54 protein-coding genes (1 of these 54 running past the window's edge) are annotated in these 57,671 nt (G+C 58.7%); 40 read left to right on the top strand and 14 right to left on the bottom strand.

Features of this window, described 5'->3' with window-relative positions; genetic code table 11:
- Positions 1-253, bottom strand: partial view of a choline sulfate utilization transcriptional regulator gene (locus KW848_RS25860; protein WP_218538479.1) — the 5' portion only. It extends 698 nt beyond the left edge of the window; the window shows 253 of its 951 coding nt (coding positions 1-253); its start codon is at positions 251-253; its stop codon lies beyond the left edge, outside the window.
- Between the two features lie 114 nt (positions 254-367).
- On the opposite strand from KW848_RS25860, the gene betC reads away from it, so the two are divergent.
- The 3 genes from betC to KW848_RS25845 all read left to right on the top strand — a co-directional run bounded on the left by betC (position 368) and on the right by KW848_RS25845 (position 4,575).
- Positions 368-1,882: a choline-sulfatase gene (gene betC / locus KW848_RS25855; protein ID WP_218538478.1), complete on the top strand. Its 1,515-nt coding sequence runs from the start codon at positions 368-370 to the stop codon at positions 1,880-1,882.
- Between the two features lie 16 nt (positions 1,883-1,898).
- On the top strand, positions 1,899-2,819 hold the full coding sequence (gene choX / locus KW848_RS25850) for a choline ABC transporter substrate-binding protein (protein WP_218538477.1): 921 nt from the start codon (positions 1,899-1,901) through the stop codon (positions 2,817-2,819).
- A 187-nt stretch (positions 2,820-3,006) separates the two neighbouring features.
- Positions 3,007-4,575 carry a SulP family inorganic anion transporter gene (locus KW848_RS25845; RefSeq protein ID WP_218538476.1) on the top strand — a complete coding sequence of 523 codons (1,569 nt, stop codon included), beginning with the start codon at positions 3,007-3,009 and terminating at the stop codon, positions 4,573-4,575.
- A 91-nt stretch (positions 4,576-4,666) separates the two neighbouring features.
- Here KW848_RS25845 and aroE read toward each other — a convergent pair whose 3' ends face one another.
- Positions 4,667-5,488: a shikimate dehydrogenase gene (gene aroE / locus KW848_RS25840; protein WP_218538475.1), complete on the bottom strand. Its 822-nt coding sequence runs from the start codon at positions 5,486-5,488 to the stop codon at positions 4,667-4,669.
- 13 nt (positions 5,489-5,501) lie between these two features.
- Positions 5,502-6,416, bottom strand: coding sequence for an oxygen-dependent coproporphyrinogen oxidase (gene hemF / locus KW848_RS25835; protein ID WP_192408735.1), 915 nt, complete (start codon positions 6,414-6,416; stop codon positions 5,502-5,504).
- A 163-nt stretch (positions 6,417-6,579) separates the two neighbouring features.
- On the opposite strand from hemF, the gene KW848_RS25830 reads away from it, so the two are divergent.
- A complete protein-coding gene (locus KW848_RS25830; RefSeq protein WP_218538474.1) occupies positions 6,580-7,557 on the top strand; it encodes an NADPH:quinone reductase in 978 nt (325 codons plus the stop codon).
- A 116-nt stretch (positions 7,558-7,673) separates the two neighbouring features.
- Here the strand turns inward: KW848_RS25830 and KW848_RS25825 are convergent, their stop codons facing one another.
- The 3 genes from KW848_RS25825 to KW848_RS25815 form a co-directional block, all read right to left on the bottom strand.
- A complete protein-coding gene (locus tag KW848_RS25825; protein ID WP_008155669.1) occupies positions 7,674-8,231 on the bottom strand; it encodes an L-threonylcarbamoyladenylate synthase in 558 nt (185 codons plus the stop codon).
- Between the two features lie 54 nt (positions 8,232-8,285).
- Entirely contained in the window at positions 8,286-9,386 is a 1,101-nt protein-coding gene (dprA, locus tag KW848_RS25820) for a DNA-processing protein DprA (protein WP_218538473.1), read from the bottom strand.
- A 79-nt stretch (positions 9,387-9,465) separates the two neighbouring features.
- Entirely contained in the window at positions 9,466-10,491 is a 1,026-nt protein-coding gene (locus KW848_RS25815; RefSeq protein WP_218538472.1) for a LysM peptidoglycan-binding domain-containing protein, read from the bottom strand.
- 171 nt (positions 10,492-10,662) lie between these two features.
- On the opposite strand from KW848_RS25815, the gene def reads away from it, so the two are divergent.
- The 5 genes from def to KW848_RS25790 all read left to right on the top strand — a co-directional run bounded on the left by def (position 10,663) and on the right by KW848_RS25790 (position 15,379).
- Entirely contained in the window at positions 10,663-11,169 is a 507-nt protein-coding gene (def, locus tag KW848_RS25810; protein ID WP_008155676.1) for a peptide deformylase, read from the top strand.
- Positions 11,170-11,226: 57 nt separating this feature from the next.
- Complete coding sequence (gene fmt / locus KW848_RS25805) at positions 11,227-12,186, top strand: methionyl-tRNA formyltransferase (protein WP_192408744.1); 960 nt, start codon at positions 11,227-11,229, stop codon at positions 12,184-12,186.
- On the top strand, positions 12,183-13,493 hold the full coding sequence (gene rsmB / locus KW848_RS25800; protein ID WP_218538471.1) for a 16S rRNA (cytosine(967)-C(5))-methyltransferase RsmB: 1,311 nt from the start codon (positions 12,183-12,185) through the stop codon (positions 13,491-13,493). Before fmt ends, rsmB begins: the two co-directional genes overlap by 4 nt.
- A gap of 22 nt (positions 13,494-13,515) precedes the next feature.
- A complete protein-coding gene (gene trkA, locus KW848_RS25795; RefSeq protein WP_008155683.1) occupies positions 13,516-14,889 on the top strand; it encodes a Trk system potassium transporter TrkA in 1,374 nt (457 codons plus the stop codon).
- Between the two features lie 175 nt (positions 14,890-15,064).
- Entirely contained in the window at positions 15,065-15,379 is a 315-nt protein-coding gene (locus KW848_RS25790; protein ID WP_218538470.1) for a tetratricopeptide repeat protein, read from the top strand.
- Here the strand turns inward: KW848_RS25790 and KW848_RS25785 are convergent, their stop codons facing one another.
- The 3 genes from KW848_RS25785 to tag all read right to left on the bottom strand — a co-directional run bounded on the left by KW848_RS25785 (position 15,380) and on the right by tag (position 17,177).
- Positions 15,380-15,619 (bottom strand): PilZ domain-containing protein, encoded by a 240-nt coding sequence (locus tag KW848_RS25785; RefSeq protein WP_008155688.1) that lies wholly within the window; start codon positions 15,617-15,619, stop codon positions 15,380-15,382.
- A 72-nt stretch (positions 15,620-15,691) separates the two neighbouring features.
- Entirely contained in the window at positions 15,692-16,579 is an 888-nt protein-coding gene (locus tag KW848_RS25780; protein ID WP_008155690.1) for a lysophospholipid acyltransferase, read from the bottom strand.
- Between the two features lie 40 nt (positions 16,580-16,619).
- On the bottom strand, positions 16,620-17,177 hold the full coding sequence (gene tag / locus KW848_RS25775; protein ID WP_192408751.1) for a DNA-3-methyladenine glycosylase I: 558 nt from the start codon (positions 17,175-17,177) through the stop codon (positions 16,620-16,622).
- Between the two features lie 81 nt (positions 17,178-17,258).
- On the opposite strand from tag, the gene glyQ reads away from it, so the two are divergent.
- The 4 genes from glyQ to KW848_RS25755 all read left to right on the top strand — a co-directional run bounded on the left by glyQ (position 17,259) and on the right by KW848_RS25755 (position 21,669).
- Positions 17,259-18,212, top strand: coding sequence for a glycine--tRNA ligase subunit alpha (glyQ, locus tag KW848_RS25770; RefSeq protein ID WP_003213601.1), 954 nt, complete (start codon positions 17,259-17,261; stop codon positions 18,210-18,212).
- Positions 18,209-20,263, top strand: a complete 2,055-nt coding sequence (gene glyS / locus KW848_RS25765; protein ID WP_218538469.1) for a glycine--tRNA ligase subunit beta — start codon at positions 18,209-18,211, stop codon at positions 20,261-20,263. Before glyQ ends, glyS begins: the two co-directional genes overlap by 4 nt.
- Before the next feature lie 4 nt (positions 20,264-20,267).
- On the top strand, positions 20,268-20,807 hold the full coding sequence (gene gmhB, locus KW848_RS25760) for a D-glycero-beta-D-manno-heptose 1,7-bisphosphate 7-phosphatase (RefSeq protein ID WP_165934035.1): 540 nt from the start codon (positions 20,268-20,270) through the stop codon (positions 20,805-20,807).
- Between the two features lie 82 nt (positions 20,808-20,889).
- The gene (locus tag KW848_RS25755; protein ID WP_192408753.1) at positions 20,890-21,669 is read left to right on the top strand and encodes a 1-acyl-sn-glycerol-3-phosphate acyltransferase; all 780 of its coding nucleotides are present in this window, start codon (positions 20,890-20,892) and stop codon (positions 21,667-21,669) included.
- A gap of 287 nt (positions 21,670-21,956) precedes the next feature.
- Here the strand turns inward: KW848_RS25755 and gyrB are convergent, their stop codons facing one another.
- The 4 genes from gyrB to dnaA are packed head-to-tail and all read right to left on the bottom strand — an operon-like array spanning position 21,957 to position 28,173.
- Positions 21,957-24,380 carry a DNA topoisomerase (ATP-hydrolyzing) subunit B gene (gene gyrB / locus KW848_RS25750; RefSeq protein WP_008155700.1) on the bottom strand — a complete coding sequence of 808 codons (2,424 nt, stop codon included), beginning with the start codon at positions 24,378-24,380 and terminating at the stop codon, positions 21,957-21,959.
- A gap of 5 nt (positions 24,381-24,385) precedes the next feature.
- Positions 24,386-25,489: a DNA replication/repair protein RecF gene (gene recF / locus KW848_RS25745; protein ID WP_008155701.1), complete on the bottom strand. Its 1,104-nt coding sequence runs from the start codon at positions 25,487-25,489 to the stop codon at positions 24,386-24,388.
- 20 nt (positions 25,490-25,509) lie between these two features.
- Positions 25,510-26,613, bottom strand: coding sequence for a DNA polymerase III subunit beta (gene dnaN / locus KW848_RS25740; RefSeq protein ID WP_008155702.1), 1,104 nt, complete (start codon positions 26,611-26,613; stop codon positions 25,510-25,512).
- A gap of 39 nt (positions 26,614-26,652) precedes the next feature.
- Complete coding sequence (gene dnaA / locus KW848_RS25735) at positions 26,653-28,173, bottom strand: chromosomal replication initiator protein DnaA (protein WP_008155703.1); 1,521 nt, start codon at positions 28,171-28,173, stop codon at positions 26,653-26,655.
- A 567-nt stretch (positions 28,174-28,740) separates the two neighbouring features.
- Here dnaA and rpmH point away from each other — a divergent pair.
- The 26 genes from rpmH to KW848_RS25605 all read left to right on the top strand — a co-directional run bounded on the left by rpmH (position 28,741) and on the right by KW848_RS25605 (position 56,276).
- A complete protein-coding gene (gene rpmH / locus KW848_RS25730) occupies positions 28,741-28,875 on the top strand; it encodes a 50S ribosomal protein L34 (protein ID WP_003213577.1) in 135 nt (44 codons plus the stop codon).
- Between the two features lie 16 nt (positions 28,876-28,891).
- On the top strand, positions 28,892-29,293 hold the full coding sequence (gene rnpA / locus KW848_RS25725; RefSeq protein WP_031319201.1) for a ribonuclease P protein component: 402 nt from the start codon (positions 28,892-28,894) through the stop codon (positions 29,291-29,293).
- Positions 29,286-29,531: a membrane protein insertion efficiency factor YidD gene (gene yidD, locus KW848_RS25720; RefSeq protein WP_074872215.1), complete on the top strand. Its 246-nt coding sequence runs from the start codon at positions 29,286-29,288 to the stop codon at positions 29,529-29,531. Before rnpA ends, yidD begins: the two co-directional genes overlap by 8 nt.
- A 2-nt stretch (positions 29,532-29,533) precedes the next feature.
- Complete coding sequence (gene yidC / locus KW848_RS25715; protein WP_134098305.1) at positions 29,534-31,219, top strand: membrane protein insertase YidC; 1,686 nt, start codon at positions 29,534-29,536, stop codon at positions 31,217-31,219.
- 79 nt (positions 31,220-31,298) lie between these two features.
- Complete coding sequence (gene mnmE, locus KW848_RS25710; protein ID WP_111448177.1) at positions 31,299-32,669, top strand: tRNA uridine-5-carboxymethylaminomethyl(34) synthesis GTPase MnmE; 1,371 nt, start codon at positions 31,299-31,301, stop codon at positions 32,667-32,669.
- A gap of 551 nt (positions 32,670-33,220) precedes the next feature.
- The gene (gene mnmG, locus KW848_RS25705) at positions 33,221-35,119 is read left to right on the top strand and encodes a tRNA uridine-5-carboxymethylaminomethyl(34) synthesis enzyme MnmG (RefSeq protein ID WP_218538468.1); all 1,899 of its coding nucleotides are present in this window, start codon (positions 33,221-33,223) and stop codon (positions 35,117-35,119) included.
- On the top strand, positions 35,116-35,760 hold the full coding sequence (gene rsmG, locus KW848_RS25700; protein WP_008155708.1) for a 16S rRNA (guanine(527)-N(7))-methyltransferase RsmG: 645 nt from the start codon (positions 35,116-35,118) through the stop codon (positions 35,758-35,760). The genes mnmG and rsmG overlap by 4 nt, the downstream gene beginning before the upstream one ends.
- 18 nt (positions 35,761-35,778) lie before the next feature.
- Complete coding sequence (locus tag KW848_RS25695) at positions 35,779-36,576, top strand: ParA family protein (RefSeq protein WP_008155709.1); 798 nt, start codon at positions 35,779-35,781, stop codon at positions 36,574-36,576.
- A gap of 9 nt (positions 36,577-36,585) precedes the next feature.
- Positions 36,586-37,458, top strand: coding sequence for a ParB/RepB/Spo0J family partition protein (locus tag KW848_RS25690; protein ID WP_008027541.1), 873 nt, complete (start codon positions 36,586-36,588; stop codon positions 37,456-37,458).
- 148 nt (positions 37,459-37,606) lie between these two features.
- The gene (locus tag KW848_RS25685; RefSeq protein WP_007948092.1) at positions 37,607-38,014 is read left to right on the top strand and encodes a F0F1 ATP synthase subunit I; all 408 of its coding nucleotides are present in this window, start codon (positions 37,607-37,609) and stop codon (positions 38,012-38,014) included.
- Positions 38,015-38,030: 16 nt separating this feature from the next.
- A complete protein-coding gene (atpB, locus tag KW848_RS25680; protein ID WP_090177604.1) occupies positions 38,031-38,900 on the top strand; it encodes a F0F1 ATP synthase subunit A in 870 nt (289 codons plus the stop codon).
- Between the two features lie 133 nt (positions 38,901-39,033).
- The gene (gene atpE / locus KW848_RS25675; protein ID WP_002555987.1) at positions 39,034-39,291 is read left to right on the top strand and encodes a F0F1 ATP synthase subunit C; all 258 of its coding nucleotides are present in this window, start codon (positions 39,034-39,036) and stop codon (positions 39,289-39,291) included.
- 56 nt (positions 39,292-39,347) lie between these two features.
- Positions 39,348-39,818: a F0F1 ATP synthase subunit B gene (locus tag KW848_RS25670; RefSeq protein WP_008155711.1), complete on the top strand. Its 471-nt coding sequence runs from the start codon at positions 39,348-39,350 to the stop codon at positions 39,816-39,818.
- 12 nt (positions 39,819-39,830) lie between these two features.
- Positions 39,831-40,367: a F0F1 ATP synthase subunit delta gene (locus tag KW848_RS25665; protein ID WP_008155712.1), complete on the top strand. Its 537-nt coding sequence runs from the start codon at positions 39,831-39,833 to the stop codon at positions 40,365-40,367.
- 21 nt (positions 40,368-40,388) lie between these two features.
- Positions 40,389-41,933: a F0F1 ATP synthase subunit alpha gene (gene atpA / locus KW848_RS25660; RefSeq protein ID WP_008155713.1), complete on the top strand. Its 1,545-nt coding sequence runs from the start codon at positions 40,389-40,391 to the stop codon at positions 41,931-41,933.
- A gap of 50 nt (positions 41,934-41,983) precedes the next feature.
- Complete coding sequence (gene atpG / locus KW848_RS25655; RefSeq protein ID WP_008155714.1) at positions 41,984-42,844, top strand: F0F1 ATP synthase subunit gamma; 861 nt, start codon at positions 41,984-41,986, stop codon at positions 42,842-42,844.
- Between the two features lie 27 nt (positions 42,845-42,871).
- The gene (gene atpD, locus KW848_RS25650) at positions 42,872-44,251 is read left to right on the top strand and encodes a F0F1 ATP synthase subunit beta (protein ID WP_033059678.1); all 1,380 of its coding nucleotides are present in this window, start codon (positions 42,872-42,874) and stop codon (positions 44,249-44,251) included.
- Positions 44,252-44,296: 45 nt separating this feature from the next.
- Entirely contained in the window at positions 44,297-44,722 is a 426-nt protein-coding gene (locus KW848_RS25645) for a F0F1 ATP synthase subunit epsilon (protein WP_008155716.1), read from the top strand.
- 116 nt (positions 44,723-44,838) lie between these two features.
- Positions 44,839-46,206 carry a bifunctional UDP-N-acetylglucosamine diphosphorylase/glucosamine-1-phosphate N-acetyltransferase GlmU gene (gene glmU / locus KW848_RS25640; RefSeq protein WP_111448180.1) on the top strand — a complete coding sequence of 456 codons (1,368 nt, stop codon included), beginning with the start codon at positions 44,839-44,841 and terminating at the stop codon, positions 46,204-46,206.
- 217 nt (positions 46,207-46,423) lie between these two features.
- Positions 46,424-47,200, top strand: coding sequence for a DeoR family transcriptional regulator (locus KW848_RS25635; protein WP_111448181.1), 777 nt, complete (start codon positions 46,424-46,426; stop codon positions 47,198-47,200).
- A gap of 1 nt (position 47,201) precedes the next feature.
- Positions 47,202-49,034 (top strand): glutamine--fructose-6-phosphate transaminase (isomerizing), encoded by a 1,833-nt coding sequence (gene glmS / locus KW848_RS25630; protein WP_218538467.1) that lies wholly within the window; start codon positions 47,202-47,204, stop codon positions 49,032-49,034.
- Between the two features lie 78 nt (positions 49,035-49,112).
- Positions 49,113-50,015 (top strand): LysR family transcriptional regulator, encoded by a 903-nt coding sequence (locus KW848_RS25625; protein ID WP_218538466.1) that lies wholly within the window; start codon positions 49,113-49,115, stop codon positions 50,013-50,015.
- Positions 50,016-50,146: 131 nt separating this feature from the next.
- Entirely contained in the window at positions 50,147-50,773 is a 627-nt protein-coding gene (locus tag KW848_RS25620; protein WP_192408762.1) for a glutathione S-transferase family protein, read from the top strand.
- A 63-nt stretch (positions 50,774-50,836) separates the two neighbouring features.
- Positions 50,837-52,867, top strand: a complete 2,031-nt coding sequence (locus KW848_RS25615; RefSeq protein WP_218538465.1) for a pyridoxamine 5'-phosphate oxidase family protein — start codon at positions 50,837-50,839, stop codon at positions 52,865-52,867.
- Positions 52,868-52,978: 111 nt separating this feature from the next.
- Positions 52,979-54,175, top strand: a complete 1,197-nt coding sequence (locus tag KW848_RS25610; protein ID WP_218538464.1) for a DUF3142 domain-containing protein — start codon at positions 52,979-52,981, stop codon at positions 54,173-54,175.
- Positions 54,162-56,276, top strand: coding sequence for a hypothetical protein (locus tag KW848_RS25605; RefSeq protein WP_218538463.1), 2,115 nt, complete (start codon positions 54,162-54,164; stop codon positions 56,274-56,276). The genes KW848_RS25610 and KW848_RS25605 overlap by 14 nt, the downstream gene beginning before the upstream one ends.
- A gap of 3 nt (positions 56,277-56,279) precedes the next feature.
- Here KW848_RS25605 and KW848_RS25600 read toward each other — a convergent pair whose 3' ends face one another.
- The gene (locus KW848_RS25600; RefSeq protein ID WP_111448581.1) at positions 56,280-56,909 is read right to left on the bottom strand and encodes a LysE family translocator; all 630 of its coding nucleotides are present in this window, start codon (positions 56,907-56,909) and stop codon (positions 56,280-56,282) included.
- A 145-nt stretch (positions 56,910-57,054) separates the two neighbouring features.
- On the opposite strand from KW848_RS25600, the gene KW848_RS25595 reads away from it, so the two are divergent.
- Positions 57,055-57,528, top strand: a complete 474-nt coding sequence (locus KW848_RS25595) for an Lrp/AsnC family transcriptional regulator (protein WP_008155731.1) — start codon at positions 57,055-57,057, stop codon at positions 57,526-57,528.
- Positions 57,529-57,671 lie beyond the last annotated feature (143 nt).

Genomic DNA, 57,671 nt, shown 5'->3' with positions numbered 1-57,671 from the left:
CTGCGTCGATATTCTGCAATCCGAGCTGAACCTGCTCAAACAGGATCGTCCCGGCCTCGGTCAGTTCGATGCCGCGATAGATCCGGTCGAACAGCCGCGTCCCGAGTTGTTCTTCCAACCGTTTGATCTGCTGGCTGATGGCCGGTTGCGTGGTGCCAAGCTCCACGGCGGCCGCGGTGAAGCTGCGCTGACGGGCCGCCGTTTCAAAGGCGCGAAGCAAATCCAGAGACAAATCACCAAGGGCGTCATACATAAGCTGTGCTTATCCTAGTCATTGCCGCGCATGGGCTTTACCACAAATTGCATGGGCTACATGCTCAATCACAGCACTCTCGCATAAATATTCACTATGGAATGCCGCGATCACATGAAGCGCAAAAATATTCTTTTCATCATGGCCGATCAAATGGCCGCGCCAATGTTGCCGTTCTACGGCCCTTCGCCCATCAAACTGCCTAATCTCAGCCGCCTCGCCGCCGAAGGCGTGGTGTTCGACGCCGCTTATTGCAACAGCCCATTGTGCGCGCCGTCGCGTTTTACCCTGGTCAGCGGTCAGTTGCCGAGCAAGATCGGCGCCTACGACAACGCGGCCGATTTCCCCGCCGACGTACCGACTTATGCCCACTACCTGCGTCGACTCGGCTACCGCACCGCGCTGTCGGGCAAGATGCATTTCTGTGGCCCGGATCAGCTGCATGGTTATGAAGAACGCCTGACCAGCGACATCTACCCGGCCGATTACGGCTGGTCTGTGAACTGGGACGAGCCAGACGTGCGTCCAACCTGGTTTCACAATATGTCGTCGGTGCTGCAGGCCGGGCCGTGCGTACGCACCAATCAGCTGGATTTCGACGAAGAAGTGGTGTTCAAGGCTCAACAGTACTTGTTCGATCACATCCGCGAGGATGGCGATCAGCCGTTCTGCCTGACCGTTTCGATGACTCACCCACACGACCCGTACACCATCCCCAAGGCCTTCTGGGATATGTACGACGACGCCGACATCCCGTTGCCTGAAACCCCGGCGCAGACCGAACTGGATCCGCATTCCCAGCGTTTACTCAAAGTTTACGACCTGTGGGACAAACCACTGCCTGTGGATAAGATTCGCGATGCACGCCGTGCGTACTTCGGTGCGTGCAGCTATATCGACAGCAACGTCGGCAAACTCCTGCAAACACTCGAGGAAACCGGCCTGATCGACGACACCATCATTGTGTTCTCCGGCGACCACGGCGACATGCTCGGCGAGCGTGGGCTCTGGTACAAAATGCACTGGTACGAAATGGCCGCCCGCGTACCGCTGTTGATCAGTGCGCCGGGGCAATTCGGGGCTGGCCGGGTCAGCGCGGCGGTGTCCACTGCCGATCTGTTGCCGACCTTCGTCGAACTGGCCGGCGGCTCGCTGGAGCCGGGGCTGCCGCTGGACGGCCGCTCACTGGTCTCGCACCTGCAAGGACAGGGCGGTCATGACGAAGTCTTCGGCGAGTACATGGCTGAAGGCACTATCAGCCCGCTGATGATGATTCGCCGTGGCGCCTACAAATTCATCTACAGCGAAGACGACCCTTGCCTACTCTTCGACGTACACAACGACCCGCGCGAACTGGAAGAACTCAGCCAGTCGCCGCAACATCAGTCGCTTTTCGATGAATTTCTCGCCGAAGCCCGGGCCAAATGGGATATCCCGGCGATCCACCAACAGGTGCTCGCCAGCCAACGACGCCGACGTTTCGTCGCCAAGGCATTAACCATCGGCAAGTTGAAGAGCTGGGATCACCAGCCGCTGGTGGACGCCAGTCAGCAGTACATGCGCAACCACATCGACCTCGACGATCTGGAGCGTAAAGCACGTTATCCACAACCCTGCCAAAACCAATAATGTTAAGGGGAATGCCATGCGTAGGTTATCCACAGCAATGACGGTCGGGCTTCTGGCTCTGGGCAGTGCATCGGCGTATGCCGATCAGAGTTGCGAGACGGTGAAAATGGCCGACCCTGGCTGGAGCGACATTGCCGCCACTAATGCCATCACCGGGTTTCTGCTGGACGGCATGGGCTACAAGGCCAAGGTCGACACGCTTGCAGTGCCGATCACCTTTGGCGGCTTGAAAGATGGCCAGGTCGACGTGTTTCTCGGTAACTGGATGCCGGCGCAACAGGGCTTCTACGACAAATTCGTGGCCACCGGCGATGTCACGCAACTGGCGAAAAACCTCGACGGCACCGAATTCACCCTCGCGGTCCCGGATTACGTCTGGGACGCGGGTGTGCATAACTTTTCCGACCTGAACAAATACGCCGACAAGTTCGACAAGAAGATCTACGGGATCGGCTCCGGCGCTCCCGCCAACATCTCGTTGCAGGAAATCATCAAGAAGAACGACTTCGACATGGGCCAGTGGAAACTGGTCGAGTCCAGCGAGCAGGCGATGCTGGCCGAAGTGTCTCGCGCGGTGAAAAAACAGAAGTTCGTGACCTTCCTCGGCTGGACCCCGCACCCAATGAACGTGCAACTGAAAATGCATTACCTCAAGGGCGGCGAGAAGTACTTCGGCGACACCGGCAGCGTTTATACGCTGACCCGCAAAGGTTATGCACAGGCCTGCCCGAACGTCGGCAAACTGCTCACCAACCTGAGTTTCACCCAGGAAATGGAGAACAGCATCATGGCCGAGGTGGTGAACAAGAAGGTCAGCAATGCTGATGCGGCGAAGGCGTGGATCAAGGCGAATCCGGCGGTGCTGGATAAATGGCTGGATGGGGTGAAGACAGTGGATGGGAAGGATGCGTTGGGGGCGGTGAAAGCCAAACTCTGATTTCCCAGCCCCTCAATACAGTTCACCCACTTGTGGCGAGGGGATTTATCCCCGTTGGGCTGCGAAGCGGCCCCAAACACCTGCAATCGATAAACGACTGCTGCGCAGCCGAACGGGGATAAATCCCCTCGCCACAATGATCGCGTCGTCCTGCTACCCTTGCGCAAAATCTCACCCGAGAGGACCCATGGCCTTTCCAAGCCGCCATTCGCTCTTCCCCTTCCTCAGCTGGATGCCTCGGCAAACCCGCGCCAGCGTCGGTCGTGACCTGATTGTCGGTCTCAGCGGCGCGATTCTCGCGTTGCCGCAATCCATTGCCTACGCGCTGATCGCCGGTCTCCCACCTGAATACGGCCTGTACGCGGCGATTATCCCGGTGCTGATCGCCTGTCTCTGGGGTTCTTCGTGGCATTTGATCTGCGGTCCTACGGCGGCGATTTCTATCGTCTTGTACGCCAGCGTCAGTCCTCTGGCCGTTCCGGCGTCAGAGGACTACGTCACCCTGATCCTGTTGCTGACGCTGCTTGCCGGCATTTTCCAGTGGCTGCTCGGTTTGCTGCGCTTCGGCGCCTTGGTGAATTTCGTCTCGCACTCGGTGGTGCTGGGTTTCACCCTCGGCGCGGCGGTGGTGATTGCCATCGGCCAACTGCCGAATTTGTTGGGGCTGGATTTGCCCAACCAGGCAACAGCGCTGAACAGCTTGATGATGCTCTTCAGTCACCTAGGCCAAGTGGATAAACCGTCGCTGATGCTGGGCCTGGCGACCGTCGTCGTGGGCGTGATCCTCAAATTGTTCCTGCCACGCTGGCCGACGCTATTGATCACCCTGGTGCTGAGCGGATTGCTGGTCTGGATCTGGCCATCGATGTTTGGCCATGTGACGTTGGTCAGCGCGTTTGTCGGACGGCTGCCGCCCTTCAGCCCGCTGCCGCTGGATCTGGACCTGATTCTGCGCTTGCTACCCAGTGCGGTGGCGGTGGGCATGCTCGGGCTGGTCACCAGCCTGTCGATTGCCCGATCCTTGTCGGCCCGCTCCCAGCAGTTGCTCGACGCCAACCAAGAGGTCCGCGCCCAGGGTTTATCAAACATGGTCGGTGCGTTTTTTTCCGGATCGCTGTCAGCCGGTTCCTTCACCCGCTCGGGCCTGAGCTACGAAGCGGGCGCCTGCTCGCCGATGGCCGGCGTTTTTTCGGCGGTGTGGGTGGCGTTGTTCGCCATCTTCGGCGCGAATTTGATCGCGCACATTCCGATCCCGGCCATGGCCGGCAGCATTCTGTTGATCGCCTGGGGGCTGGTGGATCATCGCGGCATTCGCGCGTTGTTGCGGGTCAGCCGCGCCGAGTTCCTGGTCATGGCGCTGACCTGTGTCGCCACGCTGCTGCTGGAATTGCAGACCGCGATCTACGCCGGAGTGCTGGCTTCGCTGTTCTTCTACCTCAAACGCACCTCGCAACCGCGGGTCCAGCATTGGCAGGATGGGGATGAAGACATTCTGCGGGTTGGCGGTTCGATCTTTTTCGGCGCCAGCCATTACCTGCAAGTACGCCTGCAGCGGATGCACGGCGCACGCGTGGTGATCGAAGCGCAGCAGATCAACTTCATCGATTATTCAGGTGTGGAGATGCTGCACCAGGAAGCGCGGCGGCTGCTGCGGCAGGATCGCAGCCTGACTTTGCGGCGCGCGCGGCCGCAGGTGGTGGAAGAATTGAGGAAGCTGGAAGGGGCGGAGAAATGCCCGATCCGGTTTGAGGACTGATCTGAAATCGGTGTCGCGGCCATTCGCGAGCAAGCCCGCTCCCACAGGTTTTCGGTGATTCCCTGTGGGAGCGAGCCTGCTCGCGATGCTTTTAAAGGGCCAACTGCCGACGCAACTCGGCCAGCACCGGCGCCGTGTCCGGGCGCACACCGCGCCACAGGAAGAACGCTTCTGCCGCTTGTTCCGCGAGCATCCCCAAGCCATCCATCGATACCGCCGCGCCATGTTCACTGGCCCAACGGCAGAACGAGGTCGGCTCCTTGCCGTACATCATGTCGTAGCACACCGTCTTGCCCGGCTCGATCAAACTACTGGCAATCGGCGGTACATCCCCTGACAGACTGGCGGACGTCGCGTTAATGATCAGGTCCACCGACTCCTTCAACCAATCAAAACCACTGGCCGACACCGGCCCCAGGTCCGCGAACAATTCCGCCAACAGTTCGGCTTTTTCCACCGTGCGGTTGGCGATGATCACCGAGGCGGGTTGCTCGGCCAGCAACGGCTCCAGCGCGCCGCGCACCGCACCGCCGGCACCGAGCAGCAGGATGCGTTTGCCCTTGAGGCTGAAACCGGCGTTGACCGTCAGGTCCCGCACCAGCCCGGCGCCATCGGTGTTGTCGCCCAGCAGGCTGCCATCGGCCAGTTTGCTCAGGGTGTTCACCGCACCGGCGCGTTGCGCCCGCGCCGTCAGACTGTTCGCCAGACGATAGGCTTCTTCCTTGAACGGCACCGTCACATTCGCCCCGAGACCTTCGAGGAAAAACGTCCGGGCGCAGGTGGAAAAATCGTCGAGGGGCGCCAGCAACGTGCTGTAGTCCAGTTTTTGAGCCGTCTGCTCGGCGAACAGACGGTGGATCAACGGCGACTTGCTGTGGCCAATCGGGTTACCGAATACGACGTAACGGTCCATCAGAATTCCTCGTTCAGGCCTTGGCCAACCAATCGCGGTCTTGCAGGAAGTACTCGGTCAGCCGTGCTTCTTCGCTGCCCGGCTCGGCTTTCCAATCGTAACTCCAGCGAACTTGCGGCGGCAGGGACATCAGGATCGACTCGGTACGCCCGCCCGATTGCAAACCGAACAACGTGCCGCGATCGTAGACCAGGTTGAACTCAACGTAGCGCCCACGGCGGAATTCCTGGAATTCACGCTGTTTGGCGGTAAACGCATCGTTTTTGCGGCGCTGCACGATCGGCAGGTAAGCGTCGATGAACGCGTCACCGATGGCACGCATGAAGGCGAAACAGGTGTCGAAGTCCCACTCGTTCAAGTCATCAAAGAACAAGCCGCCGATGCCGCGCGGCTCGTGGCGATGCTTGATGTGGAAGTAGCTGTCGCACCAGGCCTTGTAGCGCGAGTAAACGTCCGGACCGAACGGCGCGCAGGCCTGCTCGGCGACGCGGTGCCAATGCACGCAGTCTTCTTCATTGCCGTAGTAAGGGGTCAGGTCGAAGCCACCGCCGAACCACCAGACTGGTTCTTCGCCTTCTTTTTCAGCAATGAAAAAGCGCACGTTGGCGTGGGACGTCGGCACATGCGGGTTGTGCGGGTGAATGACCAAAGAGACGCCAAGGGCTTCGAAGCCACGGCCGGCCAACTCTGGCCGATGGGCGCTGGCGGACGGTGGAAGGCCGCTGCCGAAGACGTGGGAAAAGTTGACGCCGCCCTTTTCGATGACAGCACCATTTTCGATCACCCGGGTGCGACCGCCACCACCGGCAGGCCGGGTCCAGGCGTCTTCGACGAACTGCGTGCCGCCGTCTTCAGCTTCGAGGGCCGCGCAAATGCGGTCTTGCAGGTCGAGCAGGTAGGCTTTTACGGCCTCGGTGCGGGTCGTCATGTCATCACCTTGAATCGGGCAAAGCTACGCGGCGCTCCATGGGAGCAGGGCCGGCGCAAATGGGCGCGTAGCATAACATCGCAGATGGGCCTGCCGCAGTTGACGAAGATCATGGTTAGGAGTCCGATAGGGAGCTTCGCAAGACGACCTAAGGAGAGTTCTGATGGCAAAGCGTATCCAGTTCCGCGCCCATGGCGGCCCCGAAGTGCTCGAGTATGTTGACTACCAACCCGCCGAGCCCGGCCCGCAGCAGGTTCGCGTCACCAATAAGGCCATCGGCCTGAATTTCATCGACACCTATTACCGCAGCGGTCTCTATGCACCGCCAGCCCTGCCATCGGGCCTGGGCTCGGAAGGTGCGGGCGTGGTCGAAGCGGTGGGCAGTGAAGTCACCCGGTTCAAAGTGGGTGATCGCGTGGCGTACGGCAGCGGTCCGTTGGGCGCTTACAGCGACGTTCACGTGTTGCCGGAGGCCAATCTGGTGCATCTGCCGGACGCGATCAGCTTCGAACAGGCCGCCGGCGTAATGCTCAAGGGCCTGACCGTGCAGTACCTGTTGCGTCAGACCTATGAACTCAAGGGTGGCGAAACCATCCTGTTTCACGCTGCCGCGGGTGGCGTCGGCTCCCTGGCTTGCCAATGGGCCAAGGCCTTGGGCGTGAAGTTGATCGGCACGGTCAGCTCACCGGAGAAAGCTGCGCTGGCCAAGGCCAACGGCGCTTGGGCAACCATCGATTACAGTCATGAAAACGTCGCACAGCGCGTACTGGAATTGACTGACGGGAAAAAAGTCCCGGTGGTGTATGACGGCGTGGGCAAGGACACTTGGCTGACTTCGCTGGATAGCGCGGCGCCTCGCGGTCTGGTGGTGAGCTTCGGAAATGCGTCGGGCGCGGTAGACGGGGTGAACCTGGGGATTCTGTCGGCGAAGGGTTCGTTGTACGTGACCCGGCCAACCCTGGCGACTTACGCCAACAACGCTGAAAACCTGCAGCGTATGGCGGATGAACTGTTCGAGATGATCATCAGCGGCAAGCTGAAAGTGGCCATTAGCCAGAAGTATCCGTTGGTCGAAGCGGCGAAGGCGCAGACCGAGTTGTCGGCACGACGTACGACTGGTTCGACTGTTTTGTTGCCTTGAGGGCCTCTTCGCGAGCAAGCCCGCTCCCACAGTGGATCGTTGTCGAACACAAATTCTGTGTTCACTGAAGATCTAATGTGGGAGCGAGCCTGCTCGCGATTGGCTGCGCCGCGGTGTCAGTCCGGGCGGATGACGTTGCCCGTCGCCAGATCCCGAATCACGCTCGGATTCTTGCGCCCACCCAGATTCCCACCCAACACGTAATCCACCTGCCCACGGAAATACTGCTCGACGCGAATCCGCGTGCGCGCCGCCGGTTGGCCCTGCGGGTTGGCCGACGTTGAAACCAACGGCCCGACCACCGCGCACAAATCCCGCACCAACGGGTGATCGCTGACCCGCAGCGCCACCGTTTCATGCACGCCGGTAATCCACTGCGGCAACATATTCTGATGCGGCACCAGCCAGGTGTTCGGCCCTGGCCAGGTGCTGGCCATGCGATCCATCCACAATTCAGGAAAGTCTTCGAAGAGGAAGTCGAACTGGCGAATGTTGTCGGCCACCAGAATCAACCCTTTTTCCACCGACCGCCCCTTGATCGCCAGCAGACGATAGACCGCCTCTTCGTCCCACGGGTCGCACCCCAGACCCCAGACCGCCTCGGTTGGGTAGGCAATCACCGCGCCTGCGCGAATGGCTCGTGCGGCTTGTTGCACACGCCAACTGTTGACCATGAAAAACTCTCCGGAATAAGGCTCTGCGCAGTTTACCGATCTTCCTTGTAAAACCTAGCTCACCCGCGCAAACCAGCGCCCGCTTTCGCAGACCGCCCGGCCGTCCATTTCCAGCTCCGTCAGCGCTGCCAGCACTTTGGGCAATGCCCAGCCGCTGGAGGCGCACAACGCTTCACTGGTGTGGGGCGCGGCATGCAGCAGCATGAGCAACGGATGTGTCACCGCTGGTGTCGCTGTGGATAACGGCAACTGCTGCCAGCCGCGCAACGCTTCAAGGATATGCTCGATGGTTTCCACCAGCACCGCTCCGTCGCGGATCAGCTGATGACAACCCTTTGCGCCCGGGTGATGAATCGACCCGGGAATCGCATACACCTCGCGCCCTTGTTCCGCCGCCAGCCTCGCGGTGATCAACGAACCGCTGGCGACACTCGCCTCGACCACCAGCACGCCGAGGGATAAACCGCTGATGATCCGATTGCGCCGGGGGAAGTTACTGGCGGTCGGTCCGGCGTCCAGCGGGAACTCCGAAAGCACTGCGCTGCCCGAGGCAATCATCGCGTCTGCCAGCCGTCGATTGCGCTGTGGATAAAACTTTTCAAGTCCCGTGCCAAGTACACCGACCGTTCGCCCGCCCACGTCCAAAGCGGCTTGATGGGCGGCAGCATCGATGCCCAGCGCCAGACCGCTGGTAATGACAAACCCGGCGCCGGCCAGACTGCGGGAAAAGGCGGCGGCGGTGTCCATGCCCGGCCGCGAAGCGCGACGGCTACCGACCATCGCCAGTTGCGGTTTTTCCAGAATGCCGGGGTCGCCCGCCACGAATAACAGCGGCGGCGCATCACTGATTTCCGCCAACAGTGCCGGGTAGTCCGGTTGGTCCCACATCAGTAAATGCTGGCCCGGACGCTCTAACCAGGCCAATGCATGGCTCGCGCCATCGCGGATTTCACTGGAGCGCCTGGCCTGCGCACAAGCGAGGGGCAAACCCAACGAACGCCAGGCACTGGCCGGCGCGCTGATAGCCTTGGACGCCGAGCCGAAGGCCTCAAGCAATTTCTTGAATCGCACAGGACCGAGTTCCGGCAGGCGATGCAAACGTAAACGAGCTTCCAGTTCCGCCGGGGAAACCGGTGCAAAGGCAGACAGCGGCATGGATCATCCTTGATCGTTATGAGCCCCGTTCAAACGGGAATAAGCTGTGGATAACTCTGTTGGTAACTTGTGGAGCCTGTTAAGGATTTCGCACCTTGTCCAGCACCGCCAGGGAGCGTGATGCGTAGAGCACCAGCCCGTAGCTGAGCTTGTCATAGGTGCGGAAAACCATCAGCAGACCGGCGCGCTCATCCGGGATTTTCAGTGGCTGACCGGTGATCCGGTCACGCACGGTTTCACCGGTTTTCAACACCACCAACACGTTGCCTTCGACCAAGCCATCGCGCTGGCCCTTGTTCAGGGTGACCACATCCATCGCGCCAATTTGGGTAACCCCGCGCGGCACGTCGATGATCAACCCGTTGATCTGGGTTTTTGGCGCACTGGGCATGAAGGTCGAGTTGATGGAGCGCTCTTCACCGCTGAACAAGCGGTCACCGAGGCGGACTTCCTGGGTGGTGCGTTGCAGCGCCAGGGTGGCAACGTCGCCTTCGGTGGCCACAATCTCGCCACCGCCGATGTCGTCGGCGTTGATCCCCAAAAACTCTTTACTGACAGGATCGATGTAGACCTTGCCCTGACGGAAGATGCCGTAAACCGGTTGAGCCGGGTCGAAATGGCCGCGAGCGAAGATTCGGTCACCGGTGCCACTGAGCACGCGTTCGGCATCGCCGGCAACGATGTAAGGCGCCTTGTCGAAGTCCTCGACCTTGTCGACGATGCGGTTGCTCAGCAGAAAGCTGTTGATCGATTCCAGCGGAATACTCGGGATCGCATTGGCAACCGGGCTACTGCGGACGCGTGGCGACAGCTTGATGGTGCCCCGGGAAGCGCCACGGTTGAGGGTCAGGCGTGGCTGCCCATTGACGTAGACCAGCGACAGCGAGTCGCCGGGATAGATGAGATTGGGGTTTTCGATTTGTGGATTGGCCTGCCAGAGCTCCGGCCATTTCCACGGTTCACGAAGGAATTTCCCCGATATGTCCCAGAGTGTGTCACCGGATTCCACGGTGTATTGCTGTGGAAAACCTTCCTTGAGTTGCACTTGCCCGTGCGCCAAACCGGCCGAGGCCAGAAGGAGCAAGGCGAGTAGTGATTTCCTCATGCGGTGAATCCCTTTATTATGTGCATTCGCGTAGAACGCCAGAGCCCTCGTGGCTCGCTCCTGACTCTTTACCAAAAAGAGAAGGAGCTACGTTTTACAACGGTAGCCTGCATCTTCGGACCCGCCAGGCCATCGACCCGACATTACCTCACATGTGCAGCAATTGAGCTTATGGCCATTTTAGACATCCTCGAATTCCCCGATTCGCGCCTGCGCACTATCGCCAAACCAGTGGCCGTAGTGGACGACGAAGTGCGTCAGTTGGTCGATGATATGTTTGAAACAATGTATGAAGCGCCAGGCATCGGCCTCGCCGCGACCCAGGTCAACGTGCACAAACGTATCGTCGTGATGGACCTCTCCGAAGACCGCAGCGAACCGCGGGTGTTCATCAACCCCGAGTTCGAAACCCTGACCGACGAGATGGAGCAATACCAGGAAGGCTGCCTCTCGGTGCCGGGCTTCTACGAAAACGTCGATCGCCCACAGAAGGTCAAGGTCAAGGCCCTGGACCGCGACGGCCAGCCTTACGAACTGATCGCCGAAGGCCTGCTCGCCGTGTGCATCCAGCATGAATGCGACCACCTGAATGGCAAATTGTTCGTCGACTACCTGTCCAATCTCAAACGCGACCGAATCAAGAAGAAACTGGAAAAGCTCCATCGCCAGAACGCTTGATGCCCTCCTTTCAAAGGCTTGCTGCGGCAAGCCTTTTTCTTTTGCGAGACCTTTTGAATGACTGAGCCACTGCGCATCGTCTTTGCCGGCACCCCGGAATTCGCCGCCGAACACCTCAAGGCCCTGCTCGACAGCCCTTACGAGATCGTCGCGGTCTACACCCAACCGGACCGTCCGGCGGGTCGCGGGCAAAAGTTGATGCCAAGTCCGGTCAAGCAGTTGGCTCTGGAAAACAACATCCCGGTGCTGCAACCGCCAACCCTGCGCAACGAAGACGCTCAGGCTGAACTGGCTGCGCTCAAGCCGGACTTGCTGGTGGTGGTCGCCTACGGCCTGATCCTGCCGCAAGTGGTGCTGGATATTCCGCGTTTGGGCTGCATCAACAGCCACGCCTCCTTGCTGCCACGCTGGCGCGGTGCGGCGCCGATCCAGCGCGCCGTCGAAGCGGGCGACAGCGAAAGCGGCGTGACCGTGATGCGCATGGAACTGGGCCTCGACACCGGGCCGATGCTGCTCAAAGTCACCACCCCGATCACCGGTGAAGACACCGGCGGCAGCCTCCACGACCGTCTGGCGGAAATGGGTCCGCCAGCGGTGATTCAGGCGATTGCCGGCCTCGCTGCCGGGACGCTGGAAGGCGACGTGCAGGACGACAGCCTCGCCACTTATGCTCACAAATTGAACAAAGATGAAGCGCGCATCGACTGGAGTCGTCCGGCGGTTGAGCTGGAACGCCTGGTTCGCGCCTTCAATCCGTGGCCGATTTGCCACAGCACGCTGAATGGCGAAGCATTGAAGGTGCTGGCCGCCAGCCTCGCTGAAGGGCAGGGCGCTCCCGGTGAAATCCTCAGCGCCAGCAAGGACGGTTTGATCGTCGCCTGCGGTGAGCAAGCCCTGTGTCTGACTCGTCTGCAATTGCCCGGCGGCAAGGCGCTGAACTTCAGCGACTTGTTCAACAGCCGTCGTGAGAAATTCGCCGTCGGCACCGTCCTCGGTCAAGCGGCGCACGCTCAATGAATCCACGTCTGGCCGCCGCCAAGGCACTTGCTGCTGTTCTTAACGGAAAAGCCTCACTCAACAGTTCCCTGCCGACGCAGATGGACAAGGTCGAAGACCGTGACCGCGGCTTCACCCAGGATCTGGCGTTCGGCACCGCGCGCTGGCAGCCGCGTCTGTCGGCGCTGGCGGCCAAGTTGCTGCAGAAGCCGTTCAAGGCAGCCGACGCCGATGTCGAAGCGCTGTTGCTGGTCGGTCTCTACCAGTTGCTCTACACCCGGGTTCCGGCCCATGCCGCCATCAGTGAAACCGTGGGGTGCGCCGACAAGCTGAAAAAGCCCTGGGCCAAGGCCTTGCTCAACGCCGTGTTGCGCCGCGCCCAGCGTGAAAGCGAAGCGCTGCTGGCCGAGCTGGAACACGATCCGGTGGTGCGCACTGCCCACCCGCGCTGGCTGCAAAAATCCCTCAAGGCCTTCTGGCCCGAGCAGTGGGAAGCCATTTGCGCGGCGAACAACGCGCATCCGCCGATGATCCTGCGGGTCAACCGTCGCCATCACAGCCGCGATGCTTATCTCGGGTTGCTGACCGACGCCGGCATCGCCGCCACGCCGTGTGTTTACAGTCAGGACGGCATCATTCTCGACGCCGCTGCCGACGTGCGCAGCTTGCCGGGTTTCGCCGAAGGCTGGATCAGTGTGCAGGACGAAGCCGCGCAACTGGCCGCCGATCTGCTCGACCTGGCACCGGGCCAACGGGTGCTGGACGCCTGCTGTGCACCGGGCGGCAAGACCTGCCACATCCTTGAAGCCGAGTCGGCACTCGCCGGCGTGGTGGCAGTGGACCTGGAAGCCAAGCGTCTGGTGCGAGTGCGGGAAAACCTCGCACGCCTGGGCCTGAGCGCCGAACTGATCGCCGCCGACGGCCGCGATACCGCGACCTGGTGGGACGGCAAGCCGTTCCAGCGCATTCTGCTCGACGCGCCATGCTCGGCCACTGGTGTCATCCGTCGTCACCCGGACATCAAGCTGACCCGCCAACCCGACGACATCGCCGCACTTGCGGTTCTCCAGGGCGAGCTGCTGGACGCCATGTGGATAACTCTGGAAGTCGGCGGCATCCTGCTTTACGCCACCTGCTCCACGCTGCCGACCGAGAACACCGAAGTCATCGAAGCCTTCCTCGCTCGCACGCCGGGCGCCCGTGAACTGGACCTCGCCACGACGGCCGGTATCAAGCAGCCCCATGGCCGCCAATTGCTGGCCCAGGAAGGCGGCCACGACGGGTTTTACTACGCCAAGCTGATCAAGATCGCCGCCGCGCGCGGTTAAACGGATTCAATGGAGTGACTGGATGAAAATCATCATCCTCGGCGCAGGGCAGGTCGGCGGTTCGCTGGCAGAACACTTGGCCAGCGAGGCCAACGACATCACCGTCGTCGACACTGATGGCGAACGCCTGCGCGACCTCGGCGATCGGCTGGACATCCGCACCGTGCAGGGCCGCGGCTCGCTGCCGACGGTGCTGCGTCAGGCCGGCGCGGACGACGCCGACATGCTGGTGGCGGTGACCAACAGCGACGAAACCAACATGGTGGCCTGCCAGGTTGCCCACACCCTGTTCCACACCCCGACCAAAATCGCCCGGGTTCGCGAAGCGGCCTACCTGACTCGTTCCGAGCTGTTCGATAACGAAGCGATCCCGGTAGACGTGCTGATCAGCCCGGAGCAAGTGGTCACCAATTACATCAAGCGCCTGATCCAGCATCCGGGCGCCTTGCAGGTGATCGACTTCGCCGAAGGCAAAGCCCAATTGGTGGCGGTCAAGGCGTACTACGGCGGCCCGCTGGTGGGTCAGCAACTGCGTCAGTTGCGCGAACACATGCCGAATGTAGAAACCCGTGTGGCGGCGATTTTCCGTCGTGATCGGCCGATCCTGCCGCAGGGCGATACGGTGATCGAGGCCGACGACGAAGTCTTTTTCATCGCCGCCAAGGCGAATATTCGCGCCGTGATGAGCGAAATGCGCCGTCTCGACGAGAGCTACAAACGCATCGTCATCGCCGGCGGCGGGCAGATCGGCGAACGTCTGGCCGAGGCCATCGAAAGCCGTTACCAAGTGAAGATCATCGAGATGAACCCGGCGCGCTGCCGTCATCTCTCGGACACCCTCGACAGCACTGTGGTGTTGCAGGGCAGTGCCTCCGACCGCGACTTGCTGATGGAAGAGAACATCGCCGACGCCGACCTTTTCCTGGCCCTGACCAACGACGACGAAGCCAACATCATGTCTTCGCTGCTGGCCAAGCGCCTGGGTGCGAAGAAGGTGATGACCATCATCAACAACCCGGCGTACGTCGATCTGATCCAGGGCGGCGACATCGACATCGCCATCAGCCCGCAATTGGCAACCATCGGCACCTTGCTGGCCCATGTGCGCCGCGGCGATATCGTCAGCGTGCACTCATTGCGCCGGGGCGCGGCGGAAGCCATCGAGGCGATTGCCCACGGTGATGAGAAGTCGAGTAAGGTCATCGGCAAGGCCATTGAGAACATCGGCCTGCCGCCGGGCACCACCATCGGCGCAATCATCCGCGACGAAGAGGTGATCATTGCCCACGACGACACCGTGATTGCGGCGGGCGACCATGTGATTCTGTTCCTTGTGGATAAGAAGCATATTCGGGATGTGGAAAAGCTGTTCCATGTGGGACTGAGCTTCTTCTGATCCGGCATTTGCAGTGGCTTGCCGGGCCCCTTCGCGGGCAAGCCCGCTCTCACAGTGTTTTGCAGTGAACACATATTTTGTGTACGACCGAGATTCCTGTGGGAGCGGGCTTGCCCGCGAAAGCAATCTCAAGAACGAACAGGCATCCCTGAATAACCTCAATAAGGAATCCACCATGCTCGAATCCCTGGAAAAAATGCTCGCCAAGGGTGTGGATAACTCATTGCTGCGCTTCGGCCTGGGCAAGGGTTATCTGGATCTTGGGGAATACGCCAAGGCCGCTGAGCATTTCCAGCGTTGCGTCGAATTCGATCCGAAATATTCGGCAGCCTGGAAGCTATTGGGCAAAGCCCATCTGGGGCTGGAGGATTTCGCGTCCGCACGTCAGGCGTGGGAACAGGGTCTGGAAGCCGCTCGCGCCCATGGCGACAAACAGGCTGAAAAGGAAATGACTGTGTTTCTGAAGAAGCTTGAGCGTCAGGCTCACTGATCAGAGGTATCGCAGGCCAATGCCCTCGGCATCCACCAGCACCACTTCCATACGCACCCGCGGCGCGCCTGTGGGTAAGTCTTGCACTTGACCGTAAACCACCGCGCCCTTGGGCAAGGCCGACAAGCCCGGATGCTTGACGTAGACGCCTGTCGTCGACAGGTTACGCGTCTGGCCCAGACATTCGCCGAAGCTGTGGTGGCTGATCTTGATGCGAAACGATTTGCGGTGTTCGGACATCTTCTGCGCCCTTTATTGAACGGTTGTGGATAACCCTGGCCCCTGGGTTATCCACAGATCATGCCAATCGACTCAGTACCAGCGTTCTTCACCCGGCGGCCGCTTCTTGAAGCGCTTCATGCTCCACATGTACTGGCTCGGATACGCCCGCACATAGCGCTCGACCACCTGGCTCATGGCCGCGCAGGACGTTTCGGTATCGGTGCTGTACATGGCTTCTGGCGCGGCTTCGAGGATCACTTTGTAACCCGAACCGTCCGGCAGACGTAGCGCATGCAGGAACACGCCGACCGCTTTGCCGCCGGCGAGCATGTTCGGTACGAACTTGCTGGTCAGGGCCTGGGTGGCGAAGAACGGCACGAAAATTCCGGCGGATTCGGCCGGTTCCGGGTCAGCGGGAATGCCCACTGCACCGCCTTTGCGCACTTCCTTGATGACACTGAGGATGCCTTCCTTGGTGGAAGCGGCCACCCGGTTGCCCAATTGCACCCGCTGCTTGCGCAGCAAATCATCCACAGCCTTCAGCTTTGGCGGACGATAAAAGATGATCGGTTTGCACTGGCTGCAATAGAAGTGGTTCAACACTTCCCAGTTGCCCAGGTGACTGGTGATGCCGACGACCCCTTTGCCAGAGGCGAGGGCGTCCTTTAATACGTCGAGCCCTTCGACTTCACGCACCAGGTCGATAGAACGCTGGGCCGGCCAGATCCAGGCGCAGGCGCTTTCGGTCAGGGATTTGCCGATGTCTTTCAGGCTCTGGCCTACCAGACGCTCACGCTCGGCCGGGTCCATGTCCGGGAAACACTTGGCGAGATTGATCCTCACCACGTCGCGGGAACGGTTAGGGGTTTTCCACATGACCCAGCCGATGACCGAGCCCACTGCCTGCACTGCCCGCCACGGAAGCAGGGCAAACAGCCGCAGAGCGCCTACCAGCAAGGCGCCTTTAAACTTATCCACAGGTCACTCCTGATTTTGTGCTGTGCGCGAGGCGGCTATTCTAACCGCCGTTCGCCAGCACCGCGTAGCGATCGCAATCCTGAGTGTGGTCCATGACCATGCCCGAGGCCTGCATCAGCGCGTAACAAATAGTCGGGCCGACGAAGGTGAAGCCGGCCTTTTTCAGGCCTTTGCTCATCTCCACGGCGGTCGGCGTCACGGCCGGCACTTCGCTGCGATCCTTGAAATGATTGATCACAGGCTTACCGTCGACGAAGGACCAGAGAAACTCCACCGGATCCTCCAGCACCAGCCAGGCCTGGGCATTGCGCCGGGCCGCGTTGAGTTTGAGGCGATTGCGAATGATGCCCGGATCGAGCATCAATTCATCGATTTCGGCGTCGCTCATCTGCGCCACGCGTTGTACGTCGAAGCCGAACATTACCTCGCGATAACGCTCACGTTTACGCAGCACGGTGATCCAGGAAAGGCCGGCCTGGAACCCTTCGAGCAAAAGCAACTCGAACAATCCCTGCGCATCGCGTAGCGGCGTGCCCCACTCCTGATCGTGATAAGCCATGTACAGCGGATCTTCGGAACACCAAAAGCAGCGTGGCATAAGGCTCCAGGGGGCGTGCGCAGGACCGAATCGGGTATACTCCCGCTCTTTAAATCGCAGCCCAAGAAACAGGTGAATTTCGTGAGCCAGCCTACGCCAGCCGTGCGTACCTTCCAAGACTTGATCCTCGCCCTCCAGCAATACTGGGCCGAGCAAGGTTGTGTGGTACTTCAGCCCTACGATATGGAAGTAGGCGCCGGGACTTTCCACACTGCCACGTTTCTGCGCGCCATTGGCCCGGAAACCTGGAACGCCGCTTATGTGCAGCCCAGTCGTCGCCCGACTGACGGCCGCTACGGCGAAAACCCGAACCGTCTGCAGCACTACTATCAGTTCCAGGTAGTCCTGAAGCCGAACCCGGACAACTTCCAGGAACTGTACCTGGGCTCCCTCAAGCACGTCGGTCTGGACCCATTGGTCCACGACATTCGCTTCGTTGAAGACAACTGGGAATCGCCAACGCTGGGCGCCTGGGGTCTGGGCTGGGAAGTCTGGCTCAACGGCATGGAAGTGACGCAGTTCACTTACTTCCAGCAAGCGGGCGGCATCGAGTGCTACCCGGTGACCGGCGAGATCACTTACGGCCTTGAGCGCCTGGCCATGTACCTGCAAGGCGTGGACTCGGTCTACGACCTGGTCTGGGCTGACGGTCCGTTCGGTAAGGTGACCTACGGCGACGTGTTCCACCAGAACGAAGTGGAGCAGTCGACCTACAACTTCGAACACGCCAACGTCGAGAAGCTGTTCGAACTGTTCGATTTCTACGAAAGCGAAGCCAAGCGCCTGATAGAACTCGACCAGCCGCTGCCGTTACCGAGCTACGAAATGGTGTTGAAAGCCTCCCATACCTTCAACCTGCTGGATGCTCGCCGGGCAATCTCGGTGACCGCGCGTCAGCAATACATTCTGCGTGTCCGCACTCTGGCGCGTTCCGTTGCGCAAGCTTACCTGTTGGCTCGCGCCAAGCTGGGCTTCCCGATGGCGACCCCGGACCTGCGTGACGAAGTACTGGCCAAGCTGGAGGCAGCACAATGAGTGCTCTGGATTTTCTGGTTGAACTGGGCACCGAAGAGCTGCCACCCAAAGCCCTGAACACCCTGGCCGACGCGTTTCTGGCCGGTATCGACAAGGGTCTGCAAGCCGCTGGCCTGAACTACGAGACCAAAACCGTCTACGCCGCGCCACGTCGTCTGGCTGTGCTGATCACCGATCTGGCGACTCAGCAGCCGGATCGCAGCATCAACCTCGATGGCCCGCCATGTCAGGCCGCGTTCGATGCCGAAGGCAACCCGACTCAAGCGGCATTGGGCTTCGCCAAGAAGTGTGGCGTCGACCTGAGCGAAATCGATCAAAGCGGGCCGAAACTGCGTTACAGCCAGAGCATCGCCGGCAAACCGACCGCGAGCCTGCTGGCGACCATCGTCGAAGATTCCCTGAACGACCTGCCGATTCCCAAGCGCATGCGCTGGGGTGCTCGCAAGGAAGAATTCGTTCGTCCTACCCAGTGGCTGGTGATGTTGCTCGGTGACCAGGTCATCGATTGCACCATCCTCGCCCAGAAAGCCGGTCGCGATTCCCGTGGCCACCGCTTCCATCACCCGCAAAGCGTGCGCATCACCTCGCCGGCCAGCTACCTGAGCGACCTGCGTGCCGCTTACGTACTGGCCGATGCCAATGAGCGTCGCGAGCTGATCAGCAAGCGTGTCGAAGAGCTGGCGACGATGCAGGAAGGGACGGCGATCGTGCCGCCAGCGCTGCTCGACGAAGTAGCCGCGCTGGTTGAATGGCCGGTGCCGCTGGTGTGCTCGTTCGAAGAGCGTTTCCTCGACGTGCCGCAAGAAGCCCTGATCACCACCATGCAGGACAACCAGAAGTATTTCTGCCTGCTGGATGCCGACGGCAAGTTGCTGCCACGTTTCATTACCGTGGCCAACATCGAAAGCAAAGACCCGCAGCAGATCATCGCCGGTAACGAGAAAGTGGTTCGCCCACGCCTGACCGACGCCGAGTTCTTCTTCAAGCAAGACAAGAAGCAGAAACTCGAAGACTTCAACCTGCGTCTGCAGAACGTGGTGTTCCAGGAAAAACTCGGCAGCGTCTACGACAAGGCCGAGCGCGTTTCCAAACTCGCTGCGTTCATCGCCCAACGCATTGGCGGTAACGCCGCGTGGGCTTCCCGTGCAGGCCTGCTGTCCAAGTGCGACCTGGCGACCGAGATGGTCGGTGAGTTCCCGGAGATGCAAGGTGTCGCCGGTTACTACTACGCCCTCAACGACGGCGAGCCGGAAGAAGTCGCTCTGGCGCTGAACGAGCAATACATGCCGCGCGGTGCCGGTGCTGAACTGCCGACCACCCTGACCGGTGCGGCCGTGGCCATTGCTGACAAGCTCGACACACTGGTGGGCATTTTCGGTATCGGCATGCTGCCAACCGGTAGCAAAGACCCGTATGCCCTGCGCCGTGCTGCACTTGGCGTGTTGCGCATCCTGATCGACAAGAAGCTCGACCTCGACTTGAACGATGCCGTGGCGTTCGCCGTGAACGCGTTCGGTACCAAGGTCAAGGTTGCCGGCCTCAACGATTCGGTGCTGGAGTTCATCTTCGACCGTCTGCGTGCCCGTTACGAAGACGAAGGCGTGGATGTCGGGACTTACCTGTCGGTGCGTGCCCTGAAACCGGGGTCGGCGCTGGACTTCGATCAGCGCGTACAAGCGGTAGAAGCGTTCCGCAAATTGCCGGAAGCCGCTGCCCTGGCCGCAGTGAACAAGCGCGTTTCGAACTTGCTGAGCAAGGTCGAAGGCTCTGTTCCTTCGGTCGTGGAAGCCAAGTACTTCGACAATGCCAACGAGTTCTCCCTGTATTCGGCGATCCAGCAGGCTGACCAGGCTGTCCAGCCGATGGCTGCGGCGCGTCAGTACAGCGAATCGCTGGCACGTCTGGCTGCCTTGCGCGAACCAGTGGATGCGTTCTTCGAAGCCGTGATGGTCAACGCTGAAGATGCCAAGGTCCGCGCCAACCGTTATGCGTTGCTGTCGCGTCTGCGTGGGCTGTTCCTCGGCGTCGCCGACATTTCGCTGCTGGGCTGAGGGGCTGCTGTTGAAACTGCTGATTCTCGATCGGGACGGGGTGATCAATTACGACTCCGACGCTTACATCAAGTCGGTAGAGGAGTGGATTCCGCTCCCGGGTTCGATCGAAGCCATCGCGCAGTTGAGCAAGGCCGGCTGGACGGTAGCGGTCGCTACCAACCAGTCAGGCATCGCTCGCGGCTATTACGACATCGCCACCCTGGACGCCATGCACGAGCGCTTGCGCGAGCGAGTGGCGGAGCAGGGCGGTGAAGTCGGGCTGATCGTCTATTGCCCGCACGGGCCGGACGATGGCTGCGATTGCCGCAAACCAAAACCCGGGATGTTGAAAACCATCGCCGCGCATTACAACGTATCGCTGACCAATGTTTGGTTTGTCGGCGACACCCTTGGTGACCTGGAGGCTGCCAAAGCCGTCGATTCTCAGCCAGTTTTGGTAAAGACCGGGAAAGGCGAAAAGACTTTGGGCAAGACCCTACCGGTAGGCACCTTGATTTTTGACGATCTGGCGGCGATTGCCGCAGAACTTATCCACAATTAGAGTGCTTCGATTGTCCTGACCAGGGATTGATCGGGAGTGCGCTTTATATAGACGGGCAGAGCCCGCAACGGTAAACGTCGCCATGTCGATACTGCAGGCCATCAGAACTTTCCTCTTTTATCTGTTGCTAGGCACCAGCTCCTTGCTTTGGTGCAGCCTGAGCTTTTTTATCGCGCCTTTTCTGTCGTTCAAGGCGCGCTATCGCTTCATCAACGTGTACTGGTGCCGCTGCGCGTTGTGGCTGAGCAAAGTCTTTCTGGGCATCAGCTACGAAGTAAAGGGGGCCGAGAACGTGCCCGACCAGCCCTGCGTGATTCAGTCGAACCACCAAAGCACCTGGGAGACGTTCTTTCTATCCGCCTACTTTGAGCCATTGAGCCAGGTCCTTAAGCGCGAACTGCTCTACGTTCCTTTTTTCGGCTGGGCCATGGCCATGCTGCGACCGATCGCCATCGACCGTGACAACCCGAAAGCGGCGCTCAAGCATGTGGCGAAGAAGGGCGATGAACTGCTGAAAGATGGTGTCTGGGTTCTGATCTTCCCTGAGGGAACACGCGTTCCTTACGGCACCATCGGCAAGTTCTCTCGCGGTGGTACCGCGTTAGCCGTCAACGCCGCACTTCCCGTGCTGCCGATTGCGCACAATGCTGGCAAGTTCTGGCCGAAAACCGGTTGGGCGAAGAAGCAGGGCGTCATTACCGTGATCATTGGCGCCCCCATGTATGCCGAGGGTAGCGGGCCGCGAGCGATTGCCGAGCTGAATGATCGGGTCCAGGCCTGGAACGAGCAGATGCAACGTGAAATGGGTTCGCTGCCGGCAGCCCCTGCGGCCCCTTCTGCCAATGATCAGGTGGCTGTCTGAGATTCTGTGGATAACCTGTGTACCGTTTTGTCGAAAAGTAGCATTTTTTGTTTTTAAGCTTATGATTTATATACATATTTCTTAAACACATAAAACGCCGAAAATGGTGCATAAGTTTTTTTCGGGCGCAAAAAAACCGGCTGATATAGCCGGTTTTTTTATGCCTGCGATTTGTTGGATCTCAGGTTTCGGAAAAGGCTGAAGAGGGAAGTGATCTCAGGGAATTGCAGGTAATAAAAAAGGCCAACGCTTGAGCGTTGGCCTTTTTCGTTGGCAGGTGCGCTGGATCAGAAGTCCAGGTTGGAAACCGCCAGGGCGTTGCTCTCGATGAAGTCACGACGAGGCTCGACCGCATCACCCATCAGGGTGTTGAAGATCTGGTCCGCGCCAATGGCGTCTTCGATGGTCACTTTGAGCATTCGGCGCTGACTTGGGTCCATGGTGGTTTCCCACAGCTGATCCGGGTTCATCTCACCCAGACCTTTGTATCGCTGGATGGTGTGACGCTTGGTGCTTTCGGCCATCAGCCATTCAAGGGCTTCCTTGAACTCGGTGACCGGCTTCTTGCGCTCGCCACGCTGGATGTACGCGCCGTCGTCCAGCAAGGTGCTCAGTTGAGCGCCCAGGGAAACAACAGTCTTGTAATCGTTGCTGCCGAAGAAGTCGCGGTTGAAGGTGACGTAGTTCGACAGGCCATGGGAGATCAGTTCGACCTCAGGCAACCAGACGTTACGTTCACGGTCTTCACGCAGGCTGGCTTTGTAAACCAGGCCGGACTTCTCGACGGTGCGCAGGCGAACTTCGTACTGGGCCATCCAATCCTGCATCGCTGCGTGATCGGAGAGTTGCTCCAGGCTGACGGCAGGCAGGTAGATGAAGTGCTCGGTCAGCTCCTGTGGGTACAGGCGCGACAGACGCTTGAGCGTCTTCATGACCAGACGGAAGTCATTCACCAGACGCTCGAGGGCAGGGCCGGAGATGCCCGGTGCTTCCTCGTTCAGGTGCAGGCTCGCATCTTCCAGGGCCGACTGCGTCATGTACTCTTCCATGGCGTCGTCGTCTTTGATGTATTGCTCTTGCTTGCCTTTCTTGACCTTGTACAGCGGTGGCTGGGCGATGTAGATGTAGCCGCGCTCGATCAGCTCCGGCAACTGACGGAAGAAGAAGGTCAGCAGCAGGGTACGGATGTGCGAACCGTCGACGTCAGCATCGGTCATGATGATGATGTTGTGGTAACGCAGCTTCGCGATGTTGTACTCATCGCGGCCAATGCCACAGCCCAGCGCGGTGATCAAGGTGCCCACTTCTTGCGAAGAGATCATCTTGTCGAAGCGCGCCTTCTCGACGTTGAGGATCTTGCCCTTGAGAGGCAGGATGGCTTGGGTCCGACGGTTGCGTCCCTGCTTGGCAGAGCCGCCAGCAGAGTCACCTTCCACGAGGTACAGTTCGGAAAGGGCAGGGTCTTTTTCCTGGCAGTCAGCCAGTTTGCCCGGCAGGCCGGCGATATCCAGCGCGCCTTTACGACGTGTCATCTCACGGGCTTTACGCGCCGCTTCACGAGCGCGAGCCGCATCGATCATCTTGCCGACGACCAGTTTGGCTTCGTTCGGATTTTCCAGCAGGAAATCGGAGAAGTACTTGCCCATTTCCTGTTCGACTGCGGTCTTCACTTCGGAAGAAACCAGCTTGTCTTTGGTCTGGGAGCTGAACTTCGGATCCGGCACTTTTACCGAGATGATCGCGGTCAGGCCTTCACGGGCATCGTCACCGGTGGTCGCGACTTTGTGCTTCTTCGCCAGACCTTCGGCTTCGATGTAGGTGTTCAGGTTACGCGTCAGAGCGGAACGGAAACCCACCAGGTGAGTACCGCCATCGCGCTGTGGAATGTTGTTGGTGAAGCACAACAGGTTCTCGTTGAAGCTGTCGTTCCACTGCAAGGCGATTTCCACACCGATGCCGTCTTCGCGCTGGATGTTGAAGTGGAACACCTGGTTGACCGGGGTCTTGTTGGTGTTCAGGTATTCAACGAACGCACGCAGGCCACCCTCGTACTTGAACAACTCTTCCTTGCCGCTGCGCTCATCCTTGAGGACGATGCCGACACCGGAGTTGAGGAAGGACAGTTCACGAATCCGCTTGGCCAGGATGTCCCAGCTGAAGTGGATGTTCTTGAACGTCAGGTCGGACGGTTTGAAGTGGATCTGGGTGCCGGTGGTTTCACTCTCACCGACGATTTTCATCGGTTCTTTTGGAACACCGTGAATGTAGGTCTGTTCCCAGATTTTGCCGCTGCGGCGAACGGTCAAGACCAGCTCTTCGGACAGGGCGTTCACAACCGACACACCTACACCGTGCAGGCCGCCGGATACTTTGTAGGAGTTATCGTCGAACTTACCGCCAGCGTGCAGCACGGTCATGATGACCTCGGCTGCCGAGACGCCTTCTTCTTTGTGCACGTCTACCGGGATACCACGACCATTGTCGCGAACGGTGATGGATTCATCCGGGTGGATGATGATGCTGATGTCGTCGCAGTGGCCAGCGAGCGCTTCATCGATGGAGTTGTCGACTACCTCGAAGACCATGTGGTGCAGACCGCTACCATCGTCGGTGTCACCAATGTACATACCGGGACGTTTGCGTACGGCATCCAGGCCTTTCAGCACTTTAATGCTCGTTGAGTCGTAGGTATTCGTATTTTCTTCGCTCAATGCCTTCACTCCCGATGGTCGTGGGTCTGGGTGATACGGCCCTGTTCCACGTGGAACAGAGCGACTGGCGTATCCGTCTGCCAGCCTTCCCTCAATAATTCGTGATCTACACAGGTGATAAACACCTGGCAGCGTAAGTCTTCCAGCAAGCGGCAAAGCGCACGGCGGTGGTGCTCGTCCAGTTCGGACGGCAGGTCATCCACCAGATAAATACACTGGCCCCGTCGGGCCTGGCTGACCAAGTGCCCTTGGGCAATCCGCAATGCACAGACCACCAACTTCTGCTGACCGCGAGACAAGATGTCCGCGGCGTTATGTGCGCCCAATCTAAGACGCAAATCAGCACGCTGTGGTCCGGCCTGGGTATGACCCATTTGCTGATCCCGCTGAAGGGACCCGGCGAGCACTGCACTCAGTTCTCGGTCTTTGTCCCAACCTCGGTAATAGCTGAGCGTTAAGCCCTCGAGCTCAACCAGTTCGCTCAAGGTCTGTTCAAAGACTGGTTTCAAGGCTTTGATATAAGCGCGGCGGTATTCATCAATTTCAGCGCTGGCCTGGCACAGTTCCCTGTCCCAAACCGCTTGCGAAACGGCGTCAAGTGTACCATGCCGCAGCCAAGAGTTTCTCTGGCGCAGGGCCTTCTGCAAGCGCTGCCAGGTGGACATGAATCGTGGTTCCACGTGGAACACGCCCCAGTCGAGAAACTGTCGGCGAATCTTCGGCGCCCCTTCCAGCAAGCGGAAACTGTCAGGGTTGATCAACTGCAGCGGCAGGATTTCCGCCAGTTGCGCCGCGCTCCGGGCATTCTGCCCGTCGATGCGAATCTGGAACTCCCCTTGCCGGTCTCGGGAGATCCCCAAAGCGCTGTGCCCACCCTCGGCCAACTCCACCTGACCAAACACCGTACAGGCGAGCTGCTCGTACTGGATGACCGGTAACAGGCGGGTGCTACGAAACGAACGGGCAAGCCCCAGCAGGTGAATGGCCTCCAGAACACTGGTTTTGCCGCTGCCGTTGGCGCCGTAAAGAATGTTGATTCGGGGGGAGGGGGAGAAGGTCACCGGGTGCAGATTGCGCACCGCGGTGACCGAGACGCGACTTAAGGACATCTAGCTTCTGCTGAGCATGATTACAGACGCATCGGCATGACAACGTAGGCCGAGTCGTCGTTGTCGGACTCTTGCACCAGCGCGCTGCTGTTGGAGTCGGACAGGATCAAACGAACCTGCTCAGTGGTCATCACGCCCAGTACGTCGAGCAGATAGCTCACGTTGAAGCCGATTTCCAGATTGCCGCCGTTGTACTCGACGCCCACTTCTTCTTCCGCTTCTTCCTGTTCCGGGTTGTTCGCCTGGATCTTCAGCTGACCATTGGCCAGTTGCAGACGGATGCCGCGGTACTTCTCGTTGGACAGAATCGCAGTACGGCTGAAGGCTTCACGCAGGGCCTGACGATCGCCGAGTACCAGCTTGTCGCCACCTTTTGGCAGAACACGTTCGTAGTCCGGGAATTTGCCGTCGACCAGTTTCGAGGTGAAGGTGAACTCGCCGGTGGTGGCGCGAATGTGGTGTTGACCCAGGACGATGCTGACGATGCCGTCCGGCTCAGTCAGCAAGCGCGCCAGTTCAAGGATACCTTTACGTGGCACGATGACCTGGTGGCGATCCGGCTGACCGATATCGGCCTTCATCGAGCACATGGCCAGACGGTGACCGTCGGTGGCCACGGCGCGGATGATGCCTTCGGAAACTTCCAGCAGCATACCGTTGAGGTAATAGCGCACGTCCTGCTGGGCCATGGCGAAGCTGGTGCGTTCGATCAGACGACGCAATTTGCTTTGCTCAAGGCTGCACGTCAACGAGCCTGGGCCTTCTTCCACAGTCGGGAAGTCATTGGCCGGCAGGGTCGACAGGGTGAAGCGGCTACGGCCGGCCTTCACCACGAGCTTCTGCTCGTCGACCTTGATGTCGATCAGCGCATCGTTGGGCAAGCTTTTGCAGATATCCATCAGCTTGCGCGCAGGCACAGTGATGGAACCTGGATCAGCAGGCTCTTCGAGTTGTACACGACCGACCAGCTCGACTTCCAGGTCGGTACCGGTCAGCGACAATTGCTGGCCTTCGACAACCAGCAGCACGTTGGAGAGCACCGGCAAGGTCTGTCGGCGCTCGACGACGCCTGCGACCAGTTGCAGGGGTTTCAACAGGGCTTCGCGTTGAATGGTGAAATGCATGGTCTAGTCCCTTGCCTTAATAAGCTGCGCTGGTGTTCATCAAGTGGTCAGTGTACGCAGCAGGTTCTTATAGTCCTCGCGGATGTCCGCGTCGGATTCCTTAAGTTCATTGATCTTGCGGCAGGCGTGCAAAACGGTCGTATGGTCGCGGCCGCCAAACACATCGCCGATTTCCGGCAGGCTGTGGTTAGTCAACTCTTTGGACAACGCCATGGCAACCTGACGCGGACGAGCGACCGAGCGTGAACGACGCTTGGACAGCAGGTCGGAGATCTTGATCTTGTAGTACTCGGCGACAGTGCGCTGAATGTTATCCACAGAGACCAGTTTGTCTTGCAGTGCCAACAGATCTTTCAGGGATTCGCGAATCAACTCGATGGTGATATCGCGGCCCATGAAGTGCGAGTGGGCGATCACGCGTTTGAGCGCGCCTTCCAGCTCACGGACGTTGGAACGAATACGCTGGGCAATGAAGAACGCCGCGTCATGGGGCAGATCGACTTTGGCCTGATCGGCCTTTTTCATCAGGATCGCCACGCGGGTTTCCAGCTCCGGCGGCTCGACGGCAACCGTCAGGCCCCAGCCGAAGCGGGATTTGAGGCGCTCTTCAAGGCCTTCGATTTCTTTCGGGTAGCGGTCACTGGTGAGAATGACCTGCTGGCCACCTTCAAGCAGGGCGTTGAAGGTGTGGAAAAACTCTTCCTGGGAACGTTCCTTGCGGGCGAAGAATTGAATGTCATCGATCAGCAACGCATCCACTGAACGGTAGAAGCGCTTGAACTCGTTGATAGCGTTCAGCTGCAGGGCCTTGACCATATCGGCCACGAACCGCTCGGAATGCAGGTACACAACCTTGGCATTCGGATTCTTCTTTAACAGGTGGTTACCCACAGCGTGCATCAAGTGGGTTTTACCCAAGCCGACGCCACCATAAAGGAAGAGCGGGTTGTAACCGTGCTTGGGATTGTCCGCCACTTGCCAGGCCGCAGCCCGGGCCAGTTGGTTGGACTTGCCCTCGACGAAGTTTTCGAAGGTGAAGGTGCGGTTCAGGTAGCTGGTGTGCTTGAGCGCGCCTTCGACCTGCACCGTACGCTGTTCGGCGCGAATCGGAGCTTGTTGCGAACTGGCCCCGGCCATCGGGTCGAAACTGTCGCGCGATGGCTCTTCATTAATGTCGGCAACTTTTTGCGTCGCACGCTTGGTCGGAGCGGTTACCTGGGCTGGTGCCGGGGCGCTGACGGGTGCTTGAGCAGCCTGAGCCTGTGAAGCAGCGGCAGCCAACGGAGCATTCGGGGCGGCACGTGGTGCCGAACTGCGTTTGCTGCCTATTAATAAGGACAGCGCCGGCGCCATGCCGTTGCCATGCTCATCCAGCAGTTCAAGAACGCGGCCCAGGTACTTTTCGTTGACCCAGTCGAGAACAAAACGATTCGGTGCGTAGACACGCAACTCGTCGCCTTCGGCTTCGACCTGTAGTGGACGGATCCAAGTGTTGAATTGTTGGGCAGGCAGCTCATCGCGCAAAAGCTCCACGCACTGCTGCCAAAGTTCCACTGACACGGATATCCCCTAAGTTGAAAGCCGGTGAGGCAAAAACAAGCCGCCATTGTAGCCGACCAAGCCCCGACTTATCCACACGAAGGTTGTGCACCTCCCATGAAGAATCAGTGATTTATACGAAAAAAAGACGACCAGCGGTCTGTGCATAAGCTCTGTGGATAACCGGGTCTAAGGTCGTTGCACAAGTAGGGGGGAAACTCGGTGGATAACCACCCTGTGGATAAGTACCTCTTTCACACACAGCTTATCCGACAGCGCAGCACAGGGTTACCACTGTTTTCCACTGTAGTTGTCATTCTCTGTACATCACGACTTTAAAGGTCTGATGGCAGTTATCCACAGATGATCGCCTCCCTAGCTTTTATAAGCTTTACAGAAAAGCTTTAAATACTTTCCTTCTTAATTTCTATATCTAGCCGGGGAGCTGGACAGGAAAAACGTCTGGAGATCTATTTATAAGGAAACGCTGGTTGGAAATTGACCTAGAGGCTTGCTTTCTCTAGAATCCCCGGTCTCTTAAAACGGGGGCCATTCCGGCCCGTTGTGGACGAACCAGGTAACACGACAATGAAACGTACTTTCCAACCAAGCACTATCAAACGCGCTCGTACCCACGGTTTCCGTGCTCGCATGGCTACCAAGAACGGTCGTGCCGTCCTGTCGCGTCGTCGCGCCAAAGGTCGTGCGCGTCTGGCAGTTTGATAATCCGGCACTGGAGGTGAGTCAGGACTTCAGTCGGGAAAAGCGTCTGCTTACTCCCCGGCATTTCAAGGCAGTCTTTGACTCCCCTACCGGCAAGGTTCCGGGGAAAAATCTCCTGCTCCTTGCGCGCAACAACGATCTCGATCACCCCCGTCTCGGGCTGGTTATCGGGAAAAAGAGCGTAAAGCTCTCCGTCGAGCGCAATCGCCTCAAACGTCTGATGCGCGAATCGTTCCGTCTGAACCAGGACTCACTGGCCGGCTGGGACATCGTTATCGTCGCGCGCAAAGGTTTGGGTGACGTAGAAAACCCCGAATTGATTCAGCATTTCGGCAAACTCTGGAAGCGTCTGGCACGTAGCACGCCGGTACCAGCAGTCAAAACCGAAACTGTAGGGGTAGACAGTCCCGATGCGTAAACTGGCACTCGTTCCGATCCAGTTTTATCGCTATGCCATTAGTCCTCTGATGGCCAGTCACTGTCGTTTCTACCCCAGTTGTTCCTGCTACGCGTATGAAGCCATAGAAAATCATGGCCTTCTGCGCGGTGGCTGGCTGGCCTTTCGTCGTTTAGGTCGCTGTCATCCGTGGAATCCCGGTGGTTATGACCCGGTTCCATCTATCCCTACCTCCCGTTCTTCTTCGATGGCCGAGTAATCATGGATATCAAACGCACGATCCTGATCGTCGCCCTGGCAATCGTGTCCTACGTTATGGTTCTTAAATGGAACCAGGACTATGGCCAGGCTGCCCTGCCGACTCAGAATGTTGCTTCCAGTACTACCGCACCGGGCCTACCGGATACGGCGACTGGCAATAATGCTTCTGTCAGTGACGACATTCCACGCGCCGCAAGCGATACCAGTGCAACTGCACCTGCTGAAACACCAGTAGCTGCAAGCAAAGACCTCATCCAGATCAAAACGGATGTGCTCAACCTGGCAATCGATCCACAAGGTGGTGATGTTGCGCAGTTGACGCTGCCGCTGTATCCACGTCGCCAGGACCATCCGGAAATTCCATTCCAGTTGTTCGATAACGGCAACGAGCGGACTTATCTGGCTCAAAGCGGTTTGATCGGCACCGACGGTCCGGACGCAAGTCCTGCCGGTCGTCCGGTTTACTCCTCGGAGAAGAAGATTTACCAACTGGCTGACGGTCAGGACCAATTGGTCGCAGACCTGAAGTTCAGCAAGGACGGCGTCAACTACATCAAGCGTTTCACCCTGAAACGCGGCCTGTATGACGTAACCGTTTCCTACCTGATCGATAACCAGAGTGCCAAACCCTGGTCCGGTGCAATGTTCGCGCAATTGAAGCGTGACGCCAGCTCCGATCCTTCTTCCAGCACTGCCACCGGCACCGCGACTTACCTGGGCGCCGCCCTGTGGACAAGTAACGAGCCGTACAAGAAAGTGTCCATGAAGGACATGGACAAGGCTCAGCTGAAAGAAAACGTTAACGGTGGTTGGGTTGCATGGTTGCAGCACTACTTCGTGACCGCATGGATTCCGGCGAAAGGCGAGAACAACCTCGTCCAGACCCGTAAAGACAGCAAAGGCAACTACATCATCGGCTACACCGCACCGGCAATGTCTGTCGCGCCAGGTGCAAAAGCCGAGACCAGTGCCGTTCTGTATGCCGGTCCGAAAAGCCAGGCTGTGCTGAAAGAGTTGTCCCCAGGTCTGGAACTGACCGTCGACTACGGCATTCTGTGGTTCATTGCCCAGCCAATCTTCTGGCTGCTGCAACACATCCACGCGCTGGTCGGTAACTGGGGCTGGTCGATCATCTTCCTGACCATGCTGATCAAAGGGATTTTCTTCCCGCTGTCGGCTGCCAGCTACAAATCCATGGCGCGCATGCGTGCAGTGGCACCGAAACTGGCCGCGCTGAAAGAGCAACATGGCGACGACCGGCAGAAAATGTCGCAATCCATGATGGAGCTGTACAAGAAAGAAAAGATCAATCCGCTGGGTGGTTGCTTGCCAATCCTCGTGCAGATGCCGGTTTTCCTTTCGCTGTACTGGGTTCTGCTGGAAAGCGTTGAAATGCGCCAAGCGCCGTTCATGCTGTGGATTACTGACCTGTCGATCAAGGACCCGTTCTTCATTCTGCCGATCATCATGGGTGCAACCATGTTCATCCAGCAGCAGTTGAACCCGACTCCTCCGGATCCGATGCAGGCCAAGGTGATGAAGCTGATGCCAATAATCTTCACCTTCTTCTTCCTGTGGTTCCCGGCTGGTCTGGTGCTGTACTGGGTAGTGAACAACTGCCTGTCGATCGCCCAACAGTGGTACATCACGCGTAAGATCGAAGCAGCTACCAAAGCAGCTGCCTGATTTACACTGTGGATAACCACTCAAAACGCCCCCTAGTGGGGCGTTTTGCTATCTGTCACTTTTGTCTGGATAACGGTTTATGAGCGTTCCTCGTGAAACCATCGCCGCCGTCGCCACCGCTCAAGGTCGTGGCGGTGTGGGCATCGTCCGTATTTCCGGGCCGCTGGCGAGTGTTGCGGCCAAGGCCTTCAGCGGTCGTGAACTCAAGCCAAGATTTGCCCACTACGGCCCGTTCCTCAGTGAAAACGATGAGGTGCTGGATCAAGGCATCGCCTTGTATTTTCCCGGCCCGAACTCATTCACCGGTGAAGATGTGCTGGAACTCCAGGGCCATGGCGGTCCGATAGTTCTGGATATGCTGCTCAAGCGTTGCCTGGAACTGGGCTGTCGGTTGGCCCGGCCGGGTGAATTCAGCGAGCGCGCGTTCCTCAATGACAAACTCGATCTGGCTCAGGCCGAAGCCATCGCCGACTTGATCGAAGCGAGTTCTGCACAGGCTGCACGAAATGCCCTGCGTTCCTTGCAAGGCGCATTCTCCGAGCGTGTGCATAACCTCACCGAGCAACTGATTGGCCTGCGCATCTATGTCGAAGCGGCGATCGACTTCCCGGAAGAAGAAATCGACTTCCTCGCCGATGGCCACGTACTGAGCATGCTCGACAAAGTACGTGACGAGTTATCCACCGTACTCCGAGAAGCCGGGCAGGGTGCCTTGCTGCGTGACGGGATGACCGTGGTGATCGCCGGCCGGCCGAATGCCGGTAAATCCAGCCTGTTGAATGCATTGGCCGGTCGTGAAGCCGCTATCGTCACCGAGATTGCCGGCACTACCCGGGACATTCTTCGTGAACATATCCACATCGATGGCATGCCGCTGCACGTGGTCGATACCGCAGGTCTGCGAGATACCGACGACCAGGTGGAAAAAATCGGTGTCGAACGAGCATTGAAAGCAATTGGCGAGGCTGATCGTGTGTTGTTGGTAGTCGATGCTACGGCTCCTGAGGCACTTGATCCGTTCGCGTTATGGCCTGAATTCCTGGAAATCCGCCCTGATCCGGCGAAAGTCACGCTAATCCGTAACAAGGCAGACCTCACGGGCGAAGCCATTGCCCTGGAAATCAGCGAGGATGGCCATGTCACCATCAGCCTGAGCGCCAAGTCTGCAGGCGAAGGGCTGGAATTGCTGCGCGATCACCTCAAGGCCTGCATGGGCTACGAACAAACCTCGGAAAGTAGCTTCAGCGCACGCAGGCGTCACCTTGAAGCGTTGCGTCACGCCAGTGCTTCCCTTGAGCACGGCCGTGAGCAGCTGACCCTGGCGGGTGCCGGTGAACTGTTGGCCGAGGATTTGCGCCAGGCTCAGCACGCTTTGGGTGAAATCACCGGTGCATTCAGCTCCGATGACCTGCTGGGACGGATCTTTTCCAGCTTCTGTATCGGTAAATAATCCTCCCCGTTGTCCACAGACAGGCCATTCGTGCCTGTCTGTTCCCTCCTTTTCTTCAATTCTCTTCCAGTGCTGAGCCGATTCTTTCTGCTTGAGCGGATTTTCCGTGTCCGGGATTTGCTTATTCAGCCGTTTTCTGTGGATTAAGCCCTGTGAATAACTGCCACTAAGGGCAGTTGATAACAGGGCCTCAAAACTGAAGATAACCGCCCCTGTGGATAAGCACCCCTTTCATCCACAGGCTTAAACCGGTTATCCAAGGGCCTCCTTGGCACATGACCACAGGGTTTTGAATCTCTGTACACATTGAATATAAAGGCTTGTAGAGTTCTATCCACAGAAAGATGGCTCAGTAGAAATAAACATAAAAACAAAGATTTAATAAATTTCTCTCTTTTTAATTTCTATAACCACGACTTCTCCACAGCTGGTTAAATTTTGTGCAAAGGGTTCTTTAGGAAGGGCGAAGTCCCTATACTTGCCGACCAGGTCCAAAAACCTGAGCTCAAACTATTCCTGATTACCTAACTGAAGCAGGCACGAGGTGCGTGGTGGATTTCCCTTCCCGTTTTGAAGTGATCGTCATCGGCGGCGGTCATGCCGGTACCGAGGCAGCACTGGCCTCAGCACGCATGGGTGCAAAAACCCTGTTGTTGACGCATAACGTGGAAACCCTCGGTGCCATGAGTTGCAACCCCGCTATCGGTGGGATAGGCAAAAGCCATCTGGTCAAGGAAATCGATGCCCTCGGCGGCGCGATGGCCATCGCTACCGATAAAGGTGGTATTCAATTTCGCGTATTGAACAGCCGCAAAGGCCCGGCCGTGCGGGCAACCCGCGCTCAGGCTGATCGGGTTCTGTACAAGGCCGCTGTCCGCGAAATCCTCGAAAACCAGCCGAACCTGTGGATATTTCAACAGGCTGCCGACGACCTGATCGTCGAGCAGGAACAAGTGCGCGGTGTTGTCACCCAAATGGGCCTGCGTTTCTTCGCGGACTCCGTGGTGTTGACCACTGGCACCTTCCTCGGTGGACTTATCCACATCGGAATGCAGAATTTTTCCGGTGGCCGCGCCGGTGATCCACCGTCGATCGCCCTGGCTCACCGTTTGCGTGAATTGCCATTGCGCGTCGGTCGCCTGAAAACCGGTACACCGCCGCGTATCGACGGTCGTTCTGTGGATTTCTCGGTGATGACCGAGCAAGCCGGCGATACACCGATCCCGGTGATGTCGTTCATGGGTTCCAAAGAGCAGCATCCGAAACAGGTCAGCTGCTGGATTACCCACACCAACGCCCGCACCCACGAAATCATTGCTGCCAACCTGGATCGGTCGCCGATGTATTCCGATGCCGGGTTGATCGAAGGCATCGGTCCGCGGTACTGCCCGTCGATCGAAGACAAGATCCATCGCTTTGCCGACAAGGACAGCCATCAGGTCTTTATCGAACCGGAAGGCCTGACGACCAACGAGCTGTACCCGAACGGGATATCCACATCCTTGCCGTTCGACGTGCAACTGCAGATCGTGCAATCGATCCGCGGCATGGAAAACGCGCACATCGTTCGTCCGGGTTATGCCATCGAATACGACTACTTCGACCCGCGTGACCTGAAGTACAACCTGGAAACCAAAGTCATCGGCGGTCTGTTCTTCGCCGGGCAAATCAACGGCACCACCGGTTACGAAGAAGCCGGCGCCCAGGGTTTGCTGGCCGGGGCCAACGCCGCACTGCGTGCTCAGGGCAAAGATGCCTGGTGCCCGCGTCGCGACGAGGCGTACATCGGCGTGTTGGTCGACGACCTGATTACCCTGGGTACCCAGGAACCGTATCGGATGTTCACCTCCCGCGCCGAATACCGCCTGATCTTGCGTGAAGACAACGCCGACCTGCGCTTGACCGAAAAAGGTCGCGAACTGGGTCTGGTGGATGACGCGCGTTGGGCTGCGTTCTGCACCAAACGCGAAAGCATCACGCTGGAAGAGCAACGCCTGAAAAGTACCTGGGTGCGCCCGGGCACCGAGCAAGGCGACGCGATTTCCGAGAAATTCGGCACGCCGCTGACCCACGAATACAACTTGCTCAACCTGCTGAGCCGTCCGGAAATCGACTACGCTGGTCTGATCGCCGTGACCGGTGGCGGCGCAGAAGATCCACAAGTCGCCGAGCAGGTCGAAATCAAGACCAAATACGCCGGTTACATCGATCGCCAGCAGGATGAAATCGCACGGCTGCGGGCCAGCGAAGACACAAAACTGCCTGTGGATATCGATTACACGAATATTTCCGGTCTCTCCAAAGAGATCCAGAGCAAGCTCGGGGCGACCCGTCCAGAGACTTTGGGCCAGGCGTCACGTATCCCGGGTGTGACGCCGGCAGCGATTTCGCTGTTGATGATTCATTTGAAAAAACGCGGCGCGGGCCGTCAGTTGGAGCAAAGCGCTTGAGTTCGTTGGTCACCTCGCAACACGCAGAAGAGTTATCCACAGGTGCTCGCCAGCTCGGTGTCACGCTGACAGAAACCCAGCATGCTCAGCTGCTGGGTTATCTGGCCCTGTTGATCAAATGGAACAAGGCTTACAACCTGACCGCCGTACGCGATCCGGATGAAATGGTTTCCCGTCACTTGCTCGATAGTTTGAGCGTGATGTCGTTCGTCGAAAACGGCCGCTGGCTGGACGTTGGCAGCGGTGGTGGCATGCCGGGTATTCCGCTGGCCATCCTGTTTCCGGAGTCCCAAGTGACTTGCCTGGACAGCAACGGCAAGAAAACCCGCTTCCTGACTCAGGTCAAACTCGAACTCAAACTGGATAACCTGCAAGTTATCCACAGTCGCGTCGAAGCTTTTCAACCTGCTCAGCCATTCAACGGGATCATTTCCCGGGCGTTCAGCAGCATGGAGAACTTCAGCAACTGGACTCGCCACCTCGGCGACACCGAAACACGTTGGCTGGCAATGAAGGGCGTTCATCCCGCCGATGAGCTGGTAGCATTGCCGGCAGACTTCCACCTCGATAGCGAACACGCCCTGGCCGTACCCGGTTGCCAAGGCCAACGCCATCTGCTGATACTGCGCCGCACGGCATGATTGGGAACACAAGCAAGAATGGCTAAGGTATTCGCGATAGCGAACCAAAAGGGTGGTGTGGGCAAGACCACCACCTGTATCAACCTCGCAGCTTCCCTGGTCGCTACCAAGCGTCGGGTGCTGTTGATCGATCTCGATCCACAGGGCAACGCCACCATGGGGAGCGGTGTGGATAAACACGGCCTGGAGAACTCGGTCTACGACCTGCTGATCGGCGAATGCGATCTGGCCCAGGCCATGCACTACTCCGAGCACGGTGGTTACCAACTGCTGCCGGCCAACCGCGACCTGACCGCGGCCGAAGTGGTTCTGCTGGAAATGCAGATGAAGGAAAGCCGCCTGCGCAGCGCGCTGGCGCCGATCCGTGAAAACTACGATTACATTTTGATCGACTGTCCGCCGTCGTTGTCGATGCTTACGCTGAACGCTTTGGTCGCTGCTGACGGGGTGATTATCCCCATGCAGTGCGAGTACTTCGCGCTCGAAGGTTTGAGCGACCTTGTGGATAACATCAAGCGCATCGCTGAGTTGCTGAACCCGAACCTGAAAGTCGAAGGCCTGTTGCGGACCATGTATGACCCGCGCCTGAGCCTGATGAACGATGTTTCGGCGCAGCTCAAGGAACACTTCGGCGAGCAGCTCTACGACACGGTGATTCCGCGCAACATCCGCCTGGCTGAAGCACCAAGCTATGGCATGCCGGCGCTGGCGTACGACAAATCATCGCGGGGCGCCATTGCCTATCTGGCATTGGCGGGCGAGATGGTTCGTCGTCAACGCAAAAACTCACGCACTGCCGCTGCTCAGGCAACTTAAGGAATCCCCATGGCCGTCAAGAAACGAGGTCTCGGACGTGGACTGGATGCACTGCTGAGTGGTCCGACTGTCAGCTCGCTGGAAGAACAAGCGGTGCAGGCTGATCAGCGTGAGCTGCAGCACCTGCCTCTGGACCTGATCCAGCGCGGCAAGTACCAGCCGCGCCGGGATATGGATCCCCAGGCGCTGGAAGAGCTGGCGCAGTCGATCAAGGCTCAGGGTGTGATGCAGCCGATCGTGGTTCGTCCGATTGGCAGCGGTCGCTTCGAAATCATCGCCGGTGAACGCCGCTGGCGCGCCAGCCAGCAAGCGGGCCAGGAAACCATCCCGGCAATGGTTCGTGATGTGCCGGATGAAACTGCGATCGCCATGGCGCTGATCGAGAACATCCAGCGCGAAGACCTCAACCCGATCGAAGAAGCGGTTGCGTTGCAGCGTTTGCAGCAGGAATTCCAGCTGACGCAGCAACAAGTGGCCGAAGCCGTGGGCAAATCCCGCGTGACCGTGGCCAACCTGCTACGCTTGATCGCGTTGCCGGAAGTCATCAAAACCATGCTGTCCCACGGCGACCTGGAAATGGGTCATGCCCGTGCTTTGCTCGGTTTACCGGAAAATCAACAGGTTGAAGGGGCGCGACATGTTGTCGCACGGGGGCTGACTGTACGCCAGACTGAAGCACTGGTTCGCCAGTGGTTGAGTGGTAAACAGGAACCTGCTGAACCGGTAAAGCCGGACCCGGATATCGCTCGACTCGAACAGCGTCTGGCTGAGCGCCTAGGCTCTGCGGTGCAGATTCGCCACGGGAAAAAGGGGAAGGGGCAGTTGGTGATCGGTTACAACTCCCTCGATGAGCTTCAAGGTGTACTTGCGCACATTCGCTGAAACATTTCCTCATGTAGCGTGCAGTCGGAAATCACTACCTGACAGTTGAATAGGGGCAGAACCGCCCCTATACTCTGCGCGCATTTTGTCGGCACAAATTATGCCAAGTTATTGAATTCTGGCAGCCGATCATTGGGGAGCAAAAACGATGGAGAGCCGCACGCCAAACCGCTTGCCGTTCCATCGCCTGGCAGTTTTTCCGGTCCTACTGGCTCAATTTGTCGTTTTGGTACTGGCCGCTTTGGCGCTTTGGTACTGGCATGGAGTCGTAGCCGGGTACTCAGGACTCTGCGGAGGCCTGATAGCCTTGCTACCCAATGTTTATTTCGCTCACAGGGCATTTCGGTTTTCCGGCGCCCGAGCAGCTCAAGCCATCGTCCGGTCTTTTTATGCCGGCGAGGCGGGCAAACTAATTTTGACGGCAGTGCTCTTTGCATTGACGTTTGCAGGTGTGAAGCCATTGGCGCCGCTAGCTGTATTCGGCGTCTTCGTGTTGACCCAACTGGTCAGCTGGTTCGCGCCCCTGCTGATGAGAACAAGACTTTCGAGACCTTAGGGCGTTTGAGGCAACCATGGCAGAGACAACCGCTTCGGGCTATATCCAGCACCACTTGCAGAACCTGACCTTCGGTCAGCACCCAACTGGCGGGTGGGGTTTTGCCCACACCGCAGCAGAAGCCAAAGAAATGGGCTTCTGGGCTTTCCACGTCGATACTCTCGGCTGGTCGGTCGCGTTGGGTCTGATCTTCGTTCTTCTTTTCCGCATGGCGGCAAAGAAGGCGACTTCCGGTCAGCCTGGTGCTTTGCAGAACTTCGTTGAAGTATTGGTCGAATTCGTCGATGGCAGCGTGAAAGACAGCTTCCATGGCCGTAGCCCGGTGATTGCACCGTTGGCACTGACCATCTTCGTCTGGGTCTTCCTGATGAACGCCGTCGACCTGATCCCGGTCGACTGGATTCCTCAGCTGGCCATCCTGATCACTGGCGACCATCACATTCCGTTCCGTGCGGTGTCGACCACTGACCCGAACGCGACCCTGGGCATGGCCCTGTCGGTATTCGCGTTGATCATTTTCTACAGCATCAAGGTCAAGGGCATCGGCGGCTTCATCGGCGAACTGACCCTGCACCCTTTCGGCAGCAAGAACATCTTCGTTCAAGCCCTGCTGATCCCGGTGAACTTCCTGCTGGAGTTCGTGACGCTGGTGGCCAAGCCAATCTCCCTGGCACTGCGTCTGTTCGGCAACATGTACGCCGGCGAACTGGTCTTCATTCTGATTGCTGTGATGTTCGGCAGTGGTCTGCTCTGGCTTAGCGGCCTGGGCATAGTTCTGCAGTGGGCGTGGGCTGTGTTCCACATCCTGATCATCACCCTGCAGGCGTTTATCTTCATGATGCTGACCATCGTTTACTTGTCGATGGCGCACGAAGAGAACCATTAAGACCAGTCTCGACTAGTCTGATGTCCCACTCGGTCAAACGAGTGGGTGCCCGAACAGGGCTATGAAACGATTTGTTTTACCGCTTTAAAATCTAAAAAACCTAAACCATACGACGTAAAAGTCGGGAGGAAAGATGGAAACTGTAGTTGGTCTAACCGCTATCGCTGTTGCACTGTTGATCGGCCTGGGCGCACTGGGTACCGCAATTGGTTTCGGCCTGTTGGGCGGCAAGTTCCTGGAAGGCGCAGCGCGTCAGCCAGAGATGGTTCCAATGCTGCAAGTCAAAATGTTCATCGTTGCCGGTCTGCTCGACGCCGTAACCATGATCGGTGTTGGTATCGCTCTGTTCTTCACCTTCGCGAACCCATTCGTTGGTCAACTCGCTGGCTAATTACTCGAACCTTCGAGTAATTGGTGTGATGTGCAACGAACGAGCGAGGTGTTGGCGTGAACATTAATGCAACCCTGATTGGCCAGTCCGTTGCGTTCTTCATTTTTGTACTGTTTTGCATGAAGTTCGTGTGGCCTCCGGTCATCGCGGCTTTGCACGAACGTCAGAAGAAGATCGCGGATGGACTGGATGCTGCCAGCCGAGCAGCTCGCGACCTGGAGTTGGCCCAAGAGAAAGCGGGTCATCAACTGCGCGAAGCAAAAGCTCAGGCAGCTGAAATCATTGAGCAAGCCAAGAAACGCGGTAACCAGATCGTCGAAGAGGCTGTTGAAAAAGCCCGTATCGACGCTGACCGTGTGAAGGTTCAGGCTCAGGCCGAGATCGAGCAGGAACTGAACAGTGTCAAAGACGCGCTGCGTGCCCAATTGGGTGCTCTGGCCGTTGGCGGCGCCGAGAAGATCCTGGGTGCCACAATCGATCAAAACGCGCACGCGGAGCTGGTAAACAAACTGGCTGCTGAAATTTAAGCGAGGGCGATCATGGCAGAATTGACCACGTTGGCCCGACCTTACGCTAAGGCAGCCTTCGAGCACGCCCAGGCCCACCAGCAACTGGCCTCTTGGTCAGCCATGCTCGGCCTGGCTGCAGCAGTGTCGCAAGACGACACCATGCAGCGCGTGCTCAAGGCCCCGCGACTGACGAGCGCAGACAAGGCCGCCACGTTTATTGACGTGTGCGGCGACAAGTTTGATGTGAAGGCACAGAACTTCATTAACGTCGTTGCCGAAAACGACCGTCTCCCGCTGTTGCCGGAGATCGCCGCTCTGTTTGACCTGTACAAGGCCGAACAAGAGAAATCGGTAGACGTTGAAGTCACCAGTGCTTTTGCATTGAACCAAGAACAGCAAGACAAACTCGCCAAGGTTCTCAGTGCACGACTCAACCGGGAAGTGCGCCTGCAAGTCGAGGAAGACAAATCCCTTATTGGGGGCATTGTCATCCGCGCCGGCGACCTGGTAATCGATGGCTCGGTACGCGGCAAACTCGCGAACCTTGCCGAAGCATTGAAATCTTGAGTTTGAAGGGGCAGCAGAGCAATGCAGCAACTCAATCCTTCCGAAATAAGTGAAATTATCAAGGGCCGCATCGACAAGCTCGATGTGACCTCCCAAGCCCGTAACGAAGGCACTGTCGTCAGCGTATCTGACGGTATCGTGCGGATTCACGGTCTGGCCGACGTCATGTACGGCGAGATGATCGAGTTTCCGGGCGGCGTCTTCGGTATGGCTCTCAACCTGGAGCAAGACTCCGTAGGTGCCGTTGTATTGGGCTCCTACCAGTCTCTGGCTGAAGGCATGAGCGCCAAGTGCACTGGCCGCATCCTCGAAGTTCCGGTTGGTAAGGAACTGCTGGGTCGCGTAGTCGACGCACTGGGTAACCCAGTTGACGGCAAAGGTCCGCTGAACAACACCGAGACCGATGCGGTCGAGAAAGTTGCTCCAGGCGTGATCTGGCGTAAGTCGGTAGACCAGCCTGTACAGACTGGCTACAAGGCTGTCGATGCCATGATCCCTGTCGGCCGTGGCCAGCGTGAGCTGATCATCGGTGACCGTCAGATCGGTAAAACCGCTCTGGCGATCGACGCGATCATCAACCAGAAAAACAGCGGCATTTTCTGCGTCTACGTAGCGATCGGTCAGAAACAATCGACCATCGCTAACGTGGTTCGCAAACTGGAAGAAAACGGCGCACTGGCTAACACCATCGTCGTGGCTGCGAGCGCTTCGGAATCTGCAGCACTGCAGTTCCTGGCACCGTACTCCGGTTGCACCATGGGTGAATTCTTCCGCGACCGCGGTGAAGACGCGCTGATCGTTTATGACGATCTGTCCAAGCAAGCAGTGGCTTACCGCCAGATTTCCCTGCTGCTGCGCCGTCCACCAGGCCGTGAAGCTTACCCAGGCGATGTGTTCTATCTCCACTCCCGTCTGCTGGAGCGCGCATCCCGCGTTTCGGAAGAGTACGTAGAGAAGTTCACCAACGGCGCAGTGACCGGCAAAACCGGTTCCCTGACCGCACTGCCGATCATCGAAACCCAGGCTGGCGACGTTTCCGCGTTCGTTCCGACCAACGTGATTTCCATCACTGACGGTCAGATCTTCCTGGAATCGGCCATGTTCAACTCCGGGATCCGTCCTGCTGTGAACGCCGGTGTTTCGGTATCCCGTGTGGGTGGTGCCGCTCAGACCAAGATCATCAAGAAGCTCTCCGGTGGTATCCGTACCGCTCTGGCTCAGTACCGTGAACTGGCGGCATTCGCCCAGTTCGCTTCTGACCTGGACGAAGCGACCCGTAAGCAACTTGAGCATGGTCAGCGCGTTACCGAGCTGATGAAGCAGAAGCAATACGCACCAATGTCGATCGCTGACATGGCGCTGTCGCTGTATGCCGCTGAGCGTGGGTTCCTGACTGACGTTGAAATCGCCAAGATCGGCAGCTTCGAACAAGCGCTGATTGCTTTCTTCAACCGCGATCACGCCGATTTGATGGCGAAGATCAACGTGAAGGGTGACTTCAATGACGAAATCGACGCTGGCATGAAAGCCGGTATCGAGAAGTTCAAGGCCACCCAAACCTGGTAAGCCGCAGCGGGAGCCGCAAGGCTCCCGCTTGCTAACCTGATAGGTGTTACATGGCAGGCGCAAAAGAGATTCGCAGTAAGATTGCGAGCATCAAAAGCACGCAAAAGATTACCAGCGCCATGGAAAAAGTGGCGGTCAGTAAAATGCGCAAGGCACAAATGCGCATGGCTGCTAGCCGTCCTTACGCGGAGCGCATCCGCCAGGTTATTGGTCATTTGGCCAACGCCAACCCGGAATATCGCCACCCCTTCATGAGCGAGCGCGAAGTAAAGCGCGTCGGTTACGTCGTGGTGAGCACTGACCGTGGTCTGTGTGGTGGCTTGAACACCAACCTGTTCAAGGCCCTGGTCAAGGACATGGCGGTAAACCGCGAAAACGGCGTCGAGATCGATCTGTGTGTTGTTGGTAGCAAGGGTGCGGCTTTCTTCCGCAACTTCGGCGGTAACGTCGTTGCAGCTATCAGCCACCTGGGTGAAGAGCCGTCGATCAATGATCTGATTGGCAGCGTCAAGGTGATGCTGGATGCCTACCTGGACGGCCGTATTGATCGCCTGTCCGTGGTGTCCAACAAGTTCATCAACACCATGACGCAAACGCCTACTGTGGAGCAGTTGATTCCACTGGAGGCAACCCCGGATCAATCGCTCAAGCACCACTGGGACTATCTCTACGAACCGGATGCCAAAGAGCTGCTTGACGGCTTGATGGTCCGTTACGTCGAGTCGCAGGTCTACCAGGCGGTGGTCGAGAACAACGCGGCTGAACAAGCTGCGCGGATGATCGCGATGAAGAACGCTACCGACAACGCCGGTGATTTGATCAGCGATTTGCAGCTGGTCTACAACAAGGCGCGTCAGGCTGCGATCACCCAAGAGATCTCGGAAATCGTCGGCGGCGCTGCCGCGGTTTAACGGTTCAAATATTCAGAGGATCCAGCTATGAGTAGCGGACGTATCGTTCAAATCATCGGCGCCGTTATCGACGTGGAATTTCCACGCGACAGCGTACCGAGCATCTACAACGCGCTGTTGGTACAAAGCGCGGCCGGGACTACTCTCGAAGTTCAGCAACAGCTGGGCGACGGCGTGGTTCGTACCATTGCGATGGGTTCCACCGAAGGCTTGAAGCGCGGTCTGGAAGTCAAGGACTCCGGCGCAGCCATCTCCGTACCGGTCGGTAAAGCGACCCTGGGCCGGATCATGGACGTACTGGGCAACCCGATCGACGAAGCTGGCCCGATCGACACCGAAGAGCGCTGGGGCATTCACCGTCCTGCGCCAACCTTCGCTGAACAAGCGGGCGGCAACGACCTGCTGGAAACCGGCATCAAGGTTATCGACCTGGTTTGCCCGTTCGCCAAGGGTGGTAAAGTCGGTCTGTTCGGTGGTGCCGGTGTAGGCAAAACCGTAAACATGATGGAACTGATCCGTAACATCGCCATCGAGCACAGCGGTTATTCCGTGTTCGCCGGTGTGGGTGAGCGTACTCGTGAGGGTAACGACTTCTACCACGAGATGAAGGATTCCAACGTTCTGGACAAAGTGGCACTGGTTTACGGTCAGATGAACGAGCCGCCGGGTAACCGTCTGCGCGTAGCACTGACCGGCCTGACCATGGCCGAGAAGTTCCGTGACGAAGGTAACGACGTTCTGCTGTTCGTCGACAACATCTATCGTTACACCCTGGCCGGTACTGAAGTATCCGCACTGCTGGGCCGTATGCCTTCCGCAGTAGGTTACCAGCCGACCCTGGCCGAAGAGATGGGTACTCTGCAAGAGCGTATCACTTCGACCAAAAACGGTTCGATCACCTCGATCCAGGCGGTATACGTACCGGCGGATGACTTGACTGACCCGTCGCCAGCGACCACTTTCGCCCACTTGGACGCTACCGTCGTTCTGTCCCGTGACATCGCTTCCCTGGGTATCTACCCAGCGGTCGATCCACTCGACTCGACTTCGCGCCAGCTGGACCCGAACGTAATCGGCCAGGACCACTACGACACCGCTCGCGGCGTACAGTATGTTCTGCAACGTTACAAAGAACTGAAGGACATCATTGCGATCCTGGGTATGGACGAGCTGTCGGAAGCCGACAAGCAGTTGGTAAACCGTGCTCGTAAGATCCAGCGTTTCTTGTCGCAGCCGTTCTTCGTGGCTGAAGTCTTCACCGGTGCTTCGGGTAAATACGTTTCCCTGAAAGACACCATTGCTGGCTTCAAAGGCATCCTCAACGGTGACTACGACCACCTGCCAGAACAAGCGTTCTACATGGTCGGCGGCATCGAAGAAGCGATCGAGAAAGCCAAGAAACTGTAATCCCGGCGCCCGGCAACGGGCGCTAATTTAGGTTGAGGCAATCAGATGGCTATGACAGTCCATTGCGATATCGTCAGCGCGGAAGGGGAAATCTTCTCCGGCCTGGTCGAGATGGTGGTTGCGCACGGTGCACTGGGTGATCTTGGTATCGCCCTGGGTCACGCGCCGCTGATCACTAATCTCAAGCCGGGCCCGATCCGCCTGATCAAGCAGGGCGGGGAAGAGGAGGTGTATTACATCTCCGGCGGTTTCCTCGAGGTTCAGCCGAACATGGTCAAGGTACTTGCCGACACTGTGCAACGTGCTGCCGACCTGGACGAAGCCTCCGCTCAGGAAGCCGTTAAGGCTGCCGAGAAGGCCTTGCATGACCGTGGTGCAGAATTCGATTACGGTTCTGCTGCCGCACGTCTGGCCGAGGCTGCAGCTCAGCTGCGCACCGTCCAGCAGATCCGCAAGAAGTTCGGCCACTAATAGGCCACTGCTTGTTGTGCGATTGATTAAAAAGGGTAGCCTCGGCTACCCTTTTTTCTTTTTAGATATTCATAACCTGGTCGCAGTCGCTGACCACCCAGGATTGGTAGCCAGTCATGTCTTTAGAAATCGTTATCCTCGCTGCTGGTCAAGGCACTCGCATGCGTTCGGCACTGCCGAAAGTTCTGCATCCGATTGCCGGCAACTCGATGCTCGGCCATGTTATCCACAGCGCCCGGCAACTTGATCCACAGCGCATCCACGTCGTGATCGGCCATGGCGCCGATGCAGTGCGCGAGCGTCTGGCGGCTGATGATCTGAATTTCGTCCTGCAGGACAAACAGCTTGGGACTGGCCACGCCGTTGCTCAAGCGGTGCCTTTCATTGAGTCCGATACCGTCCTGATTCTTTATGGTGACGTGCCATTGATCGAAGTCGAGACCCTGCAGCGTCTGCTCAAGCAAGTAGCGCCGCAGCAACTGGGTTTGTTGACAGTCGAACTGGACGACCCGACCGGCTATGGCCGCATCGTCCGCAACGCCGACGGCAAGGTGACAGCCATCGTCGAGCAGAAAGACGCCAATGAAGCCGAACGAGCGATCACTGAAGGCAACACCGGCATTCTGGCGCTGCCGTTCGCGCAATTGGCTGGCTGGATGAGCCGTCTTTCGAACAACAACGCCCAGGGCGAGTACTACTTGACCGACGTAATCGCCATGGCGGTCAGCGACGGTCTGGTGGTGGCAACCGAGCAACCGCATGACGCCATGGAAGTGCAGGGCGCCAACGACCGCAAGCAGCTTTCCGAGCTTGAGCGTCACTATCAGCTGCGCGCCGGTCGTCGTTTGATGGCTCAAGGCGTGACCCTGCGTGATCCTGCTCGTTTCGATGTACGCGGTGAAATCACCGTCGGCCGCGACGTGCTGATCGACATCAACGTGATCCTCGAAGGCAAGGTCGTTATCGAGGACGACGTGGTGATCGGCCCGAACTGCGTGATCAAGGACAGCACCCTGCGCAAAGGTGTGGTGATCAAGGCCAACAGCCACATCGAAGGCGCGGTTCTCGGCGAAGGCAGCGATGCCGGCCCGTTCGCTCGTTTGCGTCCGGGAACTGTGCTGGAAGCACGCGCCCATGTGGGTAACTTCGTTGAGTTGAAAAACGCTCACCTGGGCGAAGGCGCCAAGGCCGGTCATCTGACCTATCTGGGTGATGCCGAAATCGGCGCGCGCACCAACATCGGCGCGGGCACCATTACCTGCAACTACGACGGCGCGAATAAGTGGAAAACCGTGCTGGGTGAAGATGTGTTCATCGGTTCCAACAACTCGTTGGTTGCGCCTGTGGATATCTCTTCCGGGGCAACCACTGCTGCTGGTTCGACCATTACACAGAATGTGGATAACTTGCAGTTGGCCGTGGGCCGTGCGCGGCAGAAGAATATCGACGGTTGGAAACGACCGGAGAAGATTAAGAAAAGCTGAGTTATCCACATACTTGGGACCTGCTTAAGTTATTCACAGGCAGCACCATCGAATTCGCGGGCAAGCCCGCTCCCACATGGATCTCGCAAAACCTGTGGGAGCGGGCTTGCCCGCGATGCTTTTATCCACAGGTCGTTTTATCGCCCCACGCTTGACGAAGTTTCGCCAATAGGTTTTGATTGCTTCCGTTATCTTTCGAATCGAAACTTACCAAGCCATGTCGAAGCGCAATACACCTCAACGCCGTCACAACATCCTCGCCTTGCTCAATGAGCAGGGCGAAGTCAGTGTGGATGAGCTGGCCAAGCGCTTCGAAACGTCGGAAGTTACGATCCGCAAGGATCTCGCTGCACTTGAGAGCAATGGCTTGCTGCTGCGCCGTTATGGCGGAGCGATTACCCTGCCTCAAGAGCTGGTGGCCGACCTTGGTCAGCCGGTGTCCATATACAAACAGGCTATCGCTCGCGCCGCCGTTGCACGGATTCGCGAGCATGCGCGGATCATTATCGACAGCGGCAGCACCACGGCGGCGATGATTCCGGAACTCGGCCAGCAGCCGGGCCTGGTCGTAATGACCAACTCCCTGCATGTCGCCAATGCCTTGAGCGAACTTGAGCATGAGCCGGTACTGTTGATGACCGGCGGCACCTGGGACCCGCATTCCGAGTCCTTTCAGGGGCAAGTGGCCGAGCAGGTCCTGCGCTCTTATGATTTTGACCAGTTGTTCATCGGTGCCGACGGCATCGACCTGGTTCGCGGTACCACCACGTTCAACGAGCTGCTGGGGCTGAGCCGAGTCATGGCTGAAGTCGCCCGGGAAGTGGTTGTCATGGTGGAGGCCGACAAGATCGGCCGCAAGATTCCCAACCTGGAGCTGCCGTGGAGCAGCGTTCATACCCTTATTACCGATGATCGCCTGCCGCTTGAGGCACGGGATCAGATTCAGGCCCGTGGAATCAACTTGATCCTCGCGGCTGTCAATCAGGAGAAATAGCATGTGTGGAATTGTTGGCGCAGTCGCAGAACGTAATATCACCGCCATCCTGCTCGAAGGCCTGAAACGCCTGGAATACCGTGGCTATGACAGTGCCGGTGTAGCGGTCTACACCAATGACCAAAAGCTTGAGCGCCTGCGTCGCCCGGGCAAGGTCAGTGAATTGGAACTGGCGCTGGCCGAAGAATCGCTGGCCGGCCGCCTGGGTATCGCCCACACCCGCTGGGCCACTCACGGTGCGCCGAGCGAGCGCAACGCTCACCCGCATTTTTCCGGTGATCTGGCGGTGGTGCACAACGGCATCATCGAGAACCACGAAGCCCTGCGCGAGCAACTGAAAGCCTTGGGTTACGTGTTCACCTCGGACACCGACACCGAAGTCATTGCCCACCTGTTGGACCACAAACTCAAGGATCTGCCTGATCTGACCGTGGCCCTGAAGGCTACTGTCAAAGAGCTGCACGGTGCTTACGGTTTGGCGGTGATCAGCGCTCAGCAACCGGATCGTCTCGTTGCAGCCCGCAGCGGCAGCCCGCTGGTCATCGGCCTGGGCATGGGTGAAAACTTCCTGGCTTCCGATCAACTGGCCCTGCGCCAGGTCACTGACCGCTTCATGTACCTGGAAGAAGGCGATATCGCCGAAATTCGCAGCGACAGCGTGCAGATCTGGGACTTGAGCGGTCAAGTGGTCGAACGTGAGTCGGTGCAATACCGTGATGGTGCCGAAGCCGCCGACAAGGGCAAATTCCGCCACTTCATGCTCAAGGAAATTCACGAGCAACCGGCTGTGGTGCAACGTACCCTGGAAGGTCGCATCAGCCAGAATCAAGTGCTGGTGCAAGCGTTCGGTCCACAGGCTGCCGAACTGTTCGCCAAAGTGCGTAACGTGCAGATCGTCGCGTGCGGTACCAGTTACCACGCCGGCATGGTTGCCCGTTACTGGCTCGAAGAACTGGCCGGCATCCCGTGCCAGGTCGAAGTCGCCAGCGAATTCCGCTACCGCAAGGTAGTGGTGCAGGCCGACACGCTATTCGTGACCATCTCCCAGTCCGGTGAAACCGCCGACACCCTGGCCGCCCTGCGTAACGCCAAAGAGTTGGGCTACCTCGCGAGCCTGGCGATTTGCAACGTCGGCATCAGCTCGTTGGTGCGTGAATCGGACCTGACTTTGCTGACCCAGGCTGGTCGCGAAATCGGCGTAGCCTCGACCAAAGCCTTTACTACTCAATTGGTCGGTCTGCTGTTGCTGACCTTGTCCCTGGGCCAGGTTCAAGGCACGTTGGCCAAAGACGTCGAAGCCACATTGGTTGAAGAGCTGCGTCGCCTGCCAACCCGCCTCGGCGAAGCCCTGGCCATGGACAGCACCGTCGAAAAAGTCGCCGAGCTGTTCGCCGAGAAAAACCACACCTTGTTCCTCGGCCGTGGTGCGCAGTTCCCGGTGGCAATGGAAGGGGCGCTCAAGCTCAAGGAAATCTCCTACATCCACGCTGAAGCCTATCCGGCCGGCGAGCTGAAACACGGCCCGTTGGCGCTTGTGGATAACGACATGCCCGTGGTCACCGTGGCACCGAACAACGAGCTGCTGGAGAAGTTGAAATCCAACCTCCAGGAAGTCCGCGCCCGTGGCGGCGAGCTGATCGTCTTTGCAGACGAACAAGCTGGCATGACCAATGGCGAAGGCACGCATGTTGTGCAAATGCCGCACATCCACGACATCCTGTCGCCGATCCTCTACACCATTCCGCTGCAGTTACTCTCGTATTACGTTGCCGTGTTGAAAGGCACCGACGTTGACCAGCCGCGTAACCTGGCGAAGTCGGTGACGGTGGAATAAGTTATCCACAGGTGATGGAAACATTAAAAATCGCAGCCTACGGTTGCGATTTTTTTTATCTGAATTGAGGACACGCCCATGGACCGATTCCAGGAAATGCAGGTCTTCGCTGCCGTCGCCCAAGACCAAGGCTTCTCGGCGGCGGCGCGGCGTTTGGGCCTGTCGGCCGCCAGCGTGACTCGCGCGGTGGCGGCGCTGGAGAAACGCATCGGCACCTCGCTGCTGACGCGCACCACCCGCAGCGTGCATTTGAGCGAGGCGGGTCAGCGTTACCTGGAAGACTGTCGGAGGATTCTCGCCGAGGTGCAGGAAGCCGAGGACTCGGCGGCGGGCAGCCATACCCAACCGCGTGGGCAATTGACGATTACTGCGCCGGTGTTATTTGGTGAGCTGTTTGTCACGCCCGTAATGGTGAATTATCTGACGCAGTTTCCTGAAGTCAGCATCAATGGGTTGCTGGTCGATCGAGTGGTCAGCATGGTCGAGGAGGGCGTCGATGTCGCCGTGCGGATCGGTGAGTTGCCCGACAGTAATCAGCACGCGATTCGCGTGGGTGAGGTTCGGCGGGTGATTTGTGGCTCGCCGGAATTCCTGAAGGCCCATGGTCGACCTCGACATCCTCAGGATCTGGCTCAGGCGCCGGTTGTTGCGACGTCCTCTATCGGTCAGTCGAGAACCTGGCCGTTCCTCGAAGGGGAAGAGCCGCTGAGTGTTCGACCAGCGCCGCGCCTGGTGGTGACGGCCAATCAGGCGGCTATTACGGCGGCGTGCCTTGGCTTGGGCCTGACCCGGGTTCTGTCTTATCAGATCGCGAGTAAAGTCGCTTCCGGTGAGCTTGAAATCGTTCTGGCTGACTTCGAACTGCCGCCATTGCCTATCCATGTGGTCTATCAGGGCGGGCGCAAGGCTCCTGCGCGGATTCGCAGTTTTGTGGATTTTGCGGTGAGCGCGCTACGTGAGCATCCGTCCTTGCAGGCCTGATGGTTTATTTCACTGGGTGAAATAATGGATTGCGTTGGCTGGTTATTCTGTTGTTTTGGTTGCGGGTGGAAGATAACGCCCCATCGGAGCTGAACACTGTTCAACAGCGCCACCACCCAGCGGAGTCGACCATGCAAGCGATCAAACTCTACAACTTCCCACGTTCCGGCCACGCTCACCGCGTAGAGCTGATGCTGTCCCTGCTGCATTTGCCCACCGAGCTGATATTTGTCGACCTGGCCAAGGGCGCGCACAAACAGCCGGATTTCCTCGCGCTCAATGCATTTGGCCAGGTTCCGGTCATCGATGATCAAGGCGTGGTGCTGGCCGATTCCAACGCGATTCTGGTTTATCTGGCACAAAAATATGGCGACGGACGTTGGCTGCCAACCGATCCGGTCGGGGCGGCCAAGGTTCAGCGTTGGTTATCGATTGCCGCAGGGCCGATTGCCTTTGGCCCCGCCAGGGCGAGGCTGATCACGGTGTTTGGGGCTGCTTACAACGCTGAAGAAGTGATCGCTTATTCCCACACCGTGCTCAAAGTGATCGATCAGGAACTGGCCGCAACGCCGTATCTGACTGGCGCCGAGCCAACCATTGCCGACGTTTCGGCCTACAGCTACATCGCCCATGCGCCAGAAGGCAACGTGTCCCTGGAGAACTACGCCCACATCCGCGCCTGGCTGGCACGAATCGAAGCCTTGCCAGGGTTTGTCGGCATGCCGCGCACCGTTGCCGGTCTGCAAAAAACTGCCTGATGCTTACGGCCCGGCACTGTCGGGTCATTCACACTGCGCCGATGGCGCAGGGGAGAAGTCGTTGTGGACCGTTCACCCTGGCACGCCGGCGAGAAACAATTGCAGGCTCATGTGGGCATTGCCGAGCGAATGGAGGTGCTCGGTCGTAAGGTGATTCGCCGCGAGATGCCGGATCAGCACCGCACGTTCTATGAGCAACTGCCGTTCATGCTGTACGGCGCAGTGGATGCCGACGGTAATCCATGGGCCAGTATTCTTGAAGGGCCACCGGGTTTCGCTCACTCGCCAACGCCGGGTGCGCTGCAATTTAGCAGCCTGCCGGGGGCTGATGATCCTGCGCAATTGACGAAGGGCTCGGCGATCGGCCTGCTGGGGATCGAACTGCACACCCGTCGCCGCAATCGTCTCAACGGCCGAGTCGGCGCGATGACGGCGAGCGGCTTCGATGTGGCGGTTGAACAGTCCTTCGGCAATTGCCCGCAATACATCCAATTGCGGCAGTTTCGCTCGGTGCCGTTGGCGGATCCGTCGACTCGCATCGCGCAACACCTCAACGGGCTGGATGAAGCGGCCAAAACCCTGATCGCGGGCGCCGATACGTTCTTTGTCGCCAGTTACGTGGACATTGATGGCCAACGCTCGGTGGACGTTTCTCACCGTGGCGGCCAGGCCGGTTTCGTACAGGTAGAAGGAAATCGCCTGACCATTCCGGATTTCGCCGGCAACCTGTTTTTCAACACCTTGGGCAACCTGCTGCTCAATCCCCGGGCTGGTTTGCTGTTTATCGATTTCAATTCGGGAGAGCTGCTGCACCTCAGTGGCCGCACCGACGTCATTCTTGAAGGCCCACAGGTCGAGGCGTTTCAAGGCGCCGAGCGCTTGTGGACATTCGAGGTCGAACGCGTGGTGCGCAGGCCCGCCGCGCTTGCTCTGCGCTGGCGCTTCGACGGTGTGTCACCCACCAGTTTGCTTACCGGTACCTGGGAGCAGGCCAACGCCCGTCTGCAAGCCCAGGCCTTGGGCGATACCTGGCGGCCGCTGCGGGTGGCGCGCATCAAAGAGGAAAGCCACAACATCCGCTCGATTTATCTGGAGCCTGCCGATGGCGCGGGGTTGCCAGTGTTTCAGGCCGGGCAGCATTTGCCGCTGCGCTTCAACATTGCCGGCGAGATGCACATCCGCACTTACAGTCTGTCGAGCGCACCGTCAGATGATTTTTTCCGCATCAGTGTGAAGCGTGAAGGCTTGGTGTCTTCGCATCTGCATGAACAGGTGCGCGTCGGTGATCTGTTGGAGGCCCGTGCGCCTCAAGGGCATTTCACCGTGGCACCCAATGAGCGTCGGCCGCTGGTGTTATTGGCTGCCGGTGTCGGCATCACGCCGCTGCTGTCGATGCTGCGCGAGGTGGTTTACCAAGGCCTGCGCACCCGGCGCATCCGACCCACCTGGTTTTTCCAGAGTTCGCGCACGTTGGCCGATCAAGTGTTTCGTCCTGAGCTGGATCGCTTGCTCGAAGGCGCGGGCGATGCGGTCAAGGTGCTGCGTCTGGTGAGTCAGCCGGAAGCAGGGACCTTGGAGGGTGAGGATTTCGACCTGACTGGGCGGATCGACACTGCGCTGATCAAGACCCTCCTTGAAGTGGAGGACTACGATCAGCTGGATTTTGTCCTCTGCGGTCCGGGCAGTTTTACCCAAGGGCTGTACGACGGCCTGCGGGAACTGGACATCCGTGATGCAAGGATTCACGCCGAAACCTTCGGCCCCTCGACCTTGCGCCGGGTGCCGGCCCCCGACGCGGTGGTCATCGAGCAACCGCCCGCTGCTACCACTTCCGTGCCGGTGGTGTTTCAGCGCTCGGCTAAGGAGGCCCGCTGGCAACCGGACGGCGGCAGTTTGCTGGAGTTGGCGGAAAGCCGTGGATTGCGCCCGGAATTCAGCTGCCGTGGTGGTTCCTGCGGGACCTGCAAGACCCGGCTGATCAGCGGCCAGGTGAATTATCCACAGCCGCCGGCCGAAGTACCGGACGACGGACACGTGCTGATTTGTTGTGCGATTCCGGCGCAGGGGTCGCAATCTTTGGTATTGGATATTTGATAATTCAACACCGGTGATCATTGCCCGCAAGCCACTGGCTAAGTAGGGTAGCGAGCAGAGCGAAAAAGGGCCTTGAGAGGCCTTTTCTGCATTTCAGGGATAAGGCATTTGATGGTTTTTTTCATTCGCATGATCGGCTTGCTGGCGATGATGGCATTGCTCAACGGTTGCGAACGACAGGACGCGCCACCGCTCGATCAGCAACTCTACATCTGGCAACGGCAATGGACACCGGCCCACGACGCGGCGTTGAGGGACAGCCGCGCTGACTTTTCCACCCTGCGGGTGCTGGCCTTGCAGGCATTCCCCGAGGCGGGTTGGAGCCGGGCGCGGATTGACCCGGCGCTGCTTAAACGTGACGGTCGGCCGCTGATCGCGGTGATTCGTCTTGATGGCCAGCTCAAGTCGCTGGATCGGGACGCAGTCACCGCGCAAATCCAGCAAGTGCTCGGCGATTGGCAAGGGCAGGGGCTGAATCTATCCGGCGTGGAAATCGACCACGATGCCGGTAATGCTCGGCTACCGGCCTACCGTGAATTTCTTACGCATCTGCGCGCAATATTGCCGGCCTCCATTCCGCTGAGCATCACCGCATTGCCGGCCTGGCTCGACAGTCCCGAGTTGCCGACATTGTTATCCACAGTCGACAGCAGCGTGTTGCAAGTGCACGCGGTGAGCGATCCGCGGCGTGGCTTGTTCGACGCGGATCAGGCTCGACAATGGACCAAGGCCTGGAGCCGCATCACCTCCAAACCTTTCTATCTGGCGCTGCCGGCCTACGGTGTGGCGTTGTTGCCGGGCGCCGCCGGTGCGCCGGTGGTGGAAAGCGAAGTGCCGATCGAACGGGGCGGCAAGCGCCGGGAATTGCTCGCCGATCCGCAGCAACTGAGCCGGCTCGGGACCGAATTACGCAACGATCCACCCACTCATCTGGCGGGCCTGATCTGGTTTCGTTTGCCGCTGGCCAGCGACCGCCGGGCCTGGAGCCTGACGACCCTGGGGGCAGTGGCGCGGGGCGATGCCCTCGACAGTCGACTGGCGTTGAAACTCTCGGGGCAGAACGACCTCTATGACATCAGCCTCAGCAATCAAGGCAACCTCGACAGCGCCTGGCCCGAACGCCTGACACTCGCGGTACAAGGTTGTGACGGTGCTGATGCGCTGGCCGGTTATGCATTGCAACAACGTCCGGATCTGCTTACCTTCACCCGCCTGCGCGAGGGTCGAATACCGGCCGGCGGGCAGCGCGCCATGGGTTGGGCTCGTTGCGCACATATTGATCAAGGAGGTTCGAATGTTGACCCGTAACTGGCCCCGCCATCTGCTTTGCCTGAGCCTCAGCCTGCCGCTGGGTTCGGCGCTGGCCTGCGGGCCGGATTTCCCGATGCGTCTGCTGGACAACCGCGGCCAGTCGCTGGCGGAGCTGCCGGAAGGCAACTTCAGATTTGAAATCAGTCGTCTCGGGCATGCGGTCGCCGGGCTGAAGAACGTCACCGAAACCGTCTATAACATGGAGGCGCCCGACTACGCAGAACAGCGGGAAAAGGCTGAGCAATCCGGTTTGACGGCTGAGCAGCAAACGCTGGTGAAACAGTTACGCAGCCTGACCGATGCGCATGAGGTCGAGAGTCAGGGCGCGAGCCTGCCGGCTGAGCTCACGCTTTATCTGGCCGGCGCGGTGGCATTCAATGCCGGTGATCATGGGCTGGCAGCCGAGTACTTCCAAAAGGTGCTGGCATTGCCGGCGGATCAACGGGCGTTGCGCAGCACCTGGGCGGCTTATTCGTCAGGTCGGGCGCTGTTTGCGATGAGCGCGGAAGCGGACGCCGGTCCCGACCTGTTGGCTCAGTCTCGAAAGGCCTTCGAGCAGACCCGTCAACTGAGCATCGACGGCTTCAGTGACCCTCTGGAACTGGGTGTCGCCAGTCTCGGCGAAGAGGCCCGCGTCGCCCGCACGGCCGGCGACTGGAACCGCGCCATCGAACTCTACGCCACACAAAACCTTCAGGGTTCGGCGGTGGGTTACACCTCGCTGAAACTGCTGGTCGCTGATCTGGCGGCGCTGCCGGAGGATCAACTGGCGGTGTTGCTCAAGGGCAAACCGGTACAGCAACTGGTGACGGCCTCGTTGATCAGCCGACTGGGCTGGTCATTCGGTGATCAACCGCCGAACGAATTGAAACTGATCAAACTGCTGCAAAACAGCACCCGCGGTAGCCTCGATAACGCTGATCGCCTGGCGGCAGTGAATTATCAACAGGGTGATTACGCCAGCGCCAAGGCGTTCCTCGAACACGCCGGTGATGGCGGACTGGCGTGGTGGCTGCGGGCCAAACTGGCCGTGCGCGATGGCGATAAAAACGCGGCTGCCGCGGCGTATGCCAAGGCTGCCCAGGCCTTCCCGCAGAATGAGTCGTGGGGTGAGCGGCGCACGCCAGACTGGGACTTCGAAACGCTTCAGCCCAAGTGCCGGGTCGAGGGGGAAAGCGCGATCCTGGCGTTGCAACGCGGGGATTACCTGCAAGCGTTCGATCAGCTTTATCGCAGTAAAGAGATCTACTGGTTCGACGCCGCCACGGTCGCCGAGCGGGTGTTGACCGTCGATGAGCTCAAGCAATACGTCGACACTCAAGTGCCGGCGCCGCCCCCTCTGACTCAGCAAGATCGCGATAACTACGTGCAGTTGCCGGTGGCGGCGAAACTGCGCAATTTGCTCGGGCGACGCTTGCTGCGCGAAGAGCGGTACGACGAGGCTCCGGCGTACTTCGAGAACGTCGAGTTGCAACACAAGGCCACGTGGTACGGGCAGTGGCGCCACGAAGCCGAATCCAAATGGTGGCCGACCAAACGGGCATTCGCTTACTACTATGCCGCGACACTGGCGCGTTTCGACGGAATGGAGTTGTTGGGCTACGAGCTGTCGCCGGATTACGCGACCTTCGGTGGCAATTACAGCCTCGAAAGCGCTGAACTCAAGGTCGGACCGCTGATAGCCGAGGGTGAAGTGCAGCGCCAGCAAGCCACGGTGGCGCAGCCTGATGAGCGCTTCCACTACCGTTTTGTCGCCACGGCGTTGGCGAGCAAGGCCGCTGATCATCTGCCCCACAGCAGTCAGGCGTTTGCTGCGGTGCTGTGCGAGGCTTCGTCGTGGGGCACCAGCCTGCAAGAGCAAAGCGCGTTCTACCGTCGTTATGTCGAGGAAGGGCCGTATGTGGTTTGGGCTGGCGATTTTGGTCATCAATGCCAGCAGCCGGACTTTCAAAATGTCGACAAACGCTATGTGACCCAGGTTACCGACGCCGTGCGCGCGCAGCTGCGGCCTTACAAAACGCCGTTGCAGTTTGGCGGTGTGATAGCGGTCACGGCAGCGGCGCTGTTGCTGATCAATCGCCGCCGCAGGACTCGGTAAGGCTCAAGCCTGTTGCACGAAGGTCAGCCGCACAGCGAAGCCGATCAACAAGCTGCCGAATAGCCACTGCTGCAGGCGCTGGGCTGAAGGACTGCGTTGCAGCCAACGGCCCAGCGCTGCTCCGGTCAGTGCGTAGGCGCTGTCGAACAGCAAGCCGACACCGACCAGGACAATCCCGAGGGTCGCAAATTGCGCGAGCACTGGCCCGGCATGTGGATCGATGAACTGCGGCAGCAGCACCGAGCAGAACAGCAATGCTTTGGGGTTGAGCAGGTTGGTCAGCAAACCGCGCTGGATCGCTGTGCGCCAGCGAGGTTTCTCGGTGGGGGCGTCAGCTCCGTTCAAACTCGGCAGCATTGTGGTTCGCAGGCATTGAATGCCGATCCACAGTAGATACGCGGCCCCGGCCAGGCGTACCACGTCGAACGTCCAGGGCGCAGCCTTGAACAGTGCCGCCAACCCCAACGCTGCCAACGCCACATGGCAACCACGGGCAATGCCCAGACCCACCGCAGTCGCCAGCGCCGCGCCTTTGCCCTGACGGGCACCGGTCTGCAACAACAGGATCATGTCCGGGCCCGGCAACAGATAGACCACCGCCAGCGCCATGAAAAATACCCAGAGTCCTGCCACGTTGCACCCCATTCGTTGTCGATTCGGTACGGCCAGTCTAGGGCTGAAGGGAGGGGCAGGTGGTTGCGTAGTTCGCTTCTAAAATGCTTCTGGTTGGCATAACCTGCCACTCGATTGCAGGTAAACCATCAGGATCTGCCAAACCATGAAACTCGACGCCTACGACCGCAAGATTCTCGCCGCCCTGCAACGGGACGGTCGCCTGAGTAATGTGCAACTGGCTGACGAGATCGGCCTGTCCGCCTCGCCTTGTTTGCGCCGGGTTCGAATGCTCGAAGAAGCCGGGGTGATACGCGGTTACCAGGCCAATCTGGATCGCGACGAAGTGGGGCTTGGGTTGACGGTGTTTGTCGGGGTCAAGGTCGAACGGCACAACGACGAACAGGCCGAATCCTTTCGCCTGGCCGTGACCGCGTTGCCCGAGGTGATTTCGGCCTTTCTGGTGTCAGGGGAATCGGATTTTCTGCTGCAAGTGGTGGTGCCGGACCTGCGCGCCTATGACCGTTTCCTCACGGGGCGGTTGCTGAAATTGCCGGGCGTGAGCGACATCCGCAGCAACTTTGCGATTCATACGGTGAAGACCCCGGGGGCGTTGCCGCTGGAGCATTTACCGGGCTGAGACCGAGTCGACCCAATCGCGAGCAGGCTCGCTTGTATGGTAGGACTTGAAGGGAGGAGGAGGGACAAGGCTCGATTCCGACTGTTGACGCAGTACAGACCGTGGGAGATTTCGCCCCTCCTCCTTTCACCCAAGCGCCGATA

The sequence above is a fragment of the Pseudomonas sp. PDM25 genome, assembly GCF_019219045.1.
Lineage (GTDB): Bacteria > Pseudomonadota > Gammaproteobacteria > Pseudomonadales > Pseudomonadaceae > Aquipseudomonas.
Note: the sequence above shows the minus strand (reverse complement) of the source record. Positions and strands in the feature narration are given on the sequence as shown.

What these genes read in the sequence shown, in the direction of transcription:
- yidC (WP_134098305.1), top strand. Translation starts at nt 29,534, where the DNA reads ATGGATATCAAACGCACGATCCTGATCGTCGCCCTGGCAATCGTGTCC.
- KW848_RS25790 (WP_218538470.1), top strand. Translation starts at nt 15,065, where the DNA reads ATGCTCGAATCCCTGGAAAAAATGCTCGCCAAGGGTGTGGATAACTCA.
- KW848_RS25785 (WP_008155688.1), bottom strand. Translation starts at nt 15,619, where the DNA reads ATGTCCGAACACCGCAAATCGTTTCGCATCAAGATCAGCCACCACAGC.
- hemF (WP_192408735.1), bottom strand. Translation starts at nt 6,416, where the DNA reads ATGACGACCCGCACCGAGGCCGTAAAAGCCTACCTGCTCGACCTGCAA.
- fmt (WP_192408744.1), top strand. Translation starts at nt 11,227, where the DNA reads ATGACTGAGCCACTGCGCATCGTCTTTGCCGGCACCCCGGAATTCGCC.
- choX (WP_218538477.1), top strand. Translation starts at nt 1,899, where the DNA reads ATGCGTAGGTTATCCACAGCAATGACGGTCGGGCTTCTGGCTCTGGGC.
- KW848_RS25665 (WP_008155712.1), top strand. Translation starts at nt 39,831, where the DNA reads ATGGCAGAATTGACCACGTTGGCCCGACCTTACGCTAAGGCAGCCTTC.
- atpD (WP_033059678.1), top strand. Translation starts at nt 42,872, where the DNA reads ATGAGTAGCGGACGTATCGTTCAAATCATCGGCGCCGTTATCGACGTG.
- atpE (WP_002555987.1), top strand. Translation starts at nt 39,034, where the DNA reads ATGGAAACTGTAGTTGGTCTAACCGCTATCGCTGTTGCACTGTTGATC.
- atpG (WP_008155714.1), top strand. Translation starts at nt 41,984, where the DNA reads ATGGCAGGCGCAAAAGAGATTCGCAGTAAGATTGCGAGCATCAAAAGC.
- def (WP_008155676.1), top strand. Translation starts at nt 10,663, where the DNA reads ATGGCCATTTTAGACATCCTCGAATTCCCCGATTCGCGCCTGCGCACT.
- rsmB (WP_218538471.1), top strand. Translation starts at nt 12,183, where the DNA reads ATGAATCCACGTCTGGCCGCCGCCAAGGCACTTGCTGCTGTTCTTAAC.
- KW848_RS25625 (WP_218538466.1), top strand. Translation starts at nt 49,113, where the DNA reads ATGGACCGATTCCAGGAAATGCAGGTCTTCGCTGCCGTCGCCCAAGAC.
- KW848_RS25620 (WP_192408762.1), top strand. Translation starts at nt 50,147, where the DNA reads ATGCAAGCGATCAAACTCTACAACTTCCCACGTTCCGGCCACGCTCAC.
- recF (WP_008155701.1), bottom strand. Translation starts at nt 25,489, where the DNA reads ATGTCCTTAAGTCGCGTCTCGGTCACCGCGGTGCGCAATCTGCACCCG.
- KW848_RS25825 (WP_008155669.1), bottom strand. Translation starts at nt 8,231, where the DNA reads ATGGTCAACAGTTGGCGTGTGCAACAAGCCGCACGAGCCATTCGCGCA.
- KW848_RS25830 (WP_218538474.1), top strand. Translation starts at nt 6,580, where the DNA reads ATGGCAAAGCGTATCCAGTTCCGCGCCCATGGCGGCCCCGAAGTGCTC.
- glmS (WP_218538467.1), top strand. Translation starts at nt 47,202, where the DNA reads ATGTGTGGAATTGTTGGCGCAGTCGCAGAACGTAATATCACCGCCATC.
- mnmE (WP_111448177.1), top strand. Translation starts at nt 31,299, where the DNA reads ATGAGCGTTCCTCGTGAAACCATCGCCGCCGTCGCCACCGCTCAAGGT.
- aroE (WP_218538475.1), bottom strand. Translation starts at nt 5,488, where the DNA reads ATGGACCGTTACGTCGTATTCGGTAACCCGATTGGCCACAGCAAGTCG.
- tag (WP_192408751.1), bottom strand. Translation starts at nt 17,177, where the DNA reads ATGCCACGCTGCTTTTGGTGTTCCGAAGATCCGCTGTACATGGCTTAT.
- KW848_RS25685 (WP_007948092.1), top strand. Translation starts at nt 37,607, where the DNA reads ATGGAGAGCCGCACGCCAAACCGCTTGCCGTTCCATCGCCTGGCAGTT.
- trkA (WP_008155683.1), top strand. Translation starts at nt 13,516, where the DNA reads ATGAAAATCATCATCCTCGGCGCAGGGCAGGTCGGCGGTTCGCTGGCA.
- atpB (WP_090177604.1), top strand. Translation starts at nt 38,031, where the DNA reads ATGGCAGAGACAACCGCTTCGGGCTATATCCAGCACCACTTGCAGAAC.
- dprA (WP_218538473.1), bottom strand. Translation starts at nt 9,386, where the DNA reads ATGCCGCTGTCTGCCTTTGCACCGGTTTCCCCGGCGGAACTGGAAGCT.
- KW848_RS25845 (WP_218538476.1), top strand. Translation starts at nt 3,007, where the DNA reads ATGGCCTTTCCAAGCCGCCATTCGCTCTTCCCCTTCCTCAGCTGGATG.
- KW848_RS25635 (WP_111448181.1), top strand. Translation starts at nt 46,424, where the DNA reads ATGTCGAAGCGCAATACACCTCAACGCCGTCACAACATCCTCGCCTTG.
- KW848_RS25815 (WP_218538472.1), bottom strand. Translation starts at nt 10,491, where the DNA reads ATGAGGAAATCACTACTCGCCTTGCTCCTTCTGGCCTCGGCCGGTTTG.
- KW848_RS25695 (WP_008155709.1), top strand. Translation starts at nt 35,779, where the DNA reads ATGGCTAAGGTATTCGCGATAGCGAACCAAAAGGGTGGTGTGGGCAAG.
- KW848_RS25605 (WP_218538463.1), top strand. Translation starts at nt 54,162, where the DNA reads ATGTTGACCCGTAACTGGCCCCGCCATCTGCTTTGCCTGAGCCTCAGC.
- KW848_RS25610 (WP_218538464.1), top strand. Translation starts at nt 52,979, where the DNA reads ATGGTTTTTTTCATTCGCATGATCGGCTTGCTGGCGATGATGGCATTG.
- yidD (WP_074872215.1), top strand. Translation starts at nt 29,286, where the DNA reads ATGCGTAAACTGGCACTCGTTCCGATCCAGTTTTATCGCTATGCCATT.
- KW848_RS25645 (WP_008155716.1), top strand. Translation starts at nt 44,297, where the DNA reads ATGGCTATGACAGTCCATTGCGATATCGTCAGCGCGGAAGGGGAAATC.
- KW848_RS25755 (WP_192408753.1), top strand. Translation starts at nt 20,890, where the DNA reads ATGTCGATACTGCAGGCCATCAGAACTTTCCTCTTTTATCTGTTGCTA.
- dnaN (WP_008155702.1), bottom strand. Translation starts at nt 26,613, where the DNA reads ATGCATTTCACCATTCAACGCGAAGCCCTGTTGAAACCCCTGCAACTG.
- rpmH (WP_003213577.1), top strand. Translation starts at nt 28,741, where the DNA reads ATGAAACGTACTTTCCAACCAAGCACTATCAAACGCGCTCGTACCCAC.
- glmU (WP_111448180.1), top strand. Translation starts at nt 44,839, where the DNA reads ATGTCTTTAGAAATCGTTATCCTCGCTGCTGGTCAAGGCACTCGCATG.
- glyS (WP_218538469.1), top strand. Translation starts at nt 18,209, where the DNA reads ATGAGTGCTCTGGATTTTCTGGTTGAACTGGGCACCGAAGAGCTGCCA.
- atpA (WP_008155713.1), top strand. Translation starts at nt 40,389, where the DNA reads ATGCAGCAACTCAATCCTTCCGAAATAAGTGAAATTATCAAGGGCCGC.
- KW848_RS25690 (WP_008027541.1), top strand. Translation starts at nt 36,586, where the DNA reads ATGGCCGTCAAGAAACGAGGTCTCGGACGTGGACTGGATGCACTGCTG.
- betC (WP_218538478.1), top strand. Translation starts at nt 368, where the DNA reads ATGAAGCGCAAAAATATTCTTTTCATCATGGCCGATCAAATGGCCGCG.
- KW848_RS25595 (WP_008155731.1), top strand. Translation starts at nt 57,055, where the DNA reads ATGAAACTCGACGCCTACGACCGCAAGATTCTCGCCGCCCTGCAACGG.